Source organism: Streptomyces sp. 8N616 (assembly GCF_052246385.1).
Taxonomy (GTDB): domain Bacteria; phylum Actinomycetota; class Actinomycetes; order Streptomycetales; family Streptomycetaceae; genus Streptomyces.
This window is the reverse complement of record NZ_JBQQBY010000022.1, coordinates 1-57,671: the sequence shown is the minus strand read 5'-3', so window position 1 is coordinate 57,671 and position 57,671 is coordinate 1. Positions and strand designations below refer to the sequence as shown.

General features: G+C 71.1%; 41 protein-coding genes and 1 riboswitch (1 of these 42 running past the window's edge). Of the genes, 27 read left to right on the top strand and 14 right to left on the bottom strand.

The genetic code is table 11. The features are described from left to right. The 3 genes from ACTWQC_RS21085 to ACTWQC_RS21075 all read left to right on the top strand — a co-directional run. On the top strand, nt 1-5,025 hold the 3' portion of the coding sequence (locus ACTWQC_RS21085) for a glycosyltransferase (RefSeq protein WP_443317310.1). 3,750 nt of this gene lie to the left of the window's left edge; 5,025 of the gene's 8,775 nt are visible here — the last part of the coding sequence; its start codon lies beyond the left edge, outside the window; it ends in the stop codon at nt 5,023-5,025. Further along, entirely contained in the window at nt 5,012-5,599 is a 588-nt protein-coding gene (locus ACTWQC_RS21080) for a hypothetical protein (protein WP_443317309.1), read from the top strand. Before ACTWQC_RS21085 ends, ACTWQC_RS21080 begins: the two co-directional genes overlap by 14 nt. Nucleotides 5,600-5,681: 82 nt before the next feature. Continuing rightward, complete coding sequence (locus ACTWQC_RS21075) at nt 5,682-7,397, top strand: hypothetical protein (RefSeq protein WP_443317308.1); 1,716 nt, start codon at nt 5,682-5,684, stop codon at nt 7,395-7,397. A gap of 61 nt (nt 7,398-7,458) precedes the next feature. Here ACTWQC_RS21075 and ACTWQC_RS21070 read toward each other — a convergent pair whose 3' ends face one another. Then, entirely contained in the window at nt 7,459-10,530 is a 3,072-nt protein-coding gene (locus tag ACTWQC_RS21070) for an AfsR/SARP family transcriptional regulator (RefSeq protein ID WP_443317307.1), read from the bottom strand. A 371-nt stretch (nt 10,531-10,901) separates the two neighbouring features. On the opposite strand from ACTWQC_RS21070, the gene ACTWQC_RS21065 reads away from it, so the two are divergent. Further along, nucleotides 10,902-11,432 carry a sigma-70 family RNA polymerase sigma factor gene (locus tag ACTWQC_RS21065; protein WP_443317306.1) on the top strand — a complete coding sequence of 177 codons (531 nt, stop codon included), beginning with the start codon at nt 10,902-10,904 and terminating at the stop codon, nt 11,430-11,432. Nucleotides 11,433-11,500: 68 nt separating this feature from the next. On the opposite strand, the gene ACTWQC_RS21060 is transcribed toward ACTWQC_RS21065, so the two are convergent. Next, the gene (locus ACTWQC_RS21060) at nt 11,501-12,205 is read right to left on the bottom strand and encodes a TetR/AcrR family transcriptional regulator (protein ID WP_443317305.1); all 705 of its coding nucleotides are present in this window, start codon (nt 12,203-12,205) and stop codon (nt 11,501-11,503) included. Nucleotides 12,206-12,297: 92 nt separating this feature from the next. On the opposite strand from ACTWQC_RS21060, the gene ACTWQC_RS21055 reads away from it, so the two are divergent. Both ACTWQC_RS21055 and ACTWQC_RS21050 read left to right on the top strand, forming a co-directional pair. Further along, entirely contained in the window at nt 12,298-13,563 is a 1,266-nt protein-coding gene (locus tag ACTWQC_RS21055; protein WP_443317304.1) for a choice-of-anchor Q domain-containing protein, read from the top strand. Between the two features lie 223 nt (nt 13,564-13,786). Continuing rightward, nucleotides 13,787-14,797 carry an NADP-dependent oxidoreductase gene (locus tag ACTWQC_RS21050; protein ID WP_443317303.1) on the top strand — a complete coding sequence of 337 codons (1,011 nt, stop codon included), beginning with the start codon at nt 13,787-13,789 and terminating at the stop codon, nt 14,795-14,797. Nucleotides 14,798-14,939: 142 nt separating this feature from the next. On the opposite strand, the gene ACTWQC_RS21045 is transcribed toward ACTWQC_RS21050, so the two are convergent. After that, entirely contained in the window at nt 14,940-17,711 is a 2,772-nt protein-coding gene (locus tag ACTWQC_RS21045) for an FG-GAP-like repeat-containing protein (protein WP_443317302.1), read from the bottom strand. Between the two features lie 258 nt (nt 17,712-17,969). Between ACTWQC_RS21045 and ACTWQC_RS21040 the strand changes: the two genes are divergently transcribed. The 4 genes from ACTWQC_RS21040 to ACTWQC_RS21025 all read left to right on the top strand — a co-directional run bounded on the left by ACTWQC_RS21040 (nt 17,970) and on the right by ACTWQC_RS21025 (nt 21,138). Further along, nucleotides 17,970-18,422: a hypothetical protein gene (locus ACTWQC_RS21040; protein WP_443317301.1), complete on the top strand. Its 453-nt coding sequence runs from the start codon at nt 17,970-17,972 to the stop codon at nt 18,420-18,422. Between the two features lie 254 nt (nt 18,423-18,676). Further along, nucleotides 18,677-19,351, top strand: a complete 675-nt coding sequence (locus ACTWQC_RS21035; protein ID WP_443317300.1) for an RNA polymerase sigma factor — start codon at nt 18,677-18,679, stop codon at nt 19,349-19,351. Continuing rightward, nucleotides 19,348-20,280, top strand: coding sequence for a hypothetical protein (locus ACTWQC_RS21030; protein ID WP_443317299.1), 933 nt, complete (start codon nt 19,348-19,350; stop codon nt 20,278-20,280). Before ACTWQC_RS21035 ends, ACTWQC_RS21030 begins: the two co-directional genes overlap by 4 nt. 192 nt (nt 20,281-20,472) lie before the next feature. Further along, nucleotides 20,473-21,138 carry an LPXTG cell wall anchor domain-containing protein gene (locus tag ACTWQC_RS21025; RefSeq protein WP_443317366.1) on the top strand — a complete coding sequence of 222 codons (666 nt, stop codon included), beginning with the start codon at nt 20,473-20,475 and terminating at the stop codon, nt 21,136-21,138. 77 nt (nt 21,139-21,215) lie between these two features. Here the strand turns inward: ACTWQC_RS21025 and ACTWQC_RS21020 are convergent, their stop codons facing one another. Further along, nucleotides 21,216-22,583 (bottom strand): hypothetical protein, encoded by a 1,368-nt coding sequence (locus ACTWQC_RS21020; protein ID WP_443317298.1) that lies wholly within the window; start codon nt 22,581-22,583, stop codon nt 21,216-21,218. Nucleotides 22,584-23,201: 618 nt separating this feature from the next. Here ACTWQC_RS21020 and ACTWQC_RS21015 point away from each other — a divergent pair. Both ACTWQC_RS21015 and ACTWQC_RS21010 read left to right on the top strand, forming a co-directional pair. Beyond that, nucleotides 23,202-24,173: an ATP-binding cassette domain-containing protein gene (locus tag ACTWQC_RS21015; RefSeq protein WP_443317297.1), complete on the top strand. Its 972-nt coding sequence runs from the start codon at nt 23,202-23,204 to the stop codon at nt 24,171-24,173. Then, nucleotides 24,170-24,961: an ABC transporter permease gene (locus tag ACTWQC_RS21010; RefSeq protein WP_443317296.1), complete on the top strand. Its 792-nt coding sequence runs from the start codon at nt 24,170-24,172 to the stop codon at nt 24,959-24,961. Before ACTWQC_RS21015 ends, ACTWQC_RS21010 begins: the two co-directional genes overlap by 4 nt. Here ACTWQC_RS21010 and ACTWQC_RS21005 read toward each other — a convergent pair. The 7 genes from ACTWQC_RS21005 to gcvT form a co-directional block, all read right to left on the bottom strand. Further along, on the bottom strand, nt 24,942-28,082 hold the full coding sequence (locus ACTWQC_RS21005) for an AfsR/SARP family transcriptional regulator (RefSeq protein ID WP_443317295.1): 3,141 nt from the start codon (nt 28,080-28,082) through the stop codon (nt 24,942-24,944). The two genes, ACTWQC_RS21010 and ACTWQC_RS21005, sit on opposite strands and share 20 nt — an antisense overlap. Nucleotides 28,083-28,504: 422 nt before the next feature. Further along, nucleotides 28,505-29,404, bottom strand: coding sequence for a nucleotidyl transferase AbiEii/AbiGii toxin family protein (locus ACTWQC_RS21000; RefSeq protein WP_443317294.1), 900 nt, complete (start codon nt 29,402-29,404; stop codon nt 28,505-28,507). Then, complete coding sequence (locus tag ACTWQC_RS20995; protein ID WP_443317293.1) at nt 29,404-30,018, bottom strand: type IV toxin-antitoxin system AbiEi family antitoxin domain-containing protein; 615 nt, start codon at nt 30,016-30,018, stop codon at nt 29,404-29,406. Before ACTWQC_RS20995 ends, ACTWQC_RS21000 begins: the two co-directional genes overlap by 1 nt. A gap of 443 nt (nt 30,019-30,461) precedes the next feature. After that, nucleotides 30,462-31,859, bottom strand: coding sequence for an L-serine ammonia-lyase (locus ACTWQC_RS20990; protein ID WP_443317292.1), 1,398 nt, complete (start codon nt 31,857-31,859; stop codon nt 30,462-30,464). A gap of 98 nt (nt 31,860-31,957) precedes the next feature. Continuing rightward, on the bottom strand, nt 31,958-33,223 hold the full coding sequence (glyA, locus tag ACTWQC_RS20985; protein ID WP_443317291.1) for a serine hydroxymethyltransferase: 1,266 nt from the start codon (nt 33,221-33,223) through the stop codon (nt 31,958-31,960). Nucleotides 33,224-33,317: 94 nt separating this feature from the next. After that, entirely contained in the window at nt 33,318-33,698 is a 381-nt protein-coding gene (gcvH, locus tag ACTWQC_RS20980) for a glycine cleavage system protein GcvH (RefSeq protein WP_443317290.1), read from the bottom strand. Nucleotides 33,699-33,813: 115 nt separating this feature from the next. Then, nucleotides 33,814-34,998: a glycine cleavage system aminomethyltransferase GcvT gene (gene gcvT, locus ACTWQC_RS20975; protein ID WP_443317289.1), complete on the bottom strand. Its 1,185-nt coding sequence runs from the start codon at nt 34,996-34,998 to the stop codon at nt 33,814-33,816. A 168-nt stretch (nt 34,999-35,166) separates the two neighbouring features. Then, a riboswitch (glycine riboswitch) is annotated at nt 35,167-35,273 on the bottom strand. Between the two features lie 148 nt (nt 35,274-35,421). Between gcvT and ACTWQC_RS20970 the strand changes: the two genes are divergently transcribed. Then, nucleotides 35,422-36,150 carry an AAA family ATPase gene (locus ACTWQC_RS20970; RefSeq protein ID WP_443317365.1) on the top strand — a complete coding sequence of 243 codons (729 nt, stop codon included), beginning with the start codon at nt 35,422-35,424 and terminating at the stop codon, nt 36,148-36,150. 159 nt (nt 36,151-36,309) lie between these two features. Here the strand turns inward: ACTWQC_RS20970 and ACTWQC_RS20965 are convergent, their stop codons facing one another. Continuing rightward, nucleotides 36,310-37,161, bottom strand: a complete 852-nt coding sequence (locus ACTWQC_RS20965; RefSeq protein ID WP_443317288.1) for a hypothetical protein — start codon at nt 37,159-37,161, stop codon at nt 36,310-36,312. Between the two features lie 461 nt (nt 37,162-37,622). Here ACTWQC_RS20965 and ACTWQC_RS20960 point away from each other — a divergent pair, with 461 nt between their 5' ends. The 7 genes from ACTWQC_RS20960 to ACTWQC_RS20930 all read left to right on the top strand — a co-directional run bounded on the left by ACTWQC_RS20960 (nt 37,623) and on the right by ACTWQC_RS20930 (nt 45,920). Further along, nucleotides 37,623-38,318, top strand: coding sequence for an enhanced serine sensitivity protein SseB (locus ACTWQC_RS20960; protein WP_443317287.1), 696 nt, complete (start codon nt 37,623-37,625; stop codon nt 38,316-38,318). A 102-nt stretch (nt 38,319-38,420) separates the two neighbouring features. After that, nucleotides 38,421-39,287 carry an enhanced serine sensitivity protein SseB C-terminal domain-containing protein gene (locus tag ACTWQC_RS20955; protein WP_443317286.1) on the top strand — a complete coding sequence of 289 codons (867 nt, stop codon included), beginning with the start codon at nt 38,421-38,423 and terminating at the stop codon, nt 39,285-39,287. A 444-nt stretch (nt 39,288-39,731) separates the two neighbouring features. Then, nucleotides 39,732-40,730: an ABC transporter permease gene (locus ACTWQC_RS20950; protein WP_443317285.1), complete on the top strand. Its 999-nt coding sequence runs from the start codon at nt 39,732-39,734 to the stop codon at nt 40,728-40,730. A 71-nt stretch (nt 40,731-40,801) separates the two neighbouring features. Next, nucleotides 40,802-42,571, top strand: coding sequence for an ABC transporter substrate-binding protein (locus ACTWQC_RS20945; RefSeq protein WP_443317284.1), 1,770 nt, complete (start codon nt 40,802-40,804; stop codon nt 42,569-42,571). Nucleotides 42,572-42,688: 117 nt separating this feature from the next. Then, entirely contained in the window at nt 42,689-43,687 is a 999-nt protein-coding gene (locus ACTWQC_RS20940; RefSeq protein WP_443317283.1) for an ABC transporter permease, read from the top strand. After that, nucleotides 43,684-44,784, top strand: coding sequence for an ABC transporter ATP-binding protein (locus tag ACTWQC_RS20935; RefSeq protein WP_443317282.1), 1,101 nt, complete (start codon nt 43,684-43,686; stop codon nt 44,782-44,784). Before ACTWQC_RS20940 ends, ACTWQC_RS20935 begins: the two co-directional genes overlap by 4 nt. 14 nt (nt 44,785-44,798) lie before the next feature. Next, the gene (locus tag ACTWQC_RS20930; RefSeq protein ID WP_443317281.1) at nt 44,799-45,920 is read left to right on the top strand and encodes an ABC transporter ATP-binding protein; all 1,122 of its coding nucleotides are present in this window, start codon (nt 44,799-44,801) and stop codon (nt 45,918-45,920) included. 65 nt (nt 45,921-45,985) lie between these two features. Here ACTWQC_RS20930 and ACTWQC_RS20925 read toward each other — a convergent pair whose 3' ends face one another. After that, a complete protein-coding gene (locus tag ACTWQC_RS20925) occupies nt 45,986-46,609 on the bottom strand; it encodes a trimeric intracellular cation channel family protein (protein WP_443317364.1) in 624 nt (207 codons plus the stop codon). Nucleotides 46,610-46,731: 122 nt separating this feature from the next. Between ACTWQC_RS20925 and ACTWQC_RS20920 the strand changes: the two genes are divergently transcribed. Together ACTWQC_RS20920 and ACTWQC_RS20915 are read left to right on the top strand one after the other, a co-directional pair. Next, nucleotides 46,732-47,589 (top strand): thioesterase family protein, encoded by an 858-nt coding sequence (locus tag ACTWQC_RS20920; protein WP_443317280.1) that lies wholly within the window; start codon nt 46,732-46,734, stop codon nt 47,587-47,589. Between the two features lie 110 nt (nt 47,590-47,699). Continuing rightward, nucleotides 47,700-48,869 carry a cysteine desulfurase family protein gene (locus ACTWQC_RS20915; protein WP_443317279.1) on the top strand — a complete coding sequence of 390 codons (1,170 nt, stop codon included), beginning with the start codon at nt 47,700-47,702 and terminating at the stop codon, nt 48,867-48,869. Between the two features lie 71 nt (nt 48,870-48,940). Here the strand turns inward: ACTWQC_RS20915 and ACTWQC_RS20910 are convergent, their stop codons facing one another. Beyond that, nucleotides 48,941-49,708: an N-acetylmuramoyl-L-alanine amidase gene (locus tag ACTWQC_RS20910; protein WP_443317278.1), complete on the bottom strand. Its 768-nt coding sequence runs from the start codon at nt 49,706-49,708 to the stop codon at nt 48,941-48,943. A 132-nt stretch (nt 49,709-49,840) separates the two neighbouring features. Between ACTWQC_RS20910 and mnmA the strand changes: the two genes are divergently transcribed. From mnmA to ACTWQC_RS20885, 5 genes are all read left to right on the top strand, one after another. Next, nucleotides 49,841-50,998 carry a tRNA 2-thiouridine(34) synthase MnmA gene (gene mnmA / locus ACTWQC_RS20905; protein WP_443317277.1) on the top strand — a complete coding sequence of 386 codons (1,158 nt, stop codon included), beginning with the start codon at nt 49,841-49,843 and terminating at the stop codon, nt 50,996-50,998. A 131-nt stretch (nt 50,999-51,129) separates the two neighbouring features. Then, nucleotides 51,130-51,819, top strand: coding sequence for an SDR family oxidoreductase (locus ACTWQC_RS20900; RefSeq protein ID WP_443317276.1), 690 nt, complete (start codon nt 51,130-51,132; stop codon nt 51,817-51,819). Between the two features lie 8 nt (nt 51,820-51,827). Next, nucleotides 51,828-52,835, top strand: a complete 1,008-nt coding sequence (locus tag ACTWQC_RS20895) for a methionine synthase (RefSeq protein ID WP_443317363.1) — start codon at nt 51,828-51,830, stop codon at nt 52,833-52,835. Nucleotides 52,836-52,850: 15 nt separating this feature from the next. Beyond that, on the top strand, nt 52,851-55,040 hold the full coding sequence (gene ligA, locus ACTWQC_RS20890; protein WP_443317275.1) for an NAD-dependent DNA ligase LigA: 2,190 nt from the start codon (nt 52,851-52,853) through the stop codon (nt 55,038-55,040). A 218-nt stretch (nt 55,041-55,258) separates the two neighbouring features. Then, nucleotides 55,259-57,388: a putative bifunctional diguanylate cyclase/phosphodiesterase gene (locus tag ACTWQC_RS20885; protein ID WP_443317274.1), complete on the top strand. Its 2,130-nt coding sequence runs from the start codon at nt 55,259-55,261 to the stop codon at nt 57,386-57,388. Nucleotides 57,389-57,671: the final 283 nt, after the last annotated feature.

Genomic DNA, 57,671 nt, shown 5'->3' with positions numbered 1-57,671 from the left:
TTGGGCCGGGATCCGTTCGGTGTGCGCACAGCCCCGGACGCTCCGGACTTTCTGAAGCCGGACGGTAAGGCGTACGACTTCGGTGGTGTACACGCGGACAAGCGGGCTGCGTTGTTCGAGAAGCTCGACCTGACGCGCTCTATGCCTACCGCCGCGGAGCTGCGGCCCGATCACCTGGCGTCCTGCTCCCCGGAGAAGTTGAGCACGGGCACGAATGTGCCGGCGAGCGCAGGATGGGGTTCGAAGCAGCAGAAGATCCCGCATGTGGTGCACAGCATTTGGATGGGCGGCCCGTTGTACAGCGACGGTGGTCCGGACGGTAGCGGTGCACGCCAGGATTTCATGGACAACATCGGGAAGGCGGCGTCACACCCGAAGTTCAAGGGTTCGTTCGACTTTGTGGTGTGGACGGATGTCTCCCGTGCGGACTTTGCCCGTGTGAAGGACGTTCCGCGGGGTCGGCTCGAGGGCCGCGACAAGAAGATCGCGGAGATGCTGGATTGGGCCAAGGCGAAGGATATCCGCCTGGTAAACCTCGATGAGGTGTTCTCGCGGCAGACGCCGATGCAGCTGGATGCACCGGTGCGTACGGAGCGAGGGCGGGGGACCGGAACCGGGTATGCCGTTGCCAGTGACATGGTGCGGGTGGAGATTCTGCATCGCTTCGGCGGCATCTACACAGATGGCGACAATCACCTCGTCATCGAGAAGAACGGTGAGGATGTCACAACGGGCGCACTGGCCGATTACGTCGGCAAGGTAGCCAACGACAAGCTGGGCTTTTCCTTGTCTGTCGACCCCGAGTTGAAGAAGCTGTCGAACGCCGCAATGGTTTCCGCTGCCGGGCGTCCGGTCACCCAGGAGTACCGGGACATTCTGGAGGCCAACTATGCGAAGGACCTCGGCAACCTCCTTGCCCCCGGCGCCGAGGGGAAGCCGCTCGAGAACCTCGTCGCTGGGTACAGCAACACCAAACAGGAGACGATCCGCCGTACGGGTCCTTACGGCGGCACGTTCGAGGAGCTGGCCAAGAAGCTCAACATTCCTGAGAGTTCGTACGACAGGACCCACCGGGGCAATCTGCCGAAGCTGGATTCCGACGTCATGATCGTCAAGTCGGCACAGAGCTGGCTGGACGAGTCGGAGCGGACCGGCGAAGCCGCGCGCAGTGGCGGGGAGCCGACCACAGTGGCGCCTGTGGACGCCGAGACAGTGGTGAACACCACCAAGGCTGCCGTGGTGAACTTGCATCGCGAGCTTGCCAATCGACCAGGGGTCGCCTACTTGCCGGCGGCAGATCAGGTCATCAAGAAACTGCCGGTGAGTGATCGTCCGGCGGCCTGGAGTGCCGGGCTCGACACATTCCACGCGACCCTGGGACCGGATGCCGACAAGATTCAGAAGATATCCTCCAGCGGTATCAAACTGGCTCCTGAGGTTGCCTTTCACGCCAAGGACATATTCCCCAAGGCGACCTTCGTCCCGGCTCGGGACGAGACCTCTCTCGGATTCGTGACCGACTTCCGGGACGAGATGCAGGAAGTGCTGGATACCCGCTTCCCGAGCCGGCAGGAAGACCAGGCTGCGCCGATGCACGCGTGGGGAGACCCTGGGGCCCCGGCGGATCGGGCGCCGGCGCCCCCCTCCGGACCGGTGCTCACCGATGAGCAGATCACCGAGATCTACGACACCCAGAAGTCCGTCACCGATCAGCTGCAGAGCAATGTCCGGGCCGCCGGTACCGCTGCGCCCATCACCACCACGATGTCCGCCAGCAGCGGCTCGGCCACTGCCGACGTCCACCACTTCGGCAGCGACCCGGACTGGGCGCTGAAGGAAGCGGCGATTCAGGGTGCATTGAACAAGGTCGCCGCCGCCGGGTACCAGCTGCCCGGCCGGTTGGAGATCACGGTCAGTCCGCCGGGGGCGAATGGTGTCGCGACGCAGGTGACGCATCTGCGAGATCCGGACGGTTCTCGGCATTGGCATATGTTCCTGGGTCCTCGCCTGTTCACCAGGAACGATATGAGTCCTGGCACCGACAGCCAGGTGCGGGGCGGTACCGGGCGCATGGGTCCCAGAGGCGTCGCGAACCGGGTGGCGGACAGCAGGGTGAACAACAGCGTGTTGCGGCGGGCCGGGTTGTCCAGCCTGTCGAAAACCCCGCGCGCCCATGACGTGGCTGTCGCCGAGGCAACCGTCGTGCACGAGCTTGGGCATGCCATGCACACGGCCCATAATCCGGAACAGTTCTTGCGTATGCAGCACCACAGCAAGACCGGCACCCCGGCGCCGGGGACGAGTGTCGCGTCCGCGCCTGATGTGAGTCACTATGCCGTGAACAACGGATTGGAGTTCGTCGCCGAGGCATTCACCGCTCTGGTCTACGGCGAGCAGCTTTCGGATGCCGCGCTGGCCGATTACGTGAAATGGGGCGGTCCTTACGGGAAGGGGGACGGCCCGTCGCATAGTCCATCACAGCAGCCCGCCGGCCACGTTGGGGGAAGCGATACGGCCGGCACGGATGATGGCCGGTCGCCGGGTGAGCGGTCGGGAGGAAAAACGCCTGAGTTGGTGGGGCCGGTGGCGGATCCGGTGCGTCCGGGGCAGTGGACGCATCGGGCCGCGGGTGCGCCGGTGGCTCCGTTGCGGACGGAACGCTTCGATCCGCGGACGGATCCGATGTCCGCGGACCGCAGGCCGGGGTTCCTGGATGGTTGGGCGACGCTGATTCGTACGGGGATCAGTCGGGTTCAGGCGGATGACGGCCGGTGGGTGCGGAATCTGTCGGTGAATCTGCCCGTGCGGTTCGGTGAGGGGTTCACTGCGACGAATCTGGCGGATTTCGAGGCGCGGGCTCAGGGCCTGCTGGACGACCATGTCAACACGGGCTTCCAACTGCCCAAGTCCAAGGACCAGTTGCATGTGGACGTGAAGTTCACCGTGGATCCGGGGCATTCGGAGGCGGTGGAGTTGAGTATGTCCGCGAATCCGGGTCGGTCGGATCAGCTGCATTTCGATCTGCATGGCAGTGATGCGGATGCGGCGACGCGGAAGTCGGACGATGCGGTAGTGCTGCACGAGTTGTTGCACTACCTGGGATTGAGCGATCGGTATCAGGATGCGGATTCGCTGTTCCGCAACAATCCCGGCAAGGCGGACCGCACCGGTCTGATGGCGGATGTGTCCCGGCTGCCGGGGAACCGGATGCCGTCGCGGTATCTGACGGAGATCGAGACGGCCACGGACTCCGGTCCCGTGGTCCATGACCACCCGCTGTCGGAAGGTGCGGCCGCGACCCCGGGCCCGGTTACCGCTGAAGCAGGCAATCGACTCACGCCGGATGACGGGCCTGTGCCGCATGACCCCGCGCAGGCCCCGCGCCGAGTGCCGCCGCCCTCAGGCCCGCAGCCCCAGCAGCAGGCCACCACCAGCCCGACTCCCGGCCCCACCCCCAGTCTCACTCCCGGTCCCACCCCCAGCGCCGTTGAAACCGTTGAAGCAGTTGAACAGGCACGATTGCGACATGGCGAGGCCAAGGCGGCACTGGAACGGGTACGCGCCGAAGTGGAGTCGGCCCGGTCCGGTGACAGGGCGGCCGACCCGGGCACCCACGCCGCGCTGGTGGAGAAACTGAATTCCGCACAAGAGGACGTCGCGCAGGCGGAGTCCGCCCTGCAGTCCGCCGAAGCCGCGGCCGCTCGGACGCCGGAGACACCACGCCCCCTCGGCACATCACACATCCAGGGCCTCAAGACACTCATCCCCGACTGGCCTACGAAATCGGCGGTTCCGGGGTTCCGCCGCTCCCCAGAGCTTCAGGCCATTGACCGGGCGCTGAAGACCTGGCACGAGGACGGGGCTCAGCTCCCCGGCCTCCTGGACAAGAACGAGCGGCAGTTGCAGGACGTCAAGAAGGCGATCGAGAACTGGCACCGAGCCAAGGAGCCGCGGATCAGTCGTCGCGCGGACGCCATCGGTCAGCTGCAGGAGCAGGTCGAAGGAGCCATCGAGGAGTTCCAGGAAAAGCGCCGCGAAAGGGAACGGCAGGACGAACTGCGCGGCACTTTCGAGAAGATGCACCCGGAGCTGAAGGCGTACGCGAGCAGGGTCCGCGCGGACAAGGTCAATCCTGACGAGAATTCCGTCCACCATGCCATGACCATCGACCGCGACGAGGCCGGACGCTTGACGGAGGAGTCTCTTCGGATCCTCGACGAACTGGCACGAGGGCGGCTCGACGACCAGCGTCGGCTCGTCGGCAAGGTGAAGACCGCTCAGGGCGTCACCTCCGACGGCGTCCGCCAGATGATGGAGCAGCACGTCAACCCCGTAACGGGAAAGACCGTGTATCCCGAGCTGGCGTCCTTTCTGAGCAGCCAGAGCACATCGGCAGACCTCGTTCTCGATCAGAACCAGGAGCAGACGACGGAGAAGGTCGGGGACACGGCCATCACCGTGCATTCGGATGTCACCGACAGCCTTCGCGAAGAGCGAATCGGTCAGCTGAAAGAGGCGGTCAAGAAGGTGCAGGACGCCGGGTATGCCGTCCCGGACCTGACCGCGTACCTGCCCAAGTACGGCCGGAACCTTGAACTCTCCGTTGACGGTCGGGTGGCGGTCGCCCCGGGGCCGAAAATCGCCCGGGCCGAATACATCGCTCCGGGTTCCGTCATCACGAGTCCCGAGGGCATCGGTAACCCCCTGGGCGACAAGATCGCTGACCAGTACCGGTTCCTGTCCACCGAACTCGATGCCGACGGGACCGGCACCATGGTCCACGAACTCGGTCACTTCCTCCATTACTGCCAGAGCCGAGGCAAGTACCACGACCTCAGCTACACCGAGTTCGCGTCAGGACCAGCCAAAGCGCAAAGTCTCGCGTCGTCGGTGAGCGGCTACGCCGCCGGGAATGCCCGGGAATTCGTCGCGGAGGTCTTCCTCGGGCTGGTGTACGGCAAGCAATACGACCAGAAAGTGATGGACATGTACAAGGCACTCGGGGGCCCCAGTGCTCAGCGGTGAGACGCCCGGCGCGGGTTGGGCCAGCCCGGCCAGTCTGGCCGGCCAGACCGGCCAGACCGGCCAGACCGGCCAGACCGGACAGGTAAGCCAGGCCAGTCAGGCCAGCCAGGCCAGCCTGCCCGGACAGGACAGCCAGGTTGGCCAGACCGGGGACTGGCACGCGTTTCTGCTTCGGCTCTCCGGTCACGTCCCCGACGAGCTGACCGCGCAGGCCCGCTCCTGGCTGGCCGAAGGCCGCACACAGGACGTCGCCCGAACACTGCTCTTCGGCGTGCTGCGCCACCGGGTGCTGCCGGCCGAGAACGAGGTCGAGAGCCTCTCCGGGCTGCTCGCGGCGCACGCCCGCCCCGGCAGCATCGACCCGTCCCCGCTCGACGTCGTGGGCGTCGTGGACGGCCCCGCGTCCGAAGCCGCCGGCTCGCAGTTCGCTGCGCGAGCACCTGTTGGGGCCCGACAGCGCGCTCCTCGCCCACATCCGGGCGAGCCGCTACCGGATGCCCCGCGTCGAAGGCATGGCCGCGCACCGGGCGCTCGCCGTCCTGCGGGCGCCGGGATGACCAGCACCTACGGCTGACCGCACCCACGGGCCGACCGCACCCACGGGCCGACCGCGCCACGGCCGACCGTACCCACGGACCGACGATGAATGAGGACCCATGCACCACACAGCACCCCCGACCCGTATCGCCCGCTGGGGGCCGGCAATAGCCCTGGCCGTGGGGATGCTCGCCGTGACCCCGTACGCGGCCGCCGCCGACTCCTGTGAGATCAAGGTCTACGTCGTCAAGACGAAGGAGGAGAACGACGGCCAGAAGGAATACCTGTACGAGATCGCCGAGGAGACCCTCGGCGACGGCGAGCGCTACACCGAGATCTTCGACCTGAACGAGGGGAGGCGGCAGAAGGACGGCGGCGCCCTCTCGGATCCGGAAGAGCTCGAGCCCGGCTGGGTCCTGGAACTCCCCGACGACGCCCAGGGATCCGACGTCCAGACCAGTGAGCGGCCGGAGTGCGAGGAAGAGGCCGAGCCCGCCAAGCCCCGCCCCGAGTCGAAGTCCGGGCCTCAGCCCTCCCGCGAGGCCACCGCGGAACCGGTCAGGACTCCGAAGGCCACGGCAACCGCAACACGGACCGTCACACCGACCCCGAGCCGGACCCCCGCCAAGGCCACGGAGAAGCCCGTGGCCGCGGCACCTCCCACCACCCCGGCATCCGCCGACTCCACCGAGACCACCGCTTCCGGCTCGTCGGCCATCTCCCCGACCGTCGGCGCGGCGCTCGCGCTCGTCCTGCTCTTCGCGCTCCTGGGCGGTGCGGTGCTGATGCGCCGCCGGCGGCCGGCGTACGCGGGCACGGCAGCCGGCCGGGGCGCCACTCCGCGGCACCCGCGGTCGTACGGGTCGTCGTCGCCCGATGCCGAACGGGCGGCGTACGAGCCGGATTCCGACGACACGGCGGGCCCGGACCGGGACGACCCGGACCAGGAGGACCGGGGCCAGGAGGACCCGCATCCGGAGGTCCTGGCACAGCAGGCTCTGGATCTCGCGGCGCCGGACGACGACGACCGGCAGGTCGCGGGTCTGGTCGACCGCGCGCTGCGCTCACTGTCCGCGGCGGCCCGGACGAACGGCGCTCCCCTTCCGCTCCCGCACATCGTGACCGTCTCGCCGGACAGCGTGACGCTGCGCCTGCCCGGCGCGGGCGCGCGGCTCCCCGAGCCCTGGCGGGTCCGCGCCGACGGCGCTTCATGGAGCGCGCCCCGCACGGCCGTTGCCGGTCTCGGCGCTACGGGTGCGGGTGCGGCGGGTGCGGGTTCTGCCGGAGCCGCGGCGCGCCCGCAGCCGGTGCTGGTCACCCTCGGCGAGCAGGACGGCAGCCGCGTACTGGTCGATCTGAGCCGGGCGTCCGGCATCGTCTGCCTCGACGGCCACGAGCCCATGGTGCGTGCCCTGACCGGCGCCTTCATCGACGAACTCGCCACCGCCCCGTGGGCCGCTAACGCCCTCGTCGTCCAGGCCGGCTTCGGCGAGGACCCGCCTGCCGAGTCCGGAGGCCGCGTCGCCACGGCCGACACGCTCGAGGACGCGCTGACCATGCTGGACCCCTACGCCGGTATGTCCGCCGCGACTCCCTTCGGCGACGAGGACGGAGGGCCGGCGGACCACGGCGTCCTGGTGCTGGCAGACATCCCGACGGGTGAGGCGGCGGCACGGCTGGCAGCTCTCGCCGCGGACCGGGACCGGGGCTGTACGGTCCTGGTGCTCGGCAGCGTGCCCGGCACGCGGTGGCACCTGAGGGCCGATCCGAACGGCATCCTCGACGTCGAGGCCCTCGACCTCCGCGTGGACGCCGCGTCCCGGCTTACGCGGTAAGGGCTCACGGGGGTAAGGGCGCACGCGGTCAGGAGGGCAGCGCGCGCCGGCTGCGGACGGGTCAGCCCAGTTCTTCCCGAAGGATGTCCCGCAGCCGGCGCGCCTCGTCACCGGCCCCGAGCCCCTCGCACAGGCGGAGCGACTCCAGCCGGTGAGCCTTCGCGGCGCCCAGTTCGCCGAGATCGTCGTCGACCGCGGCAAGGGCGTGCAGGGCGCGCGCGTGCTCCAGCCGCTCCCCGGACTCCTCGAACAGGGCGAGTGCGTCCTGGAGTTGGCTCCGCGCCGTGGCGGCGTCGCCGAGCCGGTGCGTGGCGACGGCCTGGGCGAATACGGCTCTGCCTTCCTGCCAGTGCTCACCGACGGCGCGAAAGCACTGGCCGGCCCTGCGGTACGCATCGGCGGCCTCCTGCCAGCGGCACAGCGCGGCGAGGCTCTCCCCGATGCGTTGGTGGCCCAGGCCCTGTGACCCCACCACGTGAGACGTCGGCAGTCCGGCAGGCGGGTCTTCGTAGAAGGCCAGGAACTCCCGGTGAAGCTCAAGGGCCTCGTCGAAACGCTCCAGGGCGGCCAGCGCCCGGGCGAGCTGGCCCTGCGCGTACCGCTTCCCCACGTGATAGCCGTCGCCCTCGACTTCCTGGAAGAGCGCGATGGCCTGACGGGAGTGTTCGAGCCCTTCCTGGGGCCGCCCCATGCGGCGCAGGACCGCGGCGATGTAGCCGAGAGCCCACGCCTCCTGGCCGCGGTCACCGATCTCGCGGGCGAGGGCCAGCGCCCGGGTGTGCGCATCGAGCCCTTCGTGGAGACGTCCCTGGCAGAAGAAGAGTGACCAGCCGAGGTAGTTGAGCTGTACGGCCTCGTCCTCGCGACTCCCGACAGCGCGGGCGGCCTCGGCGGCCATGCCGTACAGCTCGTGCCACGGCTGGGCCTGCAGCCGGACGTCGGAGTACCACGTCAGTGCGTCGGAGAGGGCGATCACTTCCCGGTGGCGTCCGGCGCGGGCGGCCTGGTGGGCAGCGAGGAGGACGTTGGTGATCTCGTCGTCCAGCCACTCCTCGGCCTCCCGGTGGCCGGCCCCCGGGGATTCTTCGGGCAGGGGCCCGGCCGGGTCCGTCTGCGCAGGGGCTTCTGGGTCGAAGAACCGGCCTGCGGTGGTCGCTGTGCGCAGGAGCCAGGTGATCATCTCCTGGGCGGCGGCGTCGCGTTCGGCTTCGGTTTCCTCTTCGGTGAGGCGTTCGCGGGCGAAGAGCCGCATGAGGTCGTGGAAGCGGTAGCGGCCTTCGCGCGGTGCCTGCTGGATGAGGTTGGCTTCGACGAGTTTGTCGATGACTTCCTCGGCGGTGAGCGGGTCGGTTCCGGCGGCCGCGGCGGCAAGCGATGGTGACCAGTCGGGTCCTGGTACGAGGGAGGCGCGGCGGAAGAGGCGCTTGCCGGTGGTGTCGAGTTGGCGGTGGGAGAGGGTGAAGGCGGCGCGGACCTGGATGTCGCCGGCGGTCAGTGCGGCCATCCGTCGCTGCTCACTGCGTAGTTGGCGGGCGAGGTGTCGTACGGTCCAGGCGGGACGGGAGGCCAGGCGGTTGCCGACGATGCGCAGGGCCAGGGGCAGTTGTCCGCACAGTTCGGCGACTTCGGCGGTGGCTTCGGGCTCGGCTGCCACGCGCTCCTGACCCACGATCCGGGCCAGAAGCGCGATGCCGTCGGGCCGGCTGAGGACTTCCAGCGATTTGCGGTGGGCGGCGTCGAGGCCGGTGAGCAGTTGGCGGCTGGTGACGAGCACCAGGCTTCCGTCCCCGCCGGGGAGCAGGGGGCGGACCTGGGCCTCGTTCGCGGCGTTGTCCAGCACGACCAGGACGCGGCGGTCCTCCAGCAACGACCGGTAGAGGCTGGCGCGCTCCTCCAGCGGACCGGGGATGTCGCGGTGGCCGATGCCCAGGGCGCGCAGCATGCGGTCCAGGGCTTCGGCCGGGTCCAGCGGCCGTTCGTCCATCCCACGCAGGTCGATGAAGCAGTGGCCGTCGGGGAAGCGATCCCGCAGCCGATGGGCCGCGGCGACCGTGAAGCTGGTCTTGCCGATGCCCCCGAGGCCGGAGATGATCACGGTCCGCGTTCCCCGCTGCGGGTCCCCGGCCGCCGCATCCGGGACGCGCTCCAGCTCGGCGATCTCGGATTCTCGGCCGGTCAGGTCGTCGACCGCCGGGGGCAGCGCGCAGAGCTCCAGGCCCCGCACGCCTGGTGCGTCCTGCGGTACGTCCCGTACGTCCTGCTCCACTGCCCGTTCGGCATCGTCCCGTACGCCCTGCTGTTCTGCGGCGTCATGGCCGGAGGAAACAAGGCCCGGACCCCCCGGACCCAGCGTGGCGGTGTCGTGCCGCAGGATCGCCACCTGCAGGTCGCGCAGCGCGGGGCCGGGCTCGAGCCCGAGGTCGTCGGCGAGGAGCGCGCGGATCTTCTCGTACCGGGTGAGCGCTTCGGCGGGTCGGCCGGCCAGGTACAGCGCCCGTATCAGCGCCAGCCATGCCGCCTCGCGCAGCGGGTTGCTCTCGATGAGTTCCTCGGCCTCGGCGGCGGCCTGGTCGTGCCGGCCCATCGCCATCAGTGCGGCCAGGCGCAGTTCCCGGGCGGCGAGCAGGGCTTCTCCGAGCCGGGCGATCTCCGGTGCGGCGAAGGAGAGATCCGCCACATCGGCCAGGGCCGGGCCGCGCCACAGGGCGAAGGCCTTTTTCAGTTCCGGCAGCGACTGGTCCGGGTGGCCGAGGGAGAGCAGGCGGCGGGCGGTTTCCACGTGCTGCTCGAAGCGCACGGTGTCGCGCGCCTCTGCGGGTACGCGCAGCGCGTAGCCGGGTGGTTCGCGGACCAGGACGGTGGCCGGGGCGCGGCGGTCCCGCTCCGGTTCAAGGACGGCGCGCAGCCTGCTGACGTGCGCCTGGACGGTGGAGAGCGCGCCGGACGACGAGTCGTTTCCTTCCCATATGTCCTCGCACAGGCGGTCCACGTGCACCGGCCGGTCGTGCTCCAGCAGCAGCCTGATCAGCAGCGCGCGCCGTTTCGGTGGCCCGACGTCGAGCGCCGACCCGGCCTGCAGGATCTCCAGCGGGCCCAGCACGTTGAACTGTATTCGCGGGCCGTCTGTGCCCATGGAACTTTGCCTCTCCCGTGAATTCGGCGACTGACAACTAAGCACGGGTGGGCTGTCAAGAGCACGGGGAACACGCCGTCGCGGCAGTGACCCGCGACTTGCCACGGGCGCAACCAGACCGCAAGCCCTCCGCAGGAACGGTCACCGACCGTCGAGAGGCGCTGCGACCCAGATGCCTGGCGCAGCCACATGGCACAAAACCATCGATGAACGAGGACCACAACCCCATGAGCTGCACTCCAGCGCTGGAAGAGCCGGTTGAGACGGGTGAGGAGCGTGCGTTGGCTCCCGCCGCCCCCTCACCCTGCGTATCTACGCGCGTATCCCGCGTATCCGGGAGGGCCGGATTCGAGCAAGGGATACCCGGACGGGTGCGGTCCGCACAGGGGCATCGGCCTCGGGACGAGGTCTTCATCCGCGCGCTGTACGAGACACACGGTGACGTCCTGCTCCGTTTCGCGTCGCGGCTGCTCGGCGGTGACACGCACCGGGCCGAGGACGTCGTGCAGGAGACGCTGCTGAGGGCCTGGCGGCACTCGGGGGCGCTGGATCCGACGGTCGAGACGGTGCGGCCGTGGCTGTTCACGGTGGTCCGGAACCTGGTGATCGACGGGTACCGGGCGCGGGAGATCCGGCCGGCGGAGTTCCCCGTGTCCATGCTGCTGGAGCACGCGGTCCCGGACGAGTGCGAGCGGGCGCTCACCGCGCAGATCGTGGCGGAGGCCATGGCGGACCTCGCCCAGCACCACCGCGAGGTGCTGGTGCACGTTCACTACCTGGGCCGCAGCACCGCCAGAACTGCGAAGGAGCTGAACATCCCGCCGGGGACGGTCAAGTCCCGTACGTACTACGCCATGCGGGCGCTGCGCTGCGCACTCGAAGCCCGCGGCGTGACGGCCTGAACCGGGGCGTCCGCCGGGGGCCGTGCGGCGGGGCCGTACGGCGGAGGCCGTGCGGCGGCCGCGCGGATTCACGCGCCGGACGCGTGGGCCGCGGCGTCCGGCACGCCGAGCAGAGCGAGGTAGATGTAGAGCACCGTGCCCTCCAGGGCGGGGACTTCGGCGGCTCGCCCGTCCCGCAGACACCGGCCGACGGCTTCGTGTGCGGCGTCCGCCGCGGCCAGATAGGCGGCTTCGGGGACGGGCCGGCGGTGCGGGAACTTGGCGTGCCACGCGCGCGTGGTCTCGGCGAACCAGAGGCGGCAGGAGGCCTGGTGCTCCAGGGCGCGCCCGCCGGCGGTGACGGTTTCCAGGAAGAAGGCCCTGGCGAATTCGGGCTCTTCGGCGATCAGTCCGAGAAAGGCCCGGATCGAGGCGCGCAGTGTCGCGATGGGGTCGAGGGACTGCGCGGCGGACCGGGCGAACGAAGCCTCAAGTCGCTTGATCATCAGGTCCCGACCGGTGTCCGAAGCGGCCGCGAAGCACTCCTCCTTGTCGGCGAAGTGCTCGTAGAAGGTCTTGCGGGACACGCCTGCCCGTGACGTGACATCGGTCACGGTCGTTGCGGCGTAACCCTTTTCGGACACCACGGCCGTGATCGCGTAGATCAGACGCTGGCGCTGTGAACCCGCGACGAGCTCCGGCGCGAGGCCGTGCGGTCCGCGCGGAAGGTCGGTCAGGCTCGGCTGCAGGAGTGACCGGATGGGCTCTTCCATGGTGAGACGAGTCTGGTACATGTGATGAACGCGCGCGTTTCTGGCTGGCCGTCATCCCGCAACATCTCCGCTGCATTCCCGCGACATCCCGCGACCGAGCAGGAGCTCACCGTATGAGGAAACGGACCGCATTACTCGCAGCCGCCGCCCTGACGCTGGCCTCGGGGGCGAGCGTGAACGCCGCCGCCGACGCCCGGGCGGCTCAGGCGGCGACCACACCCACGGACATCACCGTCAATGCCACGGCGGACGCGGTGGACGCCGATCCGTCCGACGGTGTGTGCCGCACCGCCGCCGGAACCTGCACCCTCCGCGCCGCGGTGATGGCGGCCAACTCCCGGCCCGGCAGCACGATCGTGCTGCCCGCGGGCCGGTACCGGCTGACCATTCCGCCCAACCCGCTGCTCATCATCGGCTCGCACCCCGATCCCACCACCGGCGACCTGAACGTCAACGCGCCGACCACGATCCGGGGCGCCGGAGCGCGCGCCACGGTCATCGACGCCGACGGCACCGACCGGGCCTTCCGTATGCGAGCCGACACCACCCTGTCCGATCTCACCATCACGGGCGGAGTCGCCAAGCAGCGCGAGGTGCCCATCACCGACACCGGTGGCGGCGGCATCGCGAACGCCAAGAGCATGACGCTCGTACGGGTCGCGGTGACCGGCAACTCCGCCGGCTACGGCGGCGGCATCTTCAACGTCCCCAACTCCCACCTGAATCTGATCGACAGCGCCGTCACCGGCAACACCGCGGGCGAGGCCGGAGGCATCAGGTTCGACGACAGCGGCACGGTGACCAACTCGACGATCGCCGGCAATCAGGTCACCGACCCGGGCGACCGCCCCGGCAGCCTGGGCGGTTACGGCGGCGGTATCGACATCCGCGGCCTCGGGCGCGTACAGATCGTCAACTCCACCGTCACCGGCAACAGTGCGACCGACGGCGGCGGCGGGATCAATATCGCCCCCGCTTATCTCGACAGCCTGCCGTCGCCCGTCACCGACATCATCAACCTGCCGCTGGGGCATGTGACGTTGAAGAACACCATCGTCGCCGGGAACGTCACGGACGGGAGCGGACGTGGGCGGGCGGCCGGTGAGTGCACGAAGGCGTTCGCGAAGATCGAGTCGCGCGGCCACAACCTCGACAGCGACAACAGCTGCGGGCTCACCGCCTCGGGGGACCTTCCTCGCCGCGATCCGGGCCTCGGGCCGCTCGCCGACCACGGCGGTCCTACGGACACGGTGGCGCTCCGGCCGGACAGTCCTGCCCTCGACGCCGCCGCCGACTGCCCCGCCGCGGACCAGCGCGGGATCGCCAGGCCGCAGGGACCCGCGTGTGACATCGGCGCGTACGAGCTGAAGCGGAGCTGAGGGGGCGCGGGCGGGCCCGGGCGAGGGGTCGGGCGAGGGACCGGGCGAGGGGTCGGCTCAGGGGCCGGCCCGGGGCCCTTGCCTGGATCGGGTCGAGAGAGTAGCTTCGGCCCGATCCATACCGACCAGTCGGTGTGCCCCGCACCGGCACCCGCACCCGGGCCCGCACCGGGCCCGACCCCGGGTCCGTCCGCCCGCCCACGACAGCTGAGGAGCCGCTCGTATGAGCCGCATCAACCACCAGTTCCGCCTGGCAGCACGTCCGGTGGGGCTTCCCAGGCCGAGCGACTGGGACCGGGTCGAGGAGCCGGTCGGCGAGCCGGGCGACGGCGAGCTGCTGGTGCAGAACCTCTACCTGTCGCTCGACCCGGCGATGCGCGGCTGGATGAACGACGCCAAGTCCTACATCGCGCCGGTGAAGATCGGGGCGGTGATGCGAGCGGTCGCGGTCGGGCGGGTCATCGCCTCCCGCCACGAGGGCTTCGCCGTCGGTGACCACGTGACGGGCATGTTCGGCGTGCAGGAGTACGCCCTGTCCGACGGGCGTGGCGTCACGAAGGTCGATCCCGCTCTCGCGCCGCTCCCCATGTATCTCGGAACCCTCGGCGGGACCGGCATGACGGCGTACTTCGGACTGACCGACGTCGGCCGCCCGCAGCCCGGCCAGACCGTCGTGGTGTCCGGCGCGGCCGGCGCGGTCGGCAGTGTCGTGGGACAGGTAGCCAAGATCCTGGGCTGCCGCGTCGTCGGGATCGCCGGTGGCGAGGCCAAGTGCCGGATGCTCGAGGACGAGCTGGGCTTCGACGCGGCGATCGACTACAAGACCCAGGACGTCCGGAAGGCTCTGCGTGAGGCCGCGCCGGACGGCGTGGACGTCTACTTCGACAACGTCGGCGGCGACATCCTCGACGCGGTGCTGACCCGGCTGGCGCGCGGCGCGCGCATCGTCATCTGCGGCGCGATCTCCCAGTACAACAACGTCGAGTCGGTCAAGGGCCCGGCCAACTACATGTCGCTGCTGGTCAATCGGGCCTCGATGACCGGGATGGTGGTCTTCGACTACGCCGACCGTTTCGGGGAGGGCATCGCCCGCCTGGCCGAGTGGCTGGCGGAGGGCCGGATCCGGTCGGTGGAGGACGTCGTCGATGGCGGCGTCGACGCCTTCCACGACACTCTGCTGCGGCTGTTCCGCGGCGAGAACACGGGCAAGCTGGTGCTCAAGATCGCCGACTAGGGGTCGCACATCGCCGGCAGCAGCCGGAACGCGAGAGTGCCGACCGTGTCCATGATGACGTCGAAGGCGCCCAGTTCGCGCAGTTCGGGCGGGCCGGGGCCTCCCACCCCGTGGGAGCCCCCGGCCCGTGTCGGCGGGTGGATCAGGGGGTCAGAGCCTGGCCGAGGTGGGCACCCGCCGGGGTGCCCAGGCTCGTACGGGTGTAGTAGACGCCGTTGGTCGTCGAGACGCCAGAACTGCCGCTGTCCAGCTGCAGGATCACGCCGTCGCCTGCGTCCTCGCCGTCCACGCCGATCGCCAGGTCCGCGCGGCCCCAGCCGGACAGATCGTGCAGGACCACGGCGGAGCCGAGGCGGTCGCCGGACTCGCTGGAGCCGGTGATGCCCGAGGTGTCCTGCGAGTAGGCGAGAGCGCCGGTGCCGGTCAGACCGGTGGAGGAGCCCTTCAGCAGCAGGACCTGGCCCGCGTTGGTACGGGCCGTGCCGTCGAGGGTCAGGTCCTCGCCGGGCGCGCCCGCGAGGACGTCCGCGTGGCCGTCCGCGTTCATGTCGCCGACGGAGACGGAGTAGCCCAGGTCGTCACCGGTCTCGGCCGCGCCGGGGACGCCGCTGGTGTCCTGGTGGACCGTGGTGCGGCCGGTGGTGGTCAGACCGCTCGCCGAGCCGTAGTACGCGGTGACCTGGCCACCCTTGTAGGCGGCGGACTCCGTGGCGTACGGCTGGCCGACGACCGCGTCCGCGTAGCCGTCGCCGTTGACGTCACCGGCCGCCACGGACCGGCCGCCCTTGGCGCCGAGGATGCCGACGCGCTGCAGCCCGCTCGCCGAGCCCTTGAGGACCAGGACGCGGGCGGCCTTGCCCGGGTCGCGGAAGTTGACCGCGGCGTCGGCGTAGCCGTCCCGGTTGAAGTCGCCGCTCGCCACGTCCACATGGCTTACGGCGGCGGTGTACGCGGTGCTGTTCAGCAGGCCGGACTTGGCCGCGCCGCTCTTGCCGTCGTACGACCACCAGCGGCCGGGCGCACCCGGGGCGACGGACAGGACGTCCGCCTTGCCGTCGCTGTTGAAGTCGGCGACGGTGACGGCCGCGCCGAGCTTCTCGCCGCTCGCGCGGGTCGCGGTCGCGGTCGTGTACGTCGCGCCGTTGGCCAGCGCAGGACCGTAGAGGACGGTCACCGAGCCGGAGTCGGTGTGCCCCGTGGTGTCGTCCTCGCCCGGGGCGCCGACGGCGAGGTCGGCGTAGCCGTCGCCGTTCACATCGCCGAAGGCGTTGTCCGCGCCGAAGTTGTCACCGGCCTCGGACGTGCCGGGGACGCCGGCGCTGGACTGGGTGTACGTCTTCCTGGCGGAGGCGACCGGGCCGTCCACACCACCCGGCACGACCGTGAGCGAGCCCACGCCTCCGGAGGTCTGCGGGGTGCCGGCGACCAGGTCGGCGACACCGTCCTGGTGGAGGTCTGCGGTGGCCGGGGCCGCGTTCACCGCCTTGCTCGCCGCGTACGTACGGATGGCCGGGAGCTTCGCGTAGAGGTTGGCGCCCGGGCACTCGGTGGCGTATCCGTCGCGGTGGCCCGAGATCTGGTACAGCGTCGCCTGGTCGCCCTTCTTCCAGACGCCGGTGTCACCGGCCGCGGTAAGCGTGACCTTGCCGAGCGGGTCGCCGCCGTACTGCCCGAGCTTCCATGCGGCGACGCGGGCCACGCTTTCGAGGGCGGCCTTGGACGGCTTTCCGGCGGTCGACTGGTAGTCGCCGAGGACGGCGATGCCGGTGGAGTAGCTGTTGAAGCCGTAGGTGTGCGCGCCCATGACCGGCAGGTCGACGCCGCCGGAGCGACCCTCGAAGACCGTGCCGCACTTGTCGACGAGGAAGTTGTAGCCCAGGTCGTTCCAGCCGTTGGACTTCACGTGGTACGTGAGGATGGCGCGGACGAGAGCGGGCGAGTCGGCGCAGCTGTAGTTGTTCGCGTCCACGGTGTGGTGGACGAAGACCGCCTGCACCTTCTCGATGTACGTGTTCGGGTCCTCGACCAGTGACTCGTCCGCGCCCCACTGGGCGCGGCCGACGATCGGCGGGCGGGTGACCGTGGACGGCGGAGCCGTGGGCACGGTCGCGGTCGGCGACGGGCTCGTGCTCGCGCTCGTGCTCGGCGAGGCCGAATCCGTCGGCGAGGCCGACTCGCCCGGGGAGCCCGGGGCGGACTCCGAAGGGGAGCCGGACGCCGTGGGCGGCACCGGGTCCGTGGGCGTGGGGGCCCCGCTGGGCTCGGCCGTCGGCGGCTCGCTGACCGGCGGCTCGCTGACCGGCGCCGAGTCCGCAGGCGAGGCGGTCGGGGTGTCCTCGGTGAGGGCCACGGGCGCGGCGGCGAGTGAGCCCTTCCCCGCGGGCCCCTTCCCCGGATCGCCCGGGTCCACCATGTCCAGCCGCAGGTCCTTCGGGAGCTCCGGGGTCGCGTCGCCGTCGGCGACGACCCGCGCCTCGACGGCGTCGGAAGCCCCGACCCACATGGGCTCCGAAGCGCCGCGCACCCGGGACTTCTTCCCCTCCGCGCTCTCCGGCGCGTGCGCGTCGAACTCCAGGTTCCGCCAGTCCGTCCACTCACCCGTCTCGCTGCTGCGGGTGCGTACCTGCGCGGTGCCGTCGATCTTCGCCCTGGCGCTCGGCCAGGAGATGCCGAGCAACGAGAACGGCTCGGTGTCGGTCCGGGGCAGAGTCTGCTTCCCGGCGTCCGCGCCCTTGAGCGCGGCGCTGTGCACCTCGGCCGGCCGGGCCCTGCGGTCGGCGGCCGGGTCGTCCGCAGGATCGGCGATGGCGACCGTGACCGCCCCCGCGCCCCCGAGCACCACGGCCCCGATCGTCAGCCACGTCCGCCGCTTCAGGCCCAGCGGCTTGTACGCATGTCTTGTACGCGGGCTCAATGCCCCACCCCTCAAATGAGTCAACTTGAGGCCCACCCGCTCGGGGGCGGCCTGCCGTACCCAGCGCATAGGCCGCGCGAAACATCACACCTGCTGCGCGGTTGGCCGGCGGGTGCGTCGGGCCGAAGTCCCCAACCGGCCCCGCAGATGTGATGGTTGGCCGTCATCACGCGCTCTGTCCGATGGGGAGCGCAAGCCGCTGTCCCACGGGAGGCGTGGGCGCGCCGACCGGTCGTCAGTGGACTGAAGGGGCGAGCCATGGGTGAGCAGCAGCAGGGACGGACGCCTGGCGCGGGGCAGATGCGCGGCTACACGACGGGAGTGGTGCGCGCACTCACCGCGCGCAGCCGCCTGCCACTGGACTACTCGATCGCAAGCCTGCGCATCGTTGACTTCATCATCGACGGGCTGCGGCGCGGGGGGCGCTCGCGCGAGGAGATCGGTGTGACCCTGCACGGCCTCGGCGCGTACGTCGGCGAGGTGCTGGTACGAAGAGCCGGCGCCGTGTGGGTGGACTTCGATGAGCACCAGCGCGCCCTCTTCGCCCAGTCAGTGGGCGTCAGGATGCCCGACGGCCGCGTGTGGAACCCGCTCGGCAGGGTGGTCAACCGGTTCGTCCTCGGGCCCGAGGAGTCGCTGCAGAAGTTCTCCTTCCTCCTGCACGGTCGCTCTCAGGACACCGATGCCCGGGAAGCGAGGTGCGGCTCGTGACGGCGGACGGTTCCGCCCTGGGGCTGCCGGACGGCTGGTCCCGGCGGCGGGGTGATGCGGCGGTATGCCGTGCACACCCGCGAGTGGGCGCTTCTGGTCGTTCTGGTGGGACTGAAGAGGCAAAATATTCGAACTGCTGTGACATTTACGTGGGCGTTCACGCTGTGTGAAGTGGAGCCGTTTCCCTACGGGGGAGACGGCTCCAGGGGGCATGGGCACGATGAACGGTGCCGAGTCGGTGTGAAGAGGACAGTGTGGTCACGGGTGGGGGACAACGCCGAGGGGTGCACCAGCGTGATGACGGTGAGCTCGGCGCAGCCGTAGAGCGCGCTCAGGCGGGGGACGAGCAGGCGTTCGCGGCCCTCTACCGGCAGCTCCACCCGAGGCTGCTCGGCTACGTTCGCGGGCTGGTCGGCGAGGACGCGGAGGACGTGGCCGCGGAGGCGTGGCTGGAGATCGCCCGCGATCTGCGCAGATTCCGCGGCGACGGCGACGGGTTCCGCGGCTGGACCGCCACCATCGCCCGGCACCGCGCCCTGGACCACCTGCGCCGCCGGCGCAGCCGCCCGCGCGCCACGGTGCTCGAGCAGGACGTGCTCGAACTGCCGGGTGGTCAGGACACCGAGCGCGATGCCCTCGAGTCGCTGTCGACCGAGCGCGCACTCGCTCTCGTGGCCGGGCTGCCGCGGGATCAGGCGGAGGCGGTGCTGCTGCGGGTGGTGGTGGGCCTTGACGGTCCGACGACGGCGCGTGTGCTGGGCAAACGCCCCGGAGCGGTCCGTACCGCCTCGTACCGCGGGCTGAAGCGGCTGGCCCGGCTGCTGGGCGGCCACGAACCGCAGCCCGGAGCACCGCCGTCGACGGCGGTACCACCGTCGACGGCCTCTGTGACGTCTTCTGCGCCGGGAACGCTTCAGGATGTGGGATGAGCAAGAACCGAGACCGTGACAGGCGCGAGCTGGACCGGCGGACGGCCGAGCGGCTGCTGCGCCGCCAACGGACGCCGAGGGCGTCGTCCGGCGACTTCCCGGACGACGCAGGGACGTCGCCCATCGCTGCGCTCGACCGGTTGCTCGCGGCAGCCGCCGAGCCGCCGGCAGCCGACCCCGAGGCCGCTCGGGTCCGGCAGGAAGCCGCTCTGGCGGCGTTCCGGGCCGCCCAGCGGACAGATGCTGGTGCGGTGCCCCGGCCCCAGGACGACTGGCGGCGGTCCCGCCGCGGCGGCGTCGCCGTGCCCGGAGCCCGCACCGCCCGCGTATCACGTTCCGCGAAGGCTCTGACCGGAGCGCTCGTCGCCGCTGTGGCGCTCGGCGGCGTGGCGGTGGCCGCCGGGACCGGGGCGATCCCCGACCCCTTCGGGACAGCGGACAGCGGTTCGCGGCCGACACCGGCCCGCAGCGCGCCCGCGGACCCGTCCGGTGAAACGGGACCGGGAGGGACCGCTCAAGCGCCCACCCCGGGCGGCAACGGCGTCGATGGGCCGACAGCGGGCGATCCGGCCCCGGGAACATCGAAGAAGCAGGCGGCGGTGGGCATGTGCCGCGCCTACCGGGCCGCGGCCGAGAGCGGCGACGCCCTGAACTCCGAGGCCTTCGGGCGGCTGGCGGACGCGGCCGGCGGCGAGCGCGCGGTCGACGGCTACTGCGCCAAGCTGCTGCGGGAGGACCGGGAGCGGCGAGGGAAGCCGGAAGAGCGGGCGAAGCCCGAGAACTCCGAATCGGCTGGGAAGCAGCCGAAGGAGGACGAGGTCGAGGCGACCGAGACATCCGAGCCGCCCGAGTCACCCGGGACGGAGACCTCACTGCCGCTCCTGGACGCTCAGCGAGACCAGGAGTCCGTCAAGGAAAGGACCGATTGACTTCCGTGCCGCAGGACGATCCGCCGCGCAAGCAGGACGCCGTTGGCCGGATCGTTATGCATGACCAATGGTGCAAGTGCGCCATAAAGGGACTGATGGGGCTGCAGGTGGCTTGACCTGCAGTGCAGGCTCGCTGGAAGCTGAGCCGCCGCCTCCCCACCTCCCTTCTGCCATCAAGAAGTTGGTATGCCCATGCGCACCCTCTCTTCGGCATGTGCGGTGACGGCGGCCGCAGCGGCTTCGCTGCTGCTCGGCCCGGCCGCGTACGCGACCCCTCCCGGTGACAACGGGACGGTGAAGATTCACGACGCCGAGACCGGCGAGGAACTCCGCAGGAACGAGCCCCACGTCTGTTCCTTCTACCTCGACGCGTTCGGCTTCGACGGCGAGCAGCAGGTCACGTGGAAGATCGTCGAGATGCCGCCGACCGGCATCAAGGGCGACGAGGCGAGCAGCGGTGAGCTGACCCTCGACGCCGAGGGGCACGGCCGCAGCGAGGACATGACGCTGGCGGACGGCCACTACAAGCTGATCTGGAACTTCGACGGCGAGCACGGCGAGGCGAAGCACAAGGTCTTCTGGACCGCGTGCGAGGACGATGACGAGCAGACCGGTGGTGACACGGGCGGCAAGCCGTCCGAGAAGCCGGGCGGCGAGTCGTCGCAGGAGCCCACCGCCGAGCCCTCGGCCTCGGACGCTTCGGCGTCCCCGGCCCCGGCGCCGTCGCAGAACGGCGGCGGGGAAGACCTCGCCGAGACCGGCGCTTCGGTCGTCGGCACCTCGGTCGCGGCCGCGCTGCTGCTCGGCGCCGGTGGCGTGCTCGTCATGCGCCGCCGGAAGGCACGCGGCCAGGACTGACGCACCGGCCCCAGGCCTGACGCACTGGCAGGAGCCCCGCCACCGGCGGGGCTCCTGCTCTCGTGTGCCCTCGCGCTCTAGAAGCCGAAACCCTGGCCGTTGCTCTGGCCGTTGCTGGAGCCGAAGTTCCCGTTCCCGTTTCCGTTGCCGTTCCCGCTGCCGCTGGACGCGCCGGACGCGTCGGTGGGAGAGGGCGACTGATCGCTCGGGATGTTGTCCGCGCTCGGCGTCGGGTCGCTGGGCGACGGGCTCGGGGCGGAGCGGCGGGCCGGATCCTCGGGGCGGGATGTGTCGCTCGGTTTCTTCAACGGTGTCCCGGCGGTGGGCGGGTGCGTTGCGGACGTCGTCGGTGCAGGGGCAGCCGGTGACCGGGGGGCCTTCGCCTTGTCGGCGCCTGTGCCCGGATCGGATGCGCCGGAGGGCCCCAGAACGAGGAAGCCGGTGGCGGCGGAAGCCACCAGGGCCGCCACGAGGGCGGAGGCGGCTGCGGGCGAGCGCAGGCCGCGCCCGTGCCTGCGGGGTCGTGCCGCGGCGGGCGGCCGGGACAGCGGCCGGGTTTCGCGGACTTCGTCGATCACGGGCACCGGGATGGTCTCGTCCCGGTCCGCGGCTTGGGCCCGTGCCGCGGCCGTGGCGGTGTCGTGCAGGGAGTGGCCCTGGCTCGAGGCGAGGTAACCGGTTCCGCCCCACATCAGCAGCCCCTCGGCCAGCACGAGACCTGGCCGCTCACTGAGCGCGATCAGGACGCCCAGCGCCTGCGTGCAGCCGGGGCACCCGGTCAGGTGCCGGTCCAGATCGTCGCTGCGCCGCGGATCGTCGGGGCGGGCCACGGCTTTGATGATGCGGCCGAACCCGCGGCACTGCGGGTCGTCGCTGCCCCTGAGATACGCCTGCAGGTAGGCGTCGCGCAGCGCGTCCAGGGCCCTGGACTTCACGTGAGGGATGCTCTCCGGCCGCAAGCCGAGCAGCCTTGCCACTCGGTCGTCGGGGTCTTCTTCCACGACGGTGTGCCACAGCAGCCCCTGCGTGGGCACCGGCAGGGCGCGGAAGCCGCGGAGGACCGTCGAATTCTCCTCCAGGGGCAGCGCTGCCGTCCGGTCCTGCTCGTCGGCGCGAACGTCGTCGATCCAGGTGGCGAAGCGGGGCGTGAGTTCGGCCCGCCGTGTGCCGACGGCCCAGCGGACGGCCGCGCGTTGGACGAGCAGAAGGAGGTGGTACCGCCAGGTCTCGCGGGGACTGACGCCGCTACGGATCTCACGGAGCGCCAGAGTCAGGGCTCTGGCGGCCAGGGCTTCGGCGGCGTGGTCGTGAATGCTGCAGATACGGGCGTAGGCCAGGACTGCGGGCAGGTGACGGCGGTTCAGCTCGTCCATGGCCTTGTCGCCGAGCGGAGTGCCGACGCGGACGAGCTCGATGAGTTCGGCGTCGGGCAGGTCAGCGCACATCGATCACTCCGCGGGCGGCCCGGATCGACCCGATGGATCCATGCCTGTGGGACAGGAGTGCCCCATGATGCTGGAAGAAGAGCCCCCAGGGAAGCCCTCCCCGCTCAGTCGGTGAACCCTCCCGCCTCGGGCGAGGCCCGCGGGCCCCAGGCCGTAGCCGACACCACCCACCACCCGACCGCCCGCTCTCTGCTGCACCTTCGCCTCGCCCGTGCCCAGCCGCGCTCGGCAAAGCCCACGCCTGCCACCGCTCACTGGCCACAGCCGAACAGGAAATTGCACGGACCGAAGACGAACCGTCGGCGTGGTGCTCGTGGATGTCTCCCGCCGTTATGCGGTCTGTCAAGCTGTCCCAACCTGCAAATGTCTCACGGCTTTGTTGCTGCCTGGCCGCGTGACGGAGCCGCGGACCGGTCAGCAGCAGACGGGTTTGCCAGGGGCGGGTGGCGATGATGGCTTCGGTGCGTGTTCGTCGAGTTGCCGGCGGGGCGCGGCGATAGTCGTGCTGAGGCCGCAACGGCAGGGAGGCAATAAGGCATTGCCCTCCGCCGCCTGGTTCCAGGGCGCTGAAACCATCGTGAAACCGCGCTGAATGCGCGCTGCCGCAACCTCTGCGGCATGACGTCAACGACATCGCACTCACTCGCCGTCGTGGCCAAGGGGATGCGCAAGGCCTACGGGGACAAGACGGTCCTCGAAGGCATCGACCTGGCGGTGCCGGCCGGCACCATCTTCTCCCTGCTCGGCCCGAACGGCGCAGGCAAGACCACCGCCGTCAAGATCCTCTCCACCCTCATCACCGCCGATGCCGGCGACCTGCACGTCGGCGGCCACGACCTGGCCGCCGACCCGCAGGCCGTGCGGGCCGCGATCGGCGTCACCGGGCAGTTCTCCGCGGTCGACGGCCTGATCACCGGCGAGGAGAACATGCTCCTCATGGCGGACCTGCACCACCTCTCCCGCCGCGAGGGCCGCCGCACCGCCGCCGAGCTGCTGGAGCGCTTCGACCTGGTGGAGGCCGCGAAGAAACCCGCCTCCACCTACTCCGGCGGCATGAAGCGCCGCCTCGACATCGCCATGACACTGGTCGGCAACCCGCGGATCATCTTCCTCGACGAGCCGACCACCGGCCTCGACCCGCGCAGCCGTCACAACATGTGGGGGATCATCCGCGAGCTGGTCTCCGGCGGCGTCACCGTCTTCCTCACCACCCAGTATCTGGAGGAGGCCGACGAGCTCGCCGACCGCATCGCGGTACTGAGCGACGGCGAGATCGCCGCCGAGGGGAGCGCCGAGGAGCTGAAGCGGCTCATCCCGGGCGGGCATGTGCGGCTGCGGTTCACCGACCCGTCCGCGTACCAGTCCGCCGCCGTCGCCCTGCGCGAGGTCACCAGGGACGACGAGGCGCTGTCGCTGCAGATCCCCAGCGACGGCAGCCAGCGCGAGCTGCGCTCCATCCTCGACTGGCTGGACTCGGCCGGCATCGAGGCGGACGAGCTGACCGTGCACACCCCCGACCTCGACGACGTGTTCTTCGCCCTGACCGGCGGCACCAACGTCCCCAACCAGCCCAGGGAGGCTGTCCGATGAGCGCCCTCTCCCTCGCCGTACGCGACTCGAACACGATGCTGCGCCGCAACCTGCTGCACGCGCGGCGCTACCCGTCCCTCACCCTGAACCTGCTGCTCACGCCGATCGTGCTGCTGCTGCTCTTCGTCTACATCTTCGGCGACGTGATGAGCGCGGGCATCGGCGGCGGCGGCGCGGACCGCTCCGAGTACATCGCCTATATCGTCCCGGGCATCTTGATGATGACCATCGGCGGCACCGTCGTCGGGGCCGCGGTGTCTGTCTCCATGGACATGACTGAGGGCATCATCGCCCGCTTCCGCACGATGGCGATCCACCGCGGCTCTGTGATCATCGGGCACGTCGTGGGCAGCGTGCTGCAGTCGATCGCAAGCGTGGTCCTCGTCGGCGCCGTCGCCGTGGCCATCGGTTTCAGGTCCACGGACGCCACGGCCCTGGAGTGGCTGGCGGCGTTCGGGCTGCTCGCGCTCTTCGCCATGGCGCTCACCTGGATCGCGGTCGGGATGGGACTGGCCAGCCCGAACGCCGAGGCGGCCAGCAACAATGCACTGCCGCTGATCCTCCTCCCGCTCATCTCGAGCGCCTTCATCCCGGCCGACGCGATGCCGGTCTGGTTCCAGCCGATCGCCGAGTACCAGCCGTTCACGCCGGCCATCGAGACCCTGCGCGGCCTGCTGCTCGGCAGCGAGATCGGCAACAACTGGTGGCTCGCGATCGTCTGGTGCGTGGGCCTGGCCGCGCTCGGCTACCGCTGGTCGACGACGTTGTTCAACCGCGACCCGAAGTGAGCGCGCGGGCTGCCTCCTGCAGCTCGTCCCGCTTCAGGGCTGCGTACTCCGACACCGCGTCGGCGTACGCCGCCCTGTCGGCGTCCTGCGCCGCCTGCCGGGCGCGGGCCGCCGACATCGTCGGCTGGAACTCGCGCAGCACCCGCAGCCGTTCGGCCAGCGCGATCATCCGTACGGCGGCGGCGTCGCCGGGCGCGAGCCCCGCCATGCCCAGGGCGTGCAGCACCGTCCCGATCACAGGGAGCTCCATGGGCGAGCGGGCCGGACCGGAGAGCAGCGTCCGCAGCCGCTGCCGCAGCCGATCGACCGGCTCCGCGACCAGCTCGAGACGGCCGGCGTGCGCGTGCGCCGTCACCGCCGCCGACTGGATCTGAAGCGCCCACGGGTCGAGCCAGGGGTCGCCGCTGTGCATCGAGCCGACCGCGGGCATCCGCTCCACGGCGCTGCGCCACAGGCCGAGCCCGACCTCCGTCAGTCCGCGGGCCAGCGCGATCTCGGCGCGCCCGCCGAAGTCGGGGCTGTAGAAGGCTTCCTGCTGCGGGGTGTTGTCGCGCTCCGCCTGCCGCAGCCAGTACTCGGCCTCGTCGGGGTCGCCGCGCTGGAGGCAGGCGAGGACGAGGGACGCGCGGATGAAGATGTAGTCGTGCCCGTCGCCGAGCCGCGGCAGCACCTTGAGCGCCGCCTTGAGGTGCCCGTACGCTTCCTCGCCCTGTCCCGTCCGCAAGCACAGTTCGCTCAGCCGGGAATGCCCCATGAGCTGCATGGACGGGTTGTCGACCGGAGCCAGTGCGTCGATCATCCGGCGAGCCGAGGCGAGCGCGCGGTCGATGTCGTGCTCGTACTCCCAGACGTAGGTGGCGACGCACTCGGCGATGCCTGCGACCAGCGGCTGCTCACTGTCGCTGTCGCTGTCGCAGAGTTTGTGCAGCACTTCGTAGTCGGGAGGCAGCATTTCAGGGACCGCGCTCAGCACTGCCGCGGTGGCGCGCAGCAGCGTGTCCGGCGCGGCCGGGGGCAGCCGCCGGAGGGTGACGATCTGGCGTACGGCGCGCGGGCCGTGGCCCACGAACAGGCTCGCAGTGCACAACACCGCAGCGGCGCGGGCGACTTCGACGTATTCGGGCCCGGGGTAGTAGTGCGACAGCGGCGGGCCGGTGTCTGCGGCGAGGGCGGTGAGGCGGGGGAAGTTGGCGTCGGTGGACCACAAAGAGGCGAGGACGGCCGTGAGGGCGGCGAGGGTTGGGCCGTCCGTTCGGGCCAGGGCGTGTCGCAGGGCCAGCACGAGGTTGTCCTGCTCGGCCTTGATCCGCTCCCAGGCGGCCAGCGGTTCCGAGCCGAAGAGCACGTCGTGGTGCGCGACCCCGAAGTCCCGCGCCCAGGCGAGGAACCGGCCGACGGCCTCGTCCTCCTCGCCCGCCTCCGCACGCCGGGCCGCGCTGAACTCCCGTACGGTCTCCAGCATCCGGAACCGCACGCCGGCCGGGGTGTCGGCGACGGTGATCAGCGACTGACCGGCCAACTGCTCGAGCAGGAACAGCGCATCCTCGCCAAGGACCTGCTCCGCCGCTTCGCCCAAGAAGCCGCCGGGGAAGACGGACAGCGTGCGCAGCGCCGCCCGGGCGTCATCCGCGAGCAGGTTCCAGCTCCACTCCACGACCGCGTGTAGCGTGCGGTGGCGCTCCGGCACGTCCCGCGCCCCGCCGCGCAGCAGCGCGAACCGGTCGCCGAGGCGGCGGGCGATCTCCGGCACCGACAGCACTCGCACCCGCGCCGCGGCCAGCTCCACGGCGAGCGGCAGCCCGTCGAGGTGGCGGCACAGCTCGGCCACCGCGTCCCGCGGCAGCTTCACGCCGGGCCGGGCGGCTCGGGCCCGCTGTGTGAACAGCTCGACCGAGGTGTCGAGACCGAGCTCCGGCAGCGCGTACACCGCCTCCGATGTCAGGCCCAGCGGGGCCCGGCTGGTGGCGAGCACCCGCAGGTCCTTCGAGGCCGAGACCAGAGCCTGTACGAGGTCGGCGGCGCCCCGGATGACGTGCTCGCAGTTGTCAAGGGCCAGCAGAGCGGGCCCGGAGCCGAGTACGCCGAGGATGCCGGACACCGGGTCGGACGAGGCCTGGCCACTCACGGCGCCGTGCCGCCCCTCGCCCGCGCCGAGTGCGGAGGCCACCTCCGCGGCCACGTCCGCGTCCGCGGTGACGCCGACGAGCGGCACGAAATGCATCACGCGCTGCTCGGCCCGGCGGCTGACGGCGTGCGCGAGCCGGGTCTTGCCGAGGCCGCCGGGGCCGACGACGGTGACGGCGCGAAAGGCGCGCAGCAGCCGCTGCACCGCCGCGATGTCCTCGTCCCGGCCAAGGAGTGGGTTCGGCTCGTGCGGCACGCCGTGCCTGACCACAGGTGCCTCACCGCGCAGCAGCTCCTGCTGTACGGCCTTGAGCCCGGCGCCGGGATCCGTGCCGAGCTCGTCGCGCAGCTCACGGCGGTACGCCTCGTACCGCATCAGCGCGGCGGACGGGCCTGCCGTCGCCGCCTCGCCGCGCAGCAGTTCGGCGAGCACCTCCTCGTCGCGCGGATGCTCCGAGGCGGCCACGGCCAGCGGCCCGGCCGCCTCCGCGTGCCGCCCCAGCCGGGCAAGCGCGAGCGCCTGCGCGCGTACGAGCGTGCCGCGGACGGGGGCGCGCTCGGTGCGCAACGCGGCTACGGGGTCGGTGTCGCCGGCCCCGTCAGGGGTGCCCTCCCACAGCGCGAGCCCGGCCTCGGCCGCAGCCAGCGATCCCGCGTGGTCCCCGGCCCTGGCCCGCCCCGCGCTCGCGGCGGCGTGCAGCAGCAGGGCGGAGCTGTCGACCTGATCCTCGGCGAGGGTGAGCCGGTATCCGGTCAGCGTGCTTGCGAGGACGTCGGCGCCCAGCTGCGCCCGCGCCCTGGACGCGAGGACCTGCACCGCCTTTCCCGGCCGCTCCGGCAACTCGTCCGGCAGCCACAGCCCTTCCACAAGCCGCTCGGTGCTGCAGCCCGTGCGCAAGTCGCCCGCGAGCAGCGCGAGGAGGCCGCGGAGCCGGGGCGCGGTGACCTCCTGTCCGCGATAGGCGACACGCGGCAGCAGAGTCAGGTCGGTTGTCACCCGTGCAGATTAGCCAAGGCGCCGGCCGCCCGAACTCCCGCCGCGGGCCGTACTGGCGGCCCTCACCCAAAGCGCCCGCGGCCCGGGCGGCCGCCGCAGCCGCGCCGACCGTTCCTGCACCCGCGCCATCCGATCCCGCCGCCGTGCCCGCAGTCCGCCGCGTGTCGGCCAACTCCGCCCGTAAGAGCACGTACCTGGTTGCGGGCTGCCGGCACTGCGGAAGTCCAGCGTCTTGACGCCATTGCGGCGCGCGGATCGCGCAGCGGCAGCAGGTGATCGGCGAGCGCGGCGTGTATGCAGGGCGGGCCGGGGAGCCCGATGGGAGGCCGACGGTGCAGAGTGGCCCCCGCTTGCCCGCTGCGAGTTCCTGGTGTCTGTTGGATGCCGGTCCGCAGGCGAACCGGCCTTGCACGAAAGGCGGCTCAGGACCACGCGCCGGTAGCTGCGTCCCAGGTGTGCGTGGTGACCTCGCCGGTGAGGAGGGGGTCCGCGAAGGTGGTGACCTGCCGGACCACGTCGGTGAAACGTTCGGGGTATCCGGTTGCAGCGGGGCCCTGCCGACGGCGCCAGGCGGCGTAGGAGGACTGGCGGCGCCCGGCGAGATCCGTGATCGAGGTGCTGAGGGGTTTCAGGGTGATCGCGCGGTGCGCGGCGGTGGCGGCCAGCGCCGTGGTGAGTTCTTCGCCGTCGAGGTTGTTGAGGGAGAGCAGGCGGTAGAGGTCTGCGTAGTCGCGGTCGCGGGTGTTGAGGTCGCCGAGCGCGATGGCGGTGGAGAGCTTCTCAGCGATGACAGTGGCGAGTGGGTAGCCGAAGATCTCGAAGCTTTCGGCGGCGAGCTGCTGTGGGTAGTCGATGGTCTGGGGCCCGGGGGTGATGGGATCGCCGAAACTGACGTCGAGCTGAAGCTTGAGCCGGGCGCGGGCGATCGATGCGGCCATGGTCAGGCGCAGGCCGTGGTACTCGTCCTCTTCGCGGATGGGGACGCTCTTGAGCGTTGTGGGGTCGCATACCACCCCGTCGTCGACCTCGGTGGCCGCGATCGCGGCGATTCTGTGGACTATCTCGGCCTCGTCGCCCGGGAATGACCGGCCGAGAATGTCGATATCACGCGTCATCCGGCGGGCACCGAACTGGGCGAGCAGGAGACCGCCTTTGAGAACGAAATGCTCCCGGCCGAGAGGCGACATCGCGAGGCGGTAGAGGAATCGTTCGAGTACGTACTCGATCATGACCTCGTCCGTGGAACGGCGGTTTCGGCGCGCCAGATTGCGCAGGTCGTTATAGACGCGTCCGGCGGTGGTGTCGCGTGTCGGGTTGGACATCAGGCGAGTACCGCCTCAACGGCTGGGCGGATGACGGACAGCGCATCCAACTCACGGGCGATGTACTGGAGTTCGCTGACTCCGTCGCGTCCACTGCTGCGCAGATAGCGGCCGAGGGCGGCCAGGGCGAGCGTCTCACCGAGGCGATGGCGGTGGCGCATCGCATCGACGACGCTGCGGGCGGCGCTGTAGACCGGGACCGTTTCTCCCGGCGCGGCTTGGAAGCGCTCAATGCCGAGGGCGAAGGTCTCCGCCGCGTACTGGGCGACCACGACGGGCGGATAGGAGATCGCAGGGCGGCGCGAGCCACGGGGCACGGCGATGTGCACTGCTGCGGGGATGTCGTCGATCAGCTCATGCAGAGACAGCGCGGACTCGCCGCAGACAACGGCACGAGGGGCACGTGTGCACACAGCCAGCAGGTCCGCGTGCGCGGTCTCCGGCGCGTCCGCACGCCGGTAAACACCGCGGGAGAGCTCCTCTATCGCTCCTTCCGCGACCAAGGTCGCCAGGTCGCGAGGGGATAGCGACGCCTGACGGGCCTGCGCTGTCGTAAACGTGGGGGGAAGTCCGGAGAGGCGCTGTTCCAGCCTGGGGTTCTCAGCAGAAGGCATGTATCAAATGGTACCCGTAAGGCCGCCCAAGGGGATCGAATCGATACGCCCCTTCGCTGGACCGTCGGCGGCAGCGATCTTCCAGGGCTCGCTTCGTGCTCCTGGCGCGGAGGTGGGCCGGACCAGGCCTTGGACGCTGACCGACCGGGCTGAACGCCATCGCAGCCCACGCGGGCCATGTCGCAGCCCTCATGGGCGGCGACATGCCTCACGAATGCCTCGACCCGGCAAAACAGGTGGCGCAACGTGTCCCAGAGGGGCTGATTACGGCTGGGCGGGAGCCCTGAAAGCGCTGGTCAGAGCTCTGTCGGCTGGTTGCCTCCAGGGACTCTTCAGGGACTTTCAGCTCTGCCCCAGGGACTCCTCAGGGACTGCCGCCGAGTGAGCAGGGAAGGCCCTGACAGCTGCGAAAGGTTCGAACCCGCAGGTCAGGGCCCATTTCCCTAGCACTCGATGACGTTGACCGCGAGCCCGCCCCGCGCCGTCTCCTTGTACTTGACCTTCATGTCCGCGCCCGTCTCCTTCATCGTCTTGATGACCTTGTCGAGAGAGACGTGGTGGCGGCCATCCCCCCGCAGCGCCATACGGGCCGCCGTGACGGCCTTCACCGCCGCCATGCCGTTCCGCTCGATGCACGGGATCTGGACCAGGCCGCCCACCGGGTCGCAGGTCAGCCCCAGGTTGTGCTCCATGCCGATCTCGGCGGCGTTCTCGACCTGTTCGGGAGAGCCGCCGAGGACCTCCGCGAGGCCGCCGGCGGCCATGGAGCAGGCCGAGCCGACCTCGCCCTGGCAGCCGACCTCGGCTCCGGAGATCGAGGCGTTCTGCTTGAAGAGCATGCCGATCGCGCCCGCTGCGAGGAGGAAGCGCACCACGCCCTCGTCCTCCCCGCCGCGCGAGTCCCCGCCCGGCACGAAGTTGACGTAGTAGTGCAGCACCGCGGGGATGATCCCGGCAGCGCCGTTCGTCGGGGCGGTGACGACGCGGCCGCCCGCCGCGTTCTCCTCGTTGACCGCCATCGCGTAGAGCGTGACCCACTCCGTCGCGTGGGCCGCCGGGTCGCCCTCGGCGCGCAGCTGGCGGGCCGAATTCGCGGCGCGGCGGCGGACCTTCAGGCCGCCGGGGAGGATGCCCTCGCGCGACATGCCGCGCGCGACACAGGTCTGCATCACCCGCCAGATCTCCAGCAGGCCCTCGCGGATCTCCTCCTCCGTACGCCACGCCTTCTCGTTCTCGAGCATCAGCGCGGAGATGGAGAGGCCGGTCTCGCGGGAGAGGCGCAGCAGCTCGTCGCCCGTGCGGAAGGGGTACTTGAGCACGGTGTCGTCGAGTCGGATCCGGTCCTCGCCCACCGCGTCCTCGTCGACGACGAAGCCGCCGCCCACCGAGTAGTACGTCTTCTCCAGCAGCGGAAGGCCCTCGCAGTCGTACGCGAAGAGCGTCATGCCGTTGGCGTGGTACGGCAGGGCGCGGCGGCGGTGCAGGATCAGCTGGGACGGCTCGTCGAAGTCGATCTCATGGGCCGGGCCGAGCTCCGCGGCCAGCAGCCGGATCCGCTTCGTCGTACGGATACGGGCCACCTCGTCGTCCGCCGTCTCGACGTCGACCGTGCGCGGGGAGTGCCCCTCGAGGCCGAGCAGGACGGCCTTCGGTGTGCCGTGGCCGTGGCCGGTCGCGCCGAGGGAGCCGAAGAGTTCGGCGCGGACCGAGGCCGTCTGCGTCAGCAGGCCGTCCTTCTTCAGGCGCCCCACGAACATCCGCGCCGCGCGCATCGGGCCCACCGTGTGGGAGCTGGACGGCCCTATGCCGATGGAGAAGAGGTCGAAGACGGAGATGGCCACGGGCGGGCTCCTTTGTCTGCTCGTGGGGCGTGCTCTGGGGCGGTGGGGGAGGTGGGGGCGCCGGGCGGCGCCCCCACCTTCGAAACCGGTCCGGCCGCTTACTTCTTCAGGCCGGGGTACAGCGGGTGCTTCTCGGCCAGCGCGGAGACCCGCGCCTTCAGCGCCTCCGTGTCGTACGACGGCTTCAACGCCTCGGCGATGACGTCCGCGACCTCGGCGAAGTCGTCCGCCTGGAAGCCGCGGGTGGCCAGCGCCGGGGTGCCGATCCGCAGGCCCGAGGTGACCATCGGGGGCCGGGGGTCGTTCGGGATCGCGTTGCGGTTGACCGTGATGCCGACCTCGTGGAGGCGGTCCTCGGCCTGCTGCCCGTCCAGCTCGGAGTTGCGCAGGTCCACCAGGACCAGGTGCACGTCCGTGCCGCCGGACAGGACCGCCACTCCCGCCTCGGACACATCGCCGCGCGACAGCCGCTCGGCGAGGATCTTCGCGCCCTCCAGCGTACGCTGCTGGCGCTCCTTGAACTCCTCGCTCGCCGCCACCTTGAAGGCCACCGCCTTCGCCGCGATGACGTGCTCGAGCGGGCCGCCCTGCTGGCCGGGGAAGACCGCGGAGTTGATCTTCTTGGCCAGCTCGGCGGTGGAGAGGATCACGCCGCCGCGGGGGCCGCCCAGCGTCTTGTGCGTGGTGGTGGTCACGACGTGCGCGTGCGGTACGGGCGAGGGGTGCAGGCCCGCGGCCACCAGGCCCGCGAAGTGCGCCATGTCGACCATCAGGTACGCGCCGACCTCGTCGGCGATCCGCCGGAAGGCGGCGAAGTCCAGCTGGCGGGGGTAGGCCGACCAGCCCGCGATGATCAGCTTCGGCCGGTGCTCCTTGGCGAGGCGCTCGACCTCGTCCATGTCGACCTGGCCGGTCTGCTCGTCGACGTGGTAGGCGGCCACGTTGTAGAGCTTGCCGGAGAAGTTGATCTTCATGCCGTGGGTCAGGTGCCCGCCGTGGGCGAGGTTCAGACCCAGGATGGTGTCACCGGGCGAGAGCAGAGCGAACATCGCGGCCGCGTTCGCCTGAGCACCCGAGTGCGGCTGTACGTTCGCGTGCTCGGCGCCGAACAGCTCCTTGATCCGCTCGATGGCCAGCGTCTCGACGACGTCGACGTGCTCACAACCGCCGTAGTAGCGGCGGCCGGGGTATCCCTCGGCGTACTTGTTGGTGAGCACCGAGCCCTGCGCTTCGAGGACGGCGACCGGAGCGAAGTTCTCCGAGGCGATCATCTCGAGCGTGGACTGCTGGCGGTGGAGCTCGGCGTCGACCGCGGCGGCGACGTCCGGGTCGAGCTCGTGCAGGGACTGGTTGAGAAGCGACATCGGGATCCCAATCAGGAGGGGCGTCAGGGACTTCGCGGATTCAGCGAGTTCAGCAGGTTCGGCAGGTTCGGCAGGTTCGGCAGGTTCGGCGGGTTCAGCTGCCGGTGAAGGCGGTGTACTCGTCGGCGGAGAGCAGGTCGGCGGGCTCGTCGCTCACCCGTACCTTGAACAGCCAGCCGCCCTCGAAGGGGGCGGAGTTCACCAGCGCCGGGTCGTCCACGACGTCCTGGTTGACGGCCGTGACCTCGCCCGAGACCGGCGCGTACAGGTCGCTCACGGACTTGGTCGACTCCAGCTCGCCGCAGGCGTCGCCCGCGGTGACGGTGTCGCCGACCTCCGGGAGCTGGACGAAGACGACGTCACCGAGGGCGTCGGCGGCGTGCGAGGTGATGCCCACGGTCGACACACCGTCCGCGTCAGCGGCGGTGAGCCACTCGTGCTCCTTGCTGTAGCGAAGCTGCTGGGGGTTGCTCATGATCTGAATTCTCCTGGATCGGGGGGAGTGCTCGGTGACGGGTCTTGACAGGTGGGACGGGCTGTCATGAAACGGACGCCGGGGTCCCGCGCGAGGCGGCGCCGCTGGGCGGGCGTCAGCGCTGCCGCTTGTAGAAGGGGAGCGCCACGACCTCGTACGGCTCGTGGCTGCCGCGGATGTCCACCGCGACGCCCGCCGTGCCCGGCTCGGCGCGGTCGGCGTCCACGTACGCGATCGCGATCGGCTTGCCGAGGGTCGGCGACGGGGCGCCGGACGTGACCTCGCCGATCACGCTTCCCGACTCGGCGGAGACCACGGCGTACCCGGCGCGCGGCACCCTGCGGCCGGAAGCGATCAGGCCGACCAGCTTGCGCGGCGGGCTGGACTCGGCCCGCTTCGCCGCGGCCTCCAGCGCCGTACGGCCGACGAAGTCACCGCTCTTCTCGAACTTCACGACCCGGCCGAGGCCCGCGTCGAAGGGGGTGGTCGAGGTCGTCAGCTCGTGCCCGTACAGCGGCATACCCGCCTCCAGGCGCAGGGTGTCCCGGCAGGAAAGGCCGCACGGCACCAGGCCCACCGCGGCTCCCGCCTCGGTCAGCGCCTGCCACAGGGCCTCCGCGTCGCCCGGCGCGACGAAGAGCTCGAAGCCGTCCTCGCCGGTGTATCCGGTGCGGGCGATGAGTGCGTCCACGCCGGCGACGGTGCCGGGCAGGCCGGCGTAGTACTTCAGCCCGTCCAGGTCGGCGTCGGTCAGGGACCTGAGGATGCCGGGGGACTCGGGGCCCTGGACGGCGATCAGCGCGTAGGCCTCACGGTCGTCCCGCACGGTCGCGTCGAAGCCCTGCGCGCGCTCGGTGAGCGCGTCCAGCACCACCTGCGCGTTGGAGGCGTTGGCCACCACCATGAATTCTCCCTCCTCGCCCGCCTTGGGCGAGGTGGGGGTGCCCCCGGCGACGCCAGGGGGAGGGCCCGGCTCACCCCCCAGCCGGTAGACGATCAGGTCGTCGAGGATGCCGCCCTCGGCGTTGCAGATCATGGTGTAGCGGGCGCGGCCCACGGCCAGGGCCGAGAGGTGGCCGACCAGCGCGTAGTCCAGGACCTCACCGGCCTGCGGCCCGGTCAGGGTGATCTCGCCCATGTGGGAGAGGTCGAAGAGTCCGGCGCGGGTGCGGACGGCGACGTGCTCGTCGCGCTCGCTGCCGTAGCGCAGCGGCATGTCCCAGCCCGCGAAGTCGGTCATGGTCGCGCCGAGCGCGCGGTGCAGCGCGTCGAGCGGCGTACGGCGTTGGGCTTCGGTCATGTTTTCAGGCTCCCGGGCAGGGGTGGCGAGGCTGATGTCGAAGAGAACACAGCCTCCCCATCTGTCATCGGAACCTGAGAGGTTCGCCACGACCCCGGATCACGCGTCGGGGCTACGGGCTTGCACCTTGGGTGGGGCCGCACGCGGCGGCCCGCTTTTCAGATGTGCCTAGCCCGCGCGGTACGGGGCCTGAGAGATTCAAGGGAGGACTTGCTCCTTCGGCGCCCCGGTGACCGGCACAGCTGCCGGTCCGGGGACTCTCCCGCGCGGGTTCTAACGGCCGGTATGGAGTTGGCGCCGACATCATTGCACGGCCGCGCGAGGTTCGGACGGTCCGGTCCCGAGGTATCGAGGTTTACGGCATTACCTTTTCTTGACAGTCTTCGGGTCAGGGCGCAGTGACCGGACCGGACGGGGAGGACGATCACGGTGCACAGGGACAGTGCGTACGCGACGACGAGCGAGGTCGCGCGCGGCCCGCTGCCCGGTCGGCCGGAGCTGCCCGTTCTCCAGGCTCTCCAGGCCGTCGCCGGGGAAGCGGTCAGGCCGGGCCGCCGGTCGTCGCCCGCGCTCGACCTGCGCGGCGGCCAGGCCGCGGGGTACGAGCTGTGCTACTCGGCCGGTGACGTGCTCGTCGTCTCCGGGCTGCCGGGCAGCGGCAAGAGCACGCTGATCAGGCGGGCCGTCGCGGGCCTCGATCGGCGCGGCGGCCGGGTGCGCCGGGTGGACTCGCAGGACATGCGCGACCGCTGGGAGCGCGCCATGCCCGCCATGATCCCGTACGCCCTGTACCGGCCCCTGGTGCGGGTCGCCCACTACGCCCGGCTGTACCGGGGCCTCGCCTCGGGTGACAGCGTCGTCGTGCACGACTGCGGCACCCTCGCCTGGGTGCGCCGCTGGCTGGCGCGCGACGCGCGCCGCCGGGGCCGCTCCCTGCACATGGCGCTGCTCGACGTCCCGCCGGAGGTCGCCCTTGAGGGCCAGGCCTCGCGCGGCCGGGGCGTCTCCCGCTACGCCTTCGCGCGGCACCGCGGCGCCGTGGGGCGGCTGGTCGCGGACGCGGAGCGCGGACGGCTGCCGGACGGCTGCACCTCGGCCGTGCTGCTGGACCGCGGCGCCGCGAGCGCCCTGAAAAGCATCGGCTTCGAGTAACGCGCGCAGCCGGCTTTGCGCAGCCCGTTGTGGCGGGCTCCGGGTGGCGGGCTCCGGGTGGCGGGCTCCGGGTGGCGGGCTCCGGGTGGCGGGCTCCGGGTGGCGGGCTCCGGGTGGCGGGCCCCGGGTGGCTTCGAGCAGCCCGCCAGCTGGCTCCCGCTACTGCGCGGGCCAGCCGGCGGGCAGGGTCGGCGCCGCCGGGGACGGGGGCGCGCTCGGGAGATCGGGGGAGGCCGGGGCCTCCGGGGCGACCGGGACCTCGGGAGAAGCCGGGACCTCGGGGTTGGCGGGGGAGTTCGGGGCTTGCGGGGCACCCGGGACCTGGGGCATCGGCGGCAGCCCGTCCAGATTCGCCGCGGGCAGCCCGCCGCCGACCATGACGCTGGCGACCACGTTGACCGTGCCGGTGAGGAGTTCCTGGACCGCGGCCGCGGTCACGCTCTCATCGCCCGCGGGAATCGCCCTGAGCAGGGCGTCGAGTCTGGTCTCGAAGTCGGCGACGGCCTTGGCCTTGAGGTCCTGGCCCGGGTCGGCGGCGTTCGCAGCGGGGGCGGCGGCCGGGTCGGCGGCGTTCGCGGCGGGATCCGTGGCGGGGTCCACGGCGCCGGGCACGTCGTAGGCCGGGAGGATGGCCGGGTCCTGGCCGGGTGCGGGCTGGGTGGCGGGCGGCACGGCGGGCGCCTGCGTGACGGAGGCGAGTGCCCTCCTGATCTCCTCGCCGTAGCGGTTCGCCTCGGCGGCCGGCAGCCTGCCGTCGGGGGACTGGAGCACGGCCAGTACGAGATCGTTGACGGGCCGGGTCACACCGCCCAGGTCGCCGAGCAGCTTGGCCTGGCCGAGCAGCGCGTCGGCGCCGGGCAGCTGAGCCCCGGGCGCCTTCCTCTCGGGCGCGGAGCGCGCGGGGGTTCCCGTCTCGGAGACGGCCACAGCGGCGCCGGTGCCCGCCACGAGCGCGCCGCACATGGCGGACGAGACGAGGACGCCGGCCTTCCGGGGTATACGCATCGGCATGGGAGTGCTCCCTTCGGGTGTTCATCGGTTTCACGACCACCGTCCGGAGCCCGGCCACCGAGTGCAACTCGTCGCTACGGAGAGCGACGGCCCCGCGGCGTCCTCCGCCTCCTCCCACCGTCACGTGTGACCTGGGCTTTCGCCGCGGTTCGGGCGACCCCCGGGAGGGCTCGCGGGTGCAGCCGTTAGGGTGCGTGTGCGGTTCGTACGAGACGGTGGTGGGCCCGGTGAACACGACGGAGCAGCACGGCTACTCCATTCCTCCCGAGGGAGTGCCTTCCGAGGGAGCGCACTCCGGTTTTTACGGCTCCGTTCCTGCCGGGGGAGTGCCTTCCAACGGGGCACACTCCGGTCTTGACGACGGTCCCTACGATTTCTCCCAGCCCGCCGGTTACGCCCCCTCCAGGCCCGCCGGTCCTCCCGGAACCCCCGCTGGCTTCCCCTGCAACGAGCTCGAAGAGGTGCTCGCCGCCTCCCTCGGAGTGCCCGGCGCCGGCCCCCGCCTCGTCGAGGTGCTCGGCCGCAGTCACGTCTGGGTGCCCCTCCCCGAGGGCGGCAGCCGCGAGAGCCGCGACCTCGACCTGCCCACCGTCGAGATCGAAGGCCGCGCCTACGTCCCGGTGTTCAGCTCCGAGCAGCAGTTCCTCCAGGCCGTCGGCGCCCATATGGCCTTCACCATCGCGCCCGCCCGCGAGTTCGCCCGCGGCCTACCGCCGCAGCTCGGCATCGCCGTCAACCCCGGCGGCGCGGTCGGCGTCCCGCTGCCGCCCCCCGCCGTCGCCGAGCTCTGCCGCATCGGGCGCACCGAGCTCGACGGCCCGGCCACCGGCGGCCGGGTGCGGCTCTTCGAGCCCGACTGGCAGGACGAGCCGGTCGACTTTCTCGCCGCCGCCGCGGGCGAGTTCGCCACCACCGGGCTCGTACGCACCGCTCGCCGCGCCCTCGCCAGCGTCGAGGGGGACGCCCCCGCGCTCTTCGTCGGCGTCGAACTCGTGCGCTGGGAGCCGCACGCCCGGGATGCCGTCCTGCACGCCCTCGGCCGCGCGCTCGGCGCGGTTCCCGTGCCCTGGCCCGTACAACTGGTGCTGCTGGACGTCGCCCAGGACCCGGTCGGCGACTGGATGCTGGAGCGGGTGCGCCCGTTCCACACCGCGTAGAGCTCACCGCGCGGACCTCCGTAAGCTGGTTGGATGAGCGGGCCGGGCGCACGCACGGGTCCTGAAGGCCGTGCGGTGCTTGAGGAGAAGGGGCGGGAGCCAGTGAGTGCGGGAGGCAGCACGGCGGCGGCCGGGGCCGTCGAACAGATGCTGCGGCAGGTGACGCCCGGGCGGTACGACGCCTACGAGGCGCTGCTGCGCGCCCTCGCCGGGGGCCAGGTCTGGATGCTGCTCTGGCACGGTGCGCCCGGATCGCCGGACGCCCAGTACGGGAACATGGAGGTCGAGGGTCTCGGCTACGCGCCCTGCGTCACCTCGGCCCAGGAGCTCGCCGCCAGCGGCTGGAACCGCGCCCACGAAGTCGTCTCCGGCCAGGACATCGCCGCGTCCCTCTACCCCGACCGCTGGGGCCTGTGGCTCAACCCGCACGCCCCGGGCGGCGGCGTCGGCATCCCCTGGGCAGACCTGCGCCGGATCGCCGCGGGCCTCGACCGGCTGCCCGCAGGCCCGCTCCGGCTGTCGGAACCGACCATCGAAGTCGCCCAGTTCTACGCCCTTCTGACGCAGAATGCGCACAGCACGCCCGCCGTGCGCTCCCTGCGCCGCGCCTGGGTGCAGCCCGCGCTCGGCGCGCCGTATCTCGCCATCGGCCTCGATCTGTACGACACGAGTCCGCCGGCCGTGGAGTCGGCGCGGGTGATGATGCAGCAGTCGATCGGGGCGGTGCCGGACGGGCTGCCGGTGTCGACCGTTGCGATGTCCGACGAGTACGACCCGGTGGCGATGTGGCTGCGGGCCAACGCGCGGCCCTTCTTCGACCGCGACGCGTACGGCACGCAGGCGTTGCAGGACCCGTCCGTCGCCCCCGCCGCTCCGGCCCCCGGTTACGGCTACCCACCCGCGGGGCCCGCCGGGGGCACTTCGGCTCCGCACGGGTGGCAGCCGGGCCCGGCTCCGCGGGCTTACTGAATGCCCATTCAGGGCTTTTTCGCCCGTTCAGCATCTGGACTCACGCCCGCGCATGGCTGGCGAGAGGCCCGTTTCGCGGCATTCACTCTGCCAAAACGTGGAAGTCCGGGCGGATTTGCCCGCGGCCTCCGCTGAGGTCGCCAGGCCGCTCAGCTGGCCCCCGTGTTCGTTAATCGGTACTCCCCAGGTCACATCACAGTTGCGCATCCTTTCCCTGGGAACTCTGGCGACTGATCGCAAACGCGATGAAGACTCACGTTCGCCGGGCAGTACGTTCAGCCAAAGGGCGCCCCGGTGTCGAAAGCGACGAGAAAGCGTCTACGCGGGTCAAGTGCCCCGGAGGCGAGCGAAGCTCGAGTCAGCCCTTTGTGCGAAGTGAAGATCAGAGCCGCTGCAGCGGCAGGCTTGGGCCGGCCACCGCCGGCGAGAGGGGTCCCCACCACGATGACGGCACCTATGCACGACGCGGCCCCGGTCGAGGCCGGAGATGCCGCTGTTGCCGCGGACGTCACGAAGAAGGCCGTCGAGGGGCGTTCGCTGGGGCGTATCGCCTGGAACCGGCTGAAGCGGGACAAGCTGGCGCTGGCCGGTGGTTGCGTGGTGCTCTTCCTGATCGTGGTCGCGCTCTTCGCACCGCTGATCACCAGCCTGTTCGGCCATGACCCGAACGAGCATCACGAGGACCTGATCGACCCGCTGTTCAGCACCCCTTCCGGCTCCTGGGGCGGCATCAGCGCGGACCATCTGCTGGGAGTCGAGCCGGTCAACGGCCGCGACGTCTTCAGCCGGATCGTCTACGGCGCCCGTATCTCCCTGCTGGTCGGCTTCCTGTCCGCTGTGGTCGCGGTCGTCTTCGGCACCGTGCTGGGCATCCTGGCGGGCTACTTCCGCGGCTGGCTCGATGCCGTGATCAGCCGCGTGATGGACATGCTCCTCTCCTTCCCGCAGCTGCTGTTCATCATCGCGCTGGTCTCGGTGATGCCCAACCAGCTGCTCGGCCTCGAGGGCACGGGCGTACGCATGCTGGTGATGATCCTGGTGATCGGGTTCTTCGGCTGGCCCTACGTCGGCCGCATCGTGCGCGGCCAGACGCTCTCGCTCCGCGAGCGGGAGTACGTCGAGGCGGCGCGCAGCCTGGGCGCCGGGCGGCGCTACATCCTCTTCAAGGAGCTGCTGCCCAACCTCATCGCGCCGATCATCGTCTACACCACGCTGATGATCCCGACCAACATCCTCACGGAGGCGGCGCTCAGCTTCCTCGGCGTGGGCGTCAAGCCGCCCACCGCTTCCTGGGGCCAGATGCTCTCCACCGCGGTGAGTTACTACGACTCGGATCCGATGTACATGCTGATCCCGGGTCTGGCGATCTTCGTCACCGTGCTGGCCTTCAATCTCTTCGGCGACGGCGTACGCGATGCGCTCGACCCGAAGGGAACCCGCTGACCCCCCACCAAGCCTGTACCCCCGGCCCCGCGCAGCGTGCGGGCCGTGACTGACACGGAGGATCCGAGATCGTGACAACCCAACGCACAAGAGGGCGCCGCGCGCAGGTCGCGGCGTCGGCCGTCGTGGTCGCGGCGCTGCTGTCCACAGCGGCGTGTGGCGGCGGTAGCGACGACAAGAGCGGGGCCGCGGGCTTCAACGCCGGCAACAACAAGGTCGCCAACGCCTCGACCAAGAAGGGCGGCACGCTGAAGTTCGCCGGTGTCCAGGACGCTGACTCCTGGGACCCCACGCGCGGCTACTACGGCTTCGCCTGGAACTTCATGCGCTACTACAGCCGCCAGCTGGTGACCAGCGCGACGGAGCCGGGCGCGAAGGGCACCGAGCTCGTCCCCGACCTCGCCACCAGCAAGGCCAAGGTCGCCGACGGCGGGAAGACGTACACGTACACCCTGCGCGACGGGATCACCTGGGAGGACGGCAAGCCGATCACCTCCAAGGACATCAAGTACGGCATCGAGCGCGTCTGGGCCCAGGACGTCCTCTCCGGCGGTCCGGTCTACCTGAAGGACACGCTGGACCCGAAGGGCGAGTACAAGGGCCCGTACAAGGACAAGTCCAAGGACAAGCTGGGTCTGAAGGCCATCGAGACGCCGGACGACAAGACCATCGTCTTCAAGCTGCCCTCCCCGAACAGTGACTTCGAGGAGATGCTGGCGCTCACCTCGGCCTCGCCGGTGCGGCAGGACAAGGACACCAAGTCCAAGTACGGTCTGAGGCCGTTCTCCTCGGGCCCGTACAAGTTCCAGTCGTACACGCCGAACAAGTCCCTGGTGCTGGTCCGCAACGAGAACTGGAAGCAGTCCTCCGACCCGGTCCGCAAGGCGTACCCGGACAAGATCACGCTCAATCTGTTCACCAACGCCGACGACATGGACAACCGCCTGATCTCGGGCGACTACGACCTGGACATCAACCAGACCGGTCTGTCCCCGCAAGGTCGTACCAAGGCGCTGAAGCAGCACAAGGACAACCTGGACAACCCGGTCTCCGGCTACATCCGGTACGCGGTCTTCCCGCAGACCGTGAAGCCGTTCGACAACATCGAGTGCCGCAAGGCCGTGATCTACGGAGCCGACCACAAGTCGCTGCAGACCGCGCGTGGCGGCCCCCTGGCGGGCGGTGACATCGGCACCAACATGCTGCCGCCGACGGTGCCGGGCTCCGAGGGCCAGAAGTACGACCCGTTCGGCATGGCCAAGAACGACGGCAAGCCCAACACCGCCGAGGCCAAGAAGGCGCTGAAGGCCTGCGGCAAGCCGAACGGCTTCAAGACCACCATCGCGGTCCGCAACAACAAGCCGGTCGAGGTGGCCACCGCCGAGTCGCTGCAGGCGTCGCTGAAGAAGATCGGCATCGACGTCGACATCGACCAGTACGACGGTTCGCAGACCACCGGCATCATCGGCAACCCGGACGTCGTCAAGAAGAAGAACTACGGGATCATCATCATGGGCTGGGGCCCGGACTTCCCCTCGGTCCAGGGCTACGGCCAGCCGCTGTGGGACAGCAAGTACATCCTGTCCAACGGCAACAACAACTACGCGATGATCGACGACAAGAAGATCGACGCCAACTTCGACAAGTTCGTCACCGAGCTGGACGAGGCGAAGAAGGAACAGCTCGCCAAGGACATCAACCACCAGGTGATGGAAGGCGGGTACTACCTGCCCTTCGTCTTCGAGAAGTTCATCAACTGGCGCTCCGGCCGGTTGACCAACGCCTACACGACGGACTCGTACAGCGGCATGTACGACTTCGTCAACCTGGGCGTGAAGTAACCCCCACCGGCACACCCGCCGTACTGCACGAAGGGCAGGTGAAGGTCTGAGCGGCGCGGCCGCGGGGCACTGGACAATCTCCGGTGACCCCGCGGCCCGCCGCCGGACCGAAGAGCAGTGCTCGCATACCTCATCAGGCGGCTGTTCGCCGTCGCAGTGATGCTGGTGGTCATCATGCTGGTGGTCTTCGGCATCTTCTTCTTGATCCCCAAGTGGACGGGCGTCGACCCGGCCACGATGTACGTCGGCAAGCAGTCCGATGCGGCGGCGCTGGAGGGCATCCGGCAGAAGCTCCAGCTGGACGACCCGATCTACGTCCAGCTCGTGGAGTTCTTCAAGGGCATCTTCGTCGGCCGCACCTACGCGGGCGGCGGCGACGTCACACAGTGCGCGGCGCCCTGCTTCGGCTACTCCTTCCGCAGTGAGCAGGCCATCTGGCCGGTGCTCGCCGACCGCCTGCCGGTGACCCTGTCGCTGGCCGTCGGCGCCGCCATCCTGTGGGTCATCGGCGGCGTCGCCGCCGGTGTGCTCTCCGCGCTCAAGCGGGGGACGGTGTGGGACCGCTCGGCGATGATGGTCGCCCTCTCCGGCGTCTCGCTGCCGATCTACTTCACCGGCCTGCTGTCGCTGGCGATCTTCAGTTACGGACTCGGCTGGATCAACGGTCAGTTCGTACCCCTGGAGGACAGCTTCTCCGGCTGGATCGGCGGCATGATCCTGCCCTGGCTGACCCTCGCGTTCCTGTACGCGGCGATGTACGCCCGGATCACCCGCGCCACCATGCTGGAGATCATGGGCGAGGACTACATCCGCACCGCCCGCGCCAAGGGGCTGCGCGAGCCCGTCGTCATCGGCAAGCACGCCATGCGCTCCGCCATGACCCCGGTGCTCACGCTGCTCGGCATCGACCTGGGCGCGCTGATGGGCGGCGCGATCCTGACCGAGACCACGTTCAGCCTCCCCGGGCTCGGCCAGGCCGTGCTCAAGGCGATCAGTGAGCGCGACCTGCCGGTGATCCTCGGTGTCACACTGATCACCGCGACGGCGGTGGTCGTCGCCAACCTCATCGTGGACATCCTGTACGGCGTGATCGACCCCCGAGTGAGGCTGGGATGACCGACCACCTGAGCAAGACCGGCGCGGCGGTGGGTGAACCGGTCACCGACTCCGCCCCGCCCAGGGCGTTCCTCGAAGTACGCGATCTGCACGTGCACTTCCCCACCGACGACGGTCTCGTCAAGTCCGTCGACGGACTCAGCTTCCAGCTGGAGAAGGGCAAGACGCTCGGCATCGTCGGGGAGTCCGGCTCCGGCAAGTCCGTCACCTCGCTCGGCATCATGGGCCTGCACACCGCCGGGCAGTACGGGCGGCAGAAGGCGCGGATATCCGGCGAGATCTGGCTGGACGGCGAGGAACTGCTCTCCGCCGACCCGGACCGGGTGCGGAAGCTGCGCGGCCGTGAGATGGCCATGATCTTCCAGGACCCGCTCTCCGCGCTGCACCCGTACTACACCATCGGCAAGCAGATCGTGGAGGCGTACCGGGTCCACAACGACGTGGACAAGAAGGTCGCCCGCAAGCGCGCGATCGAGATGCTCGACCGGGTCGGCATCCCGCAGCCCGACGAGCGGGTCGACGCCTATCCGCACGAGTTCTCCGGCGGTATGCGGCAGCGCGCGATGATCGCGATGGCGCTGGTCAACAACCCCGAGCTGCTGATCGCCGACGAGCCGACGACCGCCCTCGACGTCACCGTCCAGGCGCAGATCCTCGACCTGATCCGGGACCTGCAGAAGGAGTTCGGCTCCGCGGTCATCATCATCACCCACGACCTGGGCGTCGTCGCCGAGCTGGCCGACGACATCCTGGTGATGTACGGCGGCCGGTGCGTGGAGCGGGGAAGCGCCGAGAAGGTCTTCTACGAGCCCCGGCACCCGTACACCTGGGGCCTGCTCGGCTCGATGCCGCGCATCGACAAGGAGCAGACCGAGCGGCTGATCCCGGTCGAAGGGGCCCCGCCCTCGCTGATCAACATCCCGAGCGGCTGCGCCTTCAACCCGCGCTGCCCGTACGCGGACATACCCAAGGGCGGTGTCACCCGCACCGAGCGGCCCGAGCTGCGCGAGGTGGGCAGCGGCCACTTCTCCGCCTGCCACATGTCGCCGGAGGACCGGCAGCGGATCTGGACCGAAGAGATTGCGCCGAAGCTGTGAGCGAGGACGAGCACATGACGATCCCCGACCAGGCCGGCGCGGCCGGGACCGCTGTGACCAAGGCGGACCCGGCACCCGGTGAGCCCCTGCTCAGGGTGACGGGCCTGAAGAAGCACTTCCCCATCACCAAGGGTGTGCTCAAACGCCAGGTGGGCGCGGTCAAGGCGGTCGACGGCATCGACTTCGACGTACGGGCGGGGGAGACCCTCGGCGTCGTCGGCGAGTCCGGCTGCGGCAAGTCGACCATGGGTCGGCTGATCACCCGGCTGCTCGAACCCTCCGGCGGGAAGGTCGAGTTCGAGGGACAGGACATCACGCACCTGGGCACGGGCAGGATGCGCCCGCTGCGCCGCGACGTCCAGATGATCTTCCAGGACCCGTACTCGTCGCTGAACCCGCGGCACACGGTCGGCGCCATCGTCAGCGCCCCCTTCAGGCTGCAGGGGGTGCGGCCGGAAGGCGGCGTCAAGCGCGAGGTCCAGCGCCTCCTGGAGATCGTCGGGCTCAACCCCGAGCACTACAACCGCTATCCGCACGAGTTCTCCGGCGGTCAGCGGCAGCGCATCGGCATCGCGCGGGCGCTGGCCCTGAAGCCGAAGCTGGTGGTGGCGGACGAGCCGGTCTCCGCGCTCGACGTGTCGATCCAGGCCCAGGTGGTCAACCTGCTGGACGACCTCCAGGACGAGATGGGCCTGACGTACGTGATCATCGCCCATGACCTGTCGGTCATCCGGCACGTCTCGGACCGGATCGCGGTGATGTACCTCGGCAAGATCGTCGAGCTGACCGACCGCAAGTCGCTGTACGAGTCGCCCATGCACCCGTACACCCGCGCCCTGCTCTCCGCGGTGCCGGTGCCGGACCCCAAGCGGCGCGCCAAGCGCGACCGCATCCTGCTCCAGGGCGACGTTCCCTCGCCGATCTCGCCGCCGAGCGGCTGCCGGTTCCACACCCGCTGCTGGAAGGCGACGGAGATCTGCAAGACGCAGGAGCCGCCGCTCCTGGCGCTGAAGACCGGGCACCAGGTGGCCTGCCACCACCCGGAGAACGCGCCGGACCAGGCGCCGGCGGACGCCCCGCTGCCGGGTGCGGCGGAGGCTGTGCAGGTCGTCAAGGCCGAGAAGGGCGACGGCTGAGGAGCCGTACGGTGCCCCGGCGCGCGCCCGGGGCACCGCAGGGGCGGCGCCGGGCACCTGCCGGTTTACGCGGCCCGGTCCGGCCGGTTGCCGTGCGGCCGCGGAAGGTGCAGCCCGAAGTAGACGGCGGCGATGCGCAGGGCGAAGACCAGCCCCGCCGACAGCGCGGCGTTCGGCTCGTCGCTCACGCCCGCCGCGTCGAGCGCGAGATAGAGCGCGGCTCCGGCCGCCGCGGCCGTCGCGTACACGTCCTCGCGGAGCAGCAGTGGCGGGAACTCCCCGCACAGCACGTCGCGGATCACCTCGCCCGTCACCCCGGTGATCACGCCGAAGATGACGACGGCGAGGGGCGTGACGTCCGAGTCGATGGCCGCGCGGGCGCCGATCACCGTCACGACCGCGAGCCCGGTCGCGTCGACCACCAGCAGGGAGCGCTGGGGCAGCTGCCAGAAGCGCAGATACGCGATGGTCGCCACGCCGACCCCCATGATCACGGTCAGCAGCACCCAGTCGTGCGTCCAGTACAGCGGGTGCCGGTTGAGCATCAGATCCCGCAGCGTGCCGCCCGAGATGGAGGCGGCGAAGGCCAGCGCCAGCCCGCCGAACGGATCCATGTTCGCCCGGTGTGCGGCGAGCACCCCGCTCGCCGCGAACGCCGAGACGCCCACCAGGTACAGCACGTGCAGCATGATCTTTCCCAGCGTCGGTCCGTGCCCCAGCCGCCGGAGCACCGGCGCATCATCTCAGGTCCCGGGAGGTCGTTGAAAATGGGGCTACCCGCGAGTAATAAATCCGTGTAGCCTGCATGCCCATGGCACAGGGCATCGCACAGGCAACCATCGGGGACAGCGAGTTCGACCGCGACACGACGGTCACGCGCCGCGCCCCGGGGGTCTACGGCGTCGAGCTCTCCGAGGGCTGGACGATCATCCACGCCGTCAACGGCGGCTATCTGCTCGCGCTGCTCGGCCGGGCCCTGGGCGAGGCGCTCCCGCACCCCGACCCGCTCACGATCACCGCCCACTACCTCACCGCATCGCGGCCGGGACCGGCCGAGATCCGCACCGAGACCGTGCGCGCCGGGCGGAGCATGTCCACCGGCCAAGCCTCCCTGTTCCAGCGTGACGAGGACGGCGCCGACGTCGAGCGCATCCGCGTCACCGCCCACTACGGGGACCTGTCCGCCCTGCCCCAGGACGTCCGTACGTCCGCCGAGCCGCCGGCGATCCCGCCGTACGAGCACTGCCTAGGCCGCGGGGACGCGCCGGACGGCTCCTCGCCCATCCCCGGCAGCACGGCGATCACCGACCGTCTCGACCTGCGGCTCGACCCGGCCACGGCGGGCTGGGCCGTCGGGGCGCCGTCCGGGCGGGGCGAGATGCGCGCCTGGTTCGGCCTCGCCGACGGGCGGGACGCCGACCCGCTCTCCCTGTTGCTCGCCGTCGACGCCCTGCCGCCCACCGCCTTCGAACTCGGCCTCATGGGATGGGTCCCCACCCTCGAACTCACCGTCCACATACGCCACCGCCCCGCGCCGGGCCCGCTGCGGGTCGCGGTCACCACCCGGAATCTCGCGGGCGGTCTCCTGGAGGAGGACGCTGAGGTCTGGGACAGCGAGGACCGCCTGGTGGCCCAATCCCGCCAGCTGGCGCGGGCCGTGATCGCCTGACGGCGTCCGGCTCTGACTGCCTGAGGCGCTCGGCTCTGATTGCCTGACGGCGCCCGGCGCCGCGGGCGCGGGGCGGAGGCCCGGGCCGCGCTCGTAGAATCGGGGGCATCATGGCCTACCTCGACCACGCCGCCACCACCCCGATGCTCCCGGAGGCGGTGCAGGCGATGACCGCCCAGCTGACCGTCACCGGGAACGCCTCCTCCCTGCACGCGGCCGGGCGGCGAGCCCGCCGTACGGTCGAGGAGTCCCGCGAAGTCCTCGCCGCCGCGCTGGGCGCGCGGCCCAGCGAAGTGGTCTTCACCGCGGGCGGCACGGAGTCCGACAACCTCGCCGTCAAGGGGCTGTACTGGGCCCGCCGGGCTGCCGACCCGCGGCGCACGCGGGTGCTGGCCAGCCCGGTCGAGCACCACGCGGTGCTCGACGCCGTCGACTGGCTCGCCGAGCACGAGGGCGCGCGCGTCGAGTACCTGCCGGTCGACCCGTACGGCCGGGTCCACGCGGATGCGCTGCGCGAGGCCATCGCCCGCGACCCCTCGGACGTCGCGCTCGCGACCGTCATGTGGGCCAACAACGAGATCGGCACGGTCATGCCGGTACACGAACTCGCCGGCGTGGCCGGTGAGTTCGGGATTCCGCTGCACGCGGACGCCGTGCAGGCCTTCGGGCAGCTGCCGGTCGACTTCGCGGCCTCCGGCCTCGCCGCGATGACCGTCAGCGGGCACAAGATCGGCGGCCCGTACGGCATCGGCGCGCTCCTGCTGCGCCGCGAGGAGGCCCCGGTCCCGCTCCTCCACGGCGGCGGGCAGGAGCGGCACGTACGCTCCGGCACCCTCGATGTGCCCGCCGTCGCGGCGTTCGCGGCCGCGGCCGGGCACGCCGCCGGGCACCACGCCGACTTCGCCCGCGAGATCGGCGCGCTCCGCGACAAGCTGATCACCGCCGTGCGTACGACGGTCCCGGACGCCGTCCTGGGCGGCGATCCGGACCCGGCGGGCAGGCTCCCCGCCAACGCGCACTTCTCCTTCCCCGGCTGCGAGGGCGACTCGCTGCTGCTGCTCCTGGACGCTCAGGGCATCGCGTGCTCCACCGGCTCGGCGTGCACCGCAGGGGTCGCGCAGCCCAGCCACGTCCTGCTGGCCACCGGCACGGACCCGGACCTGGCCCGCGGCACCCTTCGCTTCTCGTTTGGCCACACCTCCACGGCCGAGGACGTGGACGCGGTCGCCGAGGCGATCGGCCCGGCCGTCGAGCGGGCGCGCACGGCGGGACTCAGCTGATCCGGGGCCCACGGCCTCTCGGCGCCGTGCGACACCAAGGTCACTGATGGGGCAGACATGCGCGAGATCGGCTAAGCGCTCTCCGCCGGGCGGGCCGCCTGCACGAGCTTGATGTAGCGCTCCCAGTCCCAGTGCGGCCCCGGGTCGGTGTGGTCGGTCCCGGGCACCTCCACATGGCCGACGATGTGCTCGCGGTCTCTCGGTATGCCGTACCGCGCGCAGATCCCGGCGGCCAGGCGCGCCGACGAGCGGTACATCGCGTCGGTGAACGCGCCCGGACGGTCCACGAAGCCCTCGTGCTCGATCCCGACGCTGCGCTCGTTGTAGCCCAGGTTCCCCGCGTGATACGCGACATCGAGCTCGCGGATCATCTGCGCGACATGCCCGTCCTTGCGCACCACGTAGTGAGAGGCGGCGCCGTGCTCCGGATCCTGGAAGACCTTGAGCGCCACCGCGTAGCTGCCCTGCACGACATGGATGACCACACGGTCGATCACGTAGTCGGCGGGCCGGTCCGCGCGGCGCCAGTTGGCGGTCGAGGCCGGTATCCACTCGGCGCCCCTGTGGTCGAGCTCGCCCTCCTTGCGGGGCTTGTCCACGCCCGGCAGGCGCCACCACCACCGGGGAGGGCCCTCCGCCGCCACGTAACCGGCCGAACCGGCCGTGCCCAGCACCGCCGCGCCGCCGATCAGCAGACCACGGCGGCCGATGCCCGTACGGCGGTCACGGCGGTCGCGGCGGTCGCGGTTTTCACGGCTGTCGTGGCTTTCCGGGTTGTCGTCGCTGTCGTAGCTCTCACGGCTGACCTTGCGGGCGTCCTCACCGGTCCGCTGCTCCATCCGCCCCCTCCTCCCCGGCTCTCCCCGGCCCCGGCACGTACGCCGTCGTTCCCCGGCCACAGCCCGTCTGCCGTTCACCGCACCGATAACGCTTTCGGGGCCCCGGCTGGTTCCCCTTACTCTGGTAGAGCTATGAACAACTTCCCAGGCGCACCGACCGGTCCCAGCGACGGGCGCCGCCTCCGCGTACTCGCCGCCATGTCCGGCGGCGTCGACTCCGCAGTCGCCGCGGCCCGCGCCGCCGAGGCGGGTCACGACGTGACCGGCGTCCACCTCGCCCTCTCCGCCAACCCGCAGTCCTTCAGGACCGGAGCCCGCGGCTGCTGCACGATCGAGGACTCCCGCGACGCGCGCCGGGCGGCCGACGTGATCGGCATCCCCTTCTACGTCTGGGATCTCGCCGACCGGTTCCGGCAGGACGTCGTCGACGACTTCGTCGCCGAGTACGCGGCGGGCCGCACGCCCAACCCCTGCCTGCGCTGCAACGAGAAGATCAAGTTCGCTGCGCTGCTGGACAAGGCTCTCGCCCTCGGCTTCGACGCCGTCTGCACCGGCCACTACGCGCGCGTGGACGTCCGCGAGGACGGTACCCGCGAGCTGCACCGCGCCACCGACATGGCCAAGGACCAGTCGTACGTCCTCGGCGTGCTCGACGAGCGCCAGCTGGCCCACGCGATGTTCCCGCTCGGCGACACCCGTACCACCAAGGACGAGATCCGCGCGGAGGCGGAGGCCCGCGGCCTCGCTGTGGCCAAGAAGCCGGACAGCCACGACATCTGCTTCATCGCCGACGGCGACACCCAGGGCTTCCTCACGCGCCGTCTCGGCACGGCTGAGGGCGACATCGTCGACGAGAACGGCGCCAAGCTGGGCACCCACTCCGGGGCGTACGGCTACACCATCGGCCAGCGCAAGGGCCTGCGCCTCGGCGTCCCCGCCCCCGACGGCAAGCCGCGCTACGTCCTGGACATCTCCCCGGTGGACAACACCGTCACCGTCGGCCCTTCCGAGGCCCTCGACGTCATCGCCCTCACCGGCACCAAGCCCCGCTGGTGTGGCACGCCCCCTCCAGGACCCGGCACGTACACCGCGCAGCTGCGCGCCCACGGCGGCGAGACCGAGGTCAGCGCGGAGCTGGTGGACGGCGCGCTGCGCGTGACCTTCTCCGAGCCCGTCCGCGGCGTGGCCCCGGGCCAGGCGGTCGTCCTCTACGAGGGCACGCGCGTCGTCGGCTCCGCGACGATCGCGACGACGGAGCGGCGGGAGCGGGCGGCCGCGGCGCAGAGCTGACGGCGGCGTCGCAGAGCTGACAGCCGCGGTGCAGAGCTGAGGGCGAGCCAAGGGGTAGCGCTGCGTAAGCGTTCACGCACGGCAGTGGCCGGTTGCAAGGCCGGTCCTCACCGTGCGGCAAGCTGGGGTCCATGACTGCACATCTGATCACCGGAGCGGGCTCCGGCATCGGCGCGAAGGTCACCGAGCGGCTGGCCGAGCGGGGTGACGAGCTGTGGCTGCTGGCGCGTGACGCGGGCCGCGCCAAGGAGCTGGAGCGGCGCTTCGCCGGGGCCCGTACGGTCGTCGGAGACCTGGCCAACCCGGAGAAGCTGTCCTGGGCGCTGAGCCACCAGGAGCTCCCGGACCGGCTCGACTCGCTCCTGCACATCGCGGGCGTCGTGGAGCTCGGCGGCATCGGCGAGTTGACTCCCAAGGCGTGGAACGCGCAGCTCGCCGCCAACCTCGTCGCCCCCGCGGAGCTGACCCGGCTGCTGCTGCCCCAACTGCGGGCCGCCCGCGGCCATGTGGTGTTCGTGAACTCCGGCGCCGGACTGCGGGCCAACGCCCAGTGGGGCGCCTACGCCGCCAGCAAGCACGGTCTCAAGGCGCTGGCCGACTCCCTCCGAGCCGAGGAGCACGACAGCGGCGTGCGCGTCACCTCCGTCTACCCCGGCCGTACGGCCACCTCCATGCAGGCCGACGTCCACCGGCAGGAGGGCAAGGCGTACGACGAGTCCCGCTGGATCGACCCCGGGTCGGTCGCGACGACGGTCCTGACCGCCCTGGACCTGCCGCGCGACGCCGAGATCACAGACCTGTCCGTACGGCCGGGGCGGTGAGCGGCATGATGGGCATGAACTCTCCTTGGCGCCCGGCGACCGCCACCGGCGTCGGGTCGATGCCGGGGACGGACGCGCGGGAGGCCGCGAAGACGGTCACCGGGTCGCTGGAGGAGTTCCCGCACCTGCCGGAACTCCCCGCCCGCGGGCCCGGCGCGGACATGATCGGCCGTACGGCGGGGCTGCTGGCCGAGATGTACGCGCGCGTGGAGCCGAGCGGCTGGCGGTTCGGTGACCGGCCGGGCCGGGACACCCGGCGCGCCTGGTCCTGGCTGGGCGAGGACTTCGACGCGCTCGAGGAGTTCACCCAGGGCTACGAGGGCCCGCTGAAGGTGCAGGCCGTCGGACCGTGGACGCTCGCGGCCGCGCTGGAGCTGAAGAACGGCGAGGCCGCCCTGTCCGACGCGGGAGCCTGCCGGGACCTCGCCGGGTCGCTGGCCGAGGGGCTGCGGGGCCACCTCGCCGAGGTGCGCAGGCGAGTGCCGGGCGCCCAGGCCGTCCTGCAGCTCGACGAGCCGTCGCTCGCCGCCGTGCTGCGCGGCCGGGTGAAGACGGCCAGCGGCTACCGCACGCACCGGGCCGTCGACCGGGCCGTGGTCGAGGGCGCGCTGCGGGACGTGCTCGCCGTGGCCGGGGACGGCCCGGCCGTCGTCCACTCCTGCGCGCCGGACGTGCCGTTCGGGCTGCTGCGGCGTGCCGGGGCCACGGGCATCTCCTTCGATCTCGGACTTCTCACGGAGCGTGACGAAGAACAGATCGGCGAGGCCGTCGAGGGCGGCATGGCGCTCTTCGCCGGAATCGTGCCGGGCACGGACGGTCCATTGTCAGACCCTGCCGGTAGCGTCGGGGGTGTCAGGACGCTGTGGCGCAGGCTGGGGCTGTCGCCGGGGACACTGAGCGAGTCCGTGGTGATCACTCCGGCGTGTGGTCTCGCGGGTGCCTCGCCGGGGTACGCCCGCGCGGCGCTCGCCCACTGCGTCCGGGCGGCGAGATCGCTCGCGGACAACCCTGAGTGACGGGAGGATGCAACGGTGGCTGGCGAACAGCAGGCGACAGTGCCCGCCGAGATGCGGGAACAGCACCGACAGCTCGCTGAGCAGGTCGAGGAGCACCGCTTCCGGTACTACGTGAAGGACGCCCCGGTCATCAGCGACGCGGAGTTCGACCAGCTCCTGCGGTCCCTTGAGGCGCTGGAGAACGAGTATCCGGAGCTGCGCACCCCCGACTCTCCCACCCAGAAGGTCGCCGGGCAGTACGAGACCGAGTTCACCGCCGTCCAGCACCGCGAGCGGATGCTCAGCCTCGACAACGCCTTCGACGACGCGGAGCTGGAGTCCTGGGCCGACAGGATCGCCCGCGAACTCGGCGATTCCTCCTATCACTTCCTGTGCGAGCTCAAGGTCGACGGCCTCGCCGTCAACCTCACCTACGAGCGCGGGCGGCTCACCCGCGCCGCCACCCGCGGCGACGGCCGCACGGGCGAGGACATCACGCCCAACGTCCGTACGATCGCCGAGATCCCGGAGCGGCTGCGCGGGGACCGCATCCCGGACCTTGTGGAGATCCGCGGCGAGGTCTTCTTCCCGATGGAGAAGTTCGAGGAGCTCAACGCGGCCCTGGTGGAGGCGGGCAAGCCGCCGTTCGCCAACCCGCGCAACGCCGCGGCCGGTTCGCTGCGCCAGAAGGACCCCAAGGTCACCGCCACTCGCCCGCTCCACATGGTGGTGCACGGCATCGGGGCCCGCGAGGGCTTCGGCATCAGCCGCCTCTCGGAGGCGTACGGGCTGCTGCGCGAGTGGGGCCTGCCCACCGCGAAGGCCTACAAGGTGGTGGACTCCCTGAAGGGCGTGCGGGAGTTCATCGCGTACTACGGCGAGCACCGCCACTCGGTGGAGCACGAGATCGACGGAGTGGTCGTCAAGCTCGACGAGGTGCCGCTGCAGGGCCGCCTCGGCTCCACCTCGCGCGCCCCTCGCTGGGCCATCGCGTGGAAGTACGCGCCCGAGGAGGTCAACACCAAGCTGGTGGACATCCGGGTGGGCGTGGGCCGTACGGGCCGGGTGACGCCCTACGCGGTGGTGGAACCGGTCAAGGTCGCAGGCTCCGAGGTCGAGTTCGCCACGCTGCACAACCAGGACGTGGTCAAGGCCAAGGGCGTGCTGATCGGGGACACCGTCGTGCTGCGCAAGGCGGGCGATGTGATCCCGGAGATCCTCGGTCCCGTCGTGGACCTGCGGGACGGCACCGAGCGGGAGTTCGTGATGCCGGCCCGGTGCCCGGACTGCGGCAGCGAACTGCGCCCCGAGAAGGAGGGCGATGTCGACCTGCGCTGCCCCAACGCCCGGTCCTGCCCTGCCCAGTTGCGGGAGCGGGTCTTCTATCTCGCGGGCCGCAGATGCCTGGACATCGAGAGCTTCGGCTATGTGGTGGCCAGCGCCCTCACCCAGCCCCTGGAGCCGTCCGAGCCCCCGCTGAAGGACGAGGGCGATCTGTTCAACCTCACGGTCGAGCAGCTGCTGCCCATCAAGTCGTATGTCCTGGACCAGGACACCGGCCTGCCCAAGCGCGACCCCAAGACGGGCGAGGAGAAGGTCGTCACCCTCTTCGCGAACCAGAAGGGCGAGCCGAAGAAGAACACCCTGGCGATGCTGGAGAACATCGAGGCGGCCAAGCAGCGCCCGCTCGCGCGGATCATCACCGGTCTCTCGATCCGTCATGTCGGCCCGGTGGCGGCGGAGGCCCTGGCCAGGGAGTTCCGCTCGCTGGACCGGATCGCGCAGGCGGAGGAGGCCGAGCTGGCGGCTGTGGAGGGGGTCGGACCGAGGATCGCGGCCTCGGTGAAGCAGTGGTTCGAGGAGGACTGGCACCGCGAGATCGTGGAGAAGTGGCGGGCCGCCGGGGTGCGGCTGGAGGAGGAGGGCGGCGAGGAACGCGGACCCCGGCCCCTCGACGGCCTCACGGTCGTCGTCACCGGCACCCTCGACTCGTACACACGCGACGGCGCGAAGGAGGCGCTGCAGAACCTCGGCGCGAAGGTGGCCGGTTCCGTTTCGAAGAAGACCGGTTTCGTCGTCGTGGGTGACAACCCGGGATCGAAGTACGACAAGGCCCTCCAGCTGAAGGTGCCCGTGCTGGACGAGGACGGCTTCGCGGTGCTGCTCGAGCAAGGGCCGGACGCGGCGCGGGAAGTTGCCGAAGTGTCAGAGGCGTCCGTCGAATAGCCGTCAGAGATCACCCGTTCAGCGCATACCGGACCGTTCCGGGTTCCTGGGTCGCATTCGGGCAACCGCAGCCGATCGCTGCCCGTTCAAGCGTTTTGCAGCCTACTGTTGAAGTGTGCGCCTCCCGTGCACAGCTGCGCGGTGGGAACTGACGTGGTGGCATCGGAAGGGGTGCCGCTTCATGGCGTGGGCACCGCCGGCTGTGAGAGGGACGGGAGATGAAACCCACCGAAAGCGCCGATCCGGCGTCACGGCTGCGCCGGATCACCGTGCCCGGCATGCCGGTCGCCGTGATCCTCCTGGCCATACTGGCCCTGGTCACCGGCGTCGTACGGGTGCTCGGCGAGGGGCATGCGCTCTTCCCCGACGCCACCGCCGGCTGGTCGCTCGCCGTCCTCACCGGCATCATCGTCGGCCATCTGGTCGCGCTCGGCCGTGACCGCTGGTGGGGCGGCACCGGCTCCGGCGCCGCCCTCACCCTCGCGGTCCTGCTCCTCTACGGCTGGGTGTCGGCCGTACTGGTCAGCCTCGCTGTCGTGGTCCTGGTCAGCGCCGCCCGCAGGCACCGCTGGAAACAAGGGGTGTTGCACGGCGCCGTGGACATCCTCGGCATCGGGGCGGCGGCGCTCACGCTGGCCGCCTTCGGCACCGTGCCCACCGTCGAGGCGCCCTGGTCGCCCCGGACGTGGGACTTCCTCGACCTCCCCGAGGTGGTGCTGGCCGCGCTCGCGTATCTCGCGGTGACCCGCGCCCTGCTCTGGTCCTCGATGGCACCGCGCGGCGGCGGGCTGCCGACCATCGCCCGGACGGCCCTGGCCCGGCAGGCGCTCGTCGGAGTTGCGCTGCTCGGCATCGCCCCCCTCATCTGCGTCGTGGCCGTCGCCAAGCCGGTGCTGCTGCCGCTGTTCGCCGTCCCTTTAATCGCCCTGGACTCCACGCTGTGGATCGCCCGCGCCCGGGCCGAGGAGCAGCTCCGCGACCCGCTCACCGGGCTCCCGAACCGCCAGTGGCTGCTGGAGCGCACCTGGACCGCGCTCGACGAAGCCGAGCGGATCGGCGCGCGATCCGCACTGGTCCTGATCGACCTCGACCGGTTCCGGTCGGTCAATGACACGCTCGGGCATCTGGCCGGAGACCGCCTGCTGCTGCAGATCGCCGAGCGGCTGCGCGTCGCCCTGCCACGCGGCGCGGAGGCGGCCCGCCTCGGCGGCGACGAGTTCGCGGTCCTCCTCCCCACCGCCGACTCCACCACCAGCGCCACGCGCATGGCCCGCCAGCTCGTCGCCACCCTCGGCTCCCCGCTCGACCTCGACGGGCTCACGCTCGTCCTGGAGGCCAGCGCCGGAGTCGCCGTCTTCCCCGACCACGCGCTGGACGCCGAAGGGCTGCTGCGCCGCGCCGACGTGGCGATGTACCAGGCCAAGCGGGACCGCAGCGGTGTCGAGGTGTACGAGGCGAAGCGGGACGGCAACACCCCCGACCGCCTTGGTCTGCTGGGCGATCTGCGACGCGCGCTCGACGCGGGCGATGTCGAGCTGCACTATCAGCCCAAGGTCGGTTTCGACGGCCGGGTCGCGGGACTCGAGGCGCTCGTACGGTGGGTGCATCCGGAGCGCGGCAGGGTCAGCCCCGACGAGTTCATCGCCATCGCGGAGTCCTCCGGCCTGATGCCGCACCTCACCGAGTACGTCCTGGAGACCGCGCTCGCCCAGGTCGCCAAGTGGCGCGCTTCGGGCCTTGAAGTGCCGGTCGCCGTGAACGTCTCGCCGCGCGACGTCCATACGCCCGGCTTCGCGGGCGCGGTCGCCGCCCGGCTCGCCCGGCACGGCGTCCCGCCGGGTGCGCTGCAACTGGAGATCACGGAACACGTCCTGCTCGAGGACCCGCAGCGCGCCGCGGACACCCTGGCCGGGCTGACCGGCCACGGCGTGAAGATGTCGCTCGACGACTTCGGCACGGGTTACTCGTCGCTGGTGCACCTGCGGCGGCTGCCGGTGAGCGAGCTCAAGATCGACCGGTCTTTCGTGGCCCGTCTCGCGGTCGACACCGAGGACGCCGAGATCGTCCGCTGCACCGTCGACCTCGCGCACTCGCTCGGGCTGCTCGTCGTCGCGGAGGGCGTCGAGGACGACGAGACGTGGGAGCGCCTCCGCGACCTCGGCTGCGACGCGGTCCAGGGCTGGCTGGTCGCCGCCGCGATGCCGCCGGACGAGACGACGGCGTGGCTCCGCCTGCGCGGCGAGCGCGGCTGGCACCGCCTCGCCTCGGGTGAGACCGAAGACGAACCGGAGCCTGAACACGCGGCGATCGAAGACGCCGAAAGCCCCTCCGGCCAGCCGGTGAAGTAACCCCCCGGCGCCCGCGGCACCTGCCCGGCCGCGCGACCCCGTACGCCGTGCGCACCCCCGGCACCCTGCGGCCGGTCCGGCGCACGGCCGGACCCCGCCGCGGCGGGAAACCTCCCGGCGGCCGGTCCGGCGCCGCCGGAAGGCGCTACGACGGGAAGACCTCCCGGTCAGGAAACCCGCCCCAGGCGAACCGCAGCCCGCTGCGCGCGGACTCGTACCGCCCCTTGCGCGCCTGGCATCCCGTGCGTTGACACCGCGGCCGGTCCGGCGCACGGTCGGGAGG

Coding starts and splice junctions, on each gene's coding strand:
- ACTWQC_RS21075 (WP_443317308.1), top strand. CDS start 5,682: ATGCACCACACAGCACCCCCGACCCGTATCGCCCGCTGGGGGCCGGCA.
- ACTWQC_RS21070 (WP_443317307.1), bottom strand. CDS start 10,530: ATGGGCACAGACGGCCCGCGAATACAGTTCAACGTGCTGGGCCCGCTG.
- ACTWQC_RS21060 (WP_443317305.1), bottom strand. CDS start 12,205: ATGTACCAGACTCGTCTCACCATGGAAGAGCCCATCCGGTCACTCCTG.
- ACTWQC_RS21055 (WP_443317304.1), top strand. CDS start 12,298: ATGAGGAAACGGACCGCATTACTCGCAGCCGCCGCCCTGACGCTGGCC.
- ACTWQC_RS21050 (WP_443317303.1), top strand. CDS start 13,787: ATGAGCCGCATCAACCACCAGTTCCGCCTGGCAGCACGTCCGGTGGGG.
- ACTWQC_RS21040 (WP_443317301.1), top strand. CDS start 17,970: ATGGGTGAGCAGCAGCAGGGACGGACGCCTGGCGCGGGGCAGATGCGC.
- ACTWQC_RS21030 (WP_443317299.1), top strand. CDS start 19,348: ATGAGCAAGAACCGAGACCGTGACAGGCGCGAGCTGGACCGGCGGACG.
- ACTWQC_RS21025 (WP_443317366.1), top strand. CDS start 20,473: ATGCGCACCCTCTCTTCGGCATGTGCGGTGACGGCGGCCGCAGCGGCT.
- ACTWQC_RS21020 (WP_443317298.1), bottom strand. CDS start 22,583: ATGTGCGCTGACCTGCCCGACGCCGAACTCATCGAGCTCGTCCGCGTC.
- ACTWQC_RS21015 (WP_443317297.1), top strand. CDS start 23,202: ATGACGTCAACGACATCGCACTCACTCGCCGTCGTGGCCAAGGGGATG.
- ACTWQC_RS21010 (WP_443317296.1), top strand. CDS start 24,170: ATGAGCGCCCTCTCCCTCGCCGTACGCGACTCGAACACGATGCTGCGC.
- ACTWQC_RS21000 (WP_443317294.1), bottom strand. CDS start 29,404: ATGTCCAACCCGACACGCGACACCACCGCCGGACGCGTCTATAACGAC.
- ACTWQC_RS20995 (WP_443317293.1), bottom strand. CDS start 30,018: ATGCCTTCTGCTGAGAACCCCAGGCTGGAACAGCGCCTCTCCGGACTT.
- glyA (WP_443317291.1), bottom strand. CDS start 33,223: ATGTCGCTTCTCAACCAGTCCCTGCACGAGCTCGACCCGGACGTCGCC.
- gcvH (WP_443317290.1), bottom strand. CDS start 33,698: ATGAGCAACCCCCAGCAGCTTCGCTACAGCAAGGAGCACGAGTGGCTC.
- gcvT (WP_443317289.1), bottom strand. CDS start 34,998: ATGACCGAAGCCCAACGCCGTACGCCGCTCGACGCGCTGCACCGCGCG.
- ACTWQC_RS20965 (WP_443317288.1), bottom strand. CDS start 37,161: ATGCCGATGCGTATACCCCGGAAGGCCGGCGTCCTCGTCTCGTCCGCC.
- ACTWQC_RS20950 (WP_443317285.1), top strand. CDS start 39,732: ATGACGGCACCTATGCACGACGCGGCCCCGGTCGAGGCCGGAGATGCC.
- ACTWQC_RS20935 (WP_443317282.1), top strand. CDS start 43,684: ATGACCGACCACCTGAGCAAGACCGGCGCGGCGGTGGGTGAACCGGTC.
- ACTWQC_RS20930 (WP_443317281.1), top strand. CDS start 44,799: ATGACGATCCCCGACCAGGCCGGCGCGGCCGGGACCGCTGTGACCAAG.
- ACTWQC_RS20925 (WP_443317364.1), bottom strand. CDS start 46,609: ATGCTGCACGTGCTGTACCTGGTGGGCGTCTCGGCGTTCGCGGCGAGC.
- ACTWQC_RS20920 (WP_443317280.1), top strand. CDS start 46,732: ATGGCACAGGGCATCGCACAGGCAACCATCGGGGACAGCGAGTTCGAC.
- ACTWQC_RS20915 (WP_443317279.1), top strand. CDS start 47,700: ATGGCCTACCTCGACCACGCCGCCACCACCCCGATGCTCCCGGAGGCG.
- ACTWQC_RS20910 (WP_443317278.1), bottom strand. CDS start 49,708: ATGGAGCAGCGGACCGGTGAGGACGCCCGCAAGGTCAGCCGTGAGAGC.
- mnmA (WP_443317277.1), top strand. CDS start 49,841: ATGAACAACTTCCCAGGCGCACCGACCGGTCCCAGCGACGGGCGCCGC.
- ACTWQC_RS20900 (WP_443317276.1), top strand. CDS start 51,130: ATGACTGCACATCTGATCACCGGAGCGGGCTCCGGCATCGGCGCGAAG.
- ACTWQC_RS20895 (WP_443317363.1), top strand. CDS start 51,828: ATGGGCATGAACTCTCCTTGGCGCCCGGCGACCGCCACCGGCGTCGGG.
- ACTWQC_RS20885 (WP_443317274.1), top strand. CDS start 55,259: ATGAAACCCACCGAAAGCGCCGATCCGGCGTCACGGCTGCGCCGGATC.